General features: G+C 38.3%; 53 protein-coding genes, 3 tRNA genes and 2 pseudogenes (2 of these 58 cut by a window edge). 36 read left to right on the top strand and 22 right to left on the bottom strand.

The window, feature by feature from the left end:
* From nirB to B9T28_RS15190, 14 genes and pseudogenes are all read left to right on the top strand, one after another.
* Positions 1 to 2411: the 3' portion of a nitrite reductase large subunit NirB gene (gene nirB / locus B9T28_RS08305; RefSeq protein WP_086203521.1), read on the top strand. Its footprint begins 136 nt before the window's first position; the window shows 2411 of its 2547 coding nt (coding positions 137–2547); its start codon lies beyond the left edge, outside the window; its stop codon occupies positions 2409 to 2411.
* A 26-nt stretch (positions 2412 to 2437) separates the two neighbouring features.
* The gene (gene nirD / locus B9T28_RS08300) at positions 2438 to 4072 is read left to right on the top strand and encodes a nitrite reductase small subunit NirD (protein WP_086203520.1); all 1635 of its coding nucleotides are present in this window, start codon (positions 2438 to 2440) and stop codon (positions 4070 to 4072) included.
* Between the two features lie 273 nt (positions 4073 to 4345).
* Positions 4346 to 7138: a nitrate reductase gene (locus tag B9T28_RS08295; protein ID WP_086203519.1), complete on the top strand. Its 2793-nt coding sequence runs from the start codon at positions 4346 to 4348 to the stop codon at positions 7136 to 7138.
* 47 nt (positions 7139 to 7185) lie between these two features.
* Positions 7186 to 7866, top strand: coding sequence for an NTP transferase domain-containing protein (locus tag B9T28_RS08290; protein ID WP_086203685.1), 681 nt, complete (start codon positions 7186 to 7188; stop codon positions 7864 to 7866).
* A gap of 146 nt (positions 7867 to 8012) precedes the next feature.
* Positions 8013 to 9125 (top strand): GTP 3',8-cyclase MoaA, encoded by a 1113-nt coding sequence (gene moaA, locus B9T28_RS08285; RefSeq protein WP_086203518.1) that lies wholly within the window; start codon positions 8013 to 8015, stop codon positions 9123 to 9125.
* Between the two features lie 2 nt (positions 9126 to 9127).
* On the top strand, positions 9128 to 9379 hold the full coding sequence (locus tag B9T28_RS08280; protein WP_086203517.1) for a MoaD/ThiS family protein: 252 nt from the start codon (positions 9128 to 9130) through the stop codon (positions 9377 to 9379).
* 2 nt (positions 9380 to 9381) lie between these two features.
* The gene (locus B9T28_RS08275; protein ID WP_086203516.1) at positions 9382 to 9906 is read left to right on the top strand and encodes a molybdenum cofactor biosynthesis protein MoaE; all 525 of its coding nucleotides are present in this window, start codon (positions 9382 to 9384) and stop codon (positions 9904 to 9906) included.
* A gap of 96 nt (positions 9907 to 10002) precedes the next feature.
* Entirely contained in the window at positions 10003 to 10926 is a 924-nt protein-coding gene (gene moaCB, locus B9T28_RS08270; RefSeq protein ID WP_086203515.1) for a bifunctional molybdenum cofactor biosynthesis protein MoaC/MoaB, read from the top strand.
* Positions 10923 to 12224 (top strand): molybdopterin molybdotransferase MoeA, encoded by a 1302-nt coding sequence (locus B9T28_RS08265; protein WP_086203514.1) that lies wholly within the window; start codon positions 10923 to 10925, stop codon positions 12222 to 12224. The genes moaCB and B9T28_RS08265 overlap by 4 nt, the downstream gene beginning before the upstream one ends.
* Positions 12225 to 12274: 50 nt before the next feature.
* Positions 12275 to 13033 carry a molybdate ABC transporter substrate-binding protein gene (modA, locus tag B9T28_RS08260; RefSeq protein ID WP_086203513.1) on the top strand — a complete coding sequence of 253 codons (759 nt, stop codon included), beginning with the start codon at positions 12275 to 12277 and terminating at the stop codon, positions 13031 to 13033.
* Positions 13034 to 13079: 46 nt separating this feature from the next.
* Positions 13080 to 13763 carry a molybdate ABC transporter permease subunit gene (gene modB / locus B9T28_RS08255; protein ID WP_086203512.1) on the top strand — a complete coding sequence of 228 codons (684 nt, stop codon included), beginning with the start codon at positions 13080 to 13082 and terminating at the stop codon, positions 13761 to 13763.
* A gap of 4 nt (positions 13764 to 13767) precedes the next feature.
* Positions 13768 to 14427, top strand: coding sequence for an ATP-binding cassette domain-containing protein (locus B9T28_RS08250; protein ID WP_086203511.1), 660 nt, complete (start codon positions 13768 to 13770; stop codon positions 14425 to 14427).
* 17 nt (positions 14428 to 14444) lie between these two features.
* Positions 14445 to 14918 (top strand): precorrin-2 dehydrogenase/sirohydrochlorin ferrochelatase family protein, encoded by a 474-nt coding sequence (locus tag B9T28_RS15195; protein ID WP_434057127.1) that lies wholly within the window; start codon positions 14445 to 14447, stop codon positions 14916 to 14918.
* Between the two features lie 48 nt (positions 14919 to 14966).
* Positions 14967 to 15065, top strand: a pseudogene (locus B9T28_RS15190) (hypothetical protein); the annotation flags it as partial.
* A 419-nt stretch (positions 15066 to 15484) separates the two neighbouring features.
* Here the strand turns inward: B9T28_RS15190 and B9T28_RS15150 are convergent.
* From B9T28_RS15150 to B9T28_RS08235, 3 genes and pseudogenes are all read right to left on the bottom strand, one after another.
* Positions 15485 to 15628: pseudogene (locus tag B9T28_RS15150) on the bottom strand (transposase family protein); the annotation flags it as partial.
* A 21-nt stretch (positions 15629 to 15649) separates the two neighbouring features.
* Positions 15650 to 15913, bottom strand: coding sequence for a transposase (locus B9T28_RS15145; RefSeq protein WP_086203510.1), 264 nt, complete (start codon positions 15911 to 15913; stop codon positions 15650 to 15652).
* A 27-nt stretch (positions 15914 to 15940) separates the two neighbouring features.
* On the bottom strand, positions 15941 to 16141 hold the full coding sequence (locus B9T28_RS08235) for a helix-turn-helix domain-containing protein (protein ID WP_171263483.1): 201 nt from the start codon (positions 16139 to 16141) through the stop codon (positions 15941 to 15943).
* Between the two features lie 378 nt (positions 16142 to 16519).
* Here B9T28_RS08235 and aspT point away from each other — a divergent pair, with 378 nt between their 5' ends.
* Together aspT and B9T28_RS08225 are read left to right on the top strand one after the other, a co-directional pair.
* Positions 16520 to 18205: an aspartate-alanine antiporter gene (aspT, locus tag B9T28_RS08230; protein ID WP_086203508.1), complete on the top strand. Its 1686-nt coding sequence runs from the start codon at positions 16520 to 16522 to the stop codon at positions 18203 to 18205.
* 69 nt (positions 18206 to 18274) lie between these two features.
* Positions 18275 to 19882 (top strand): bifunctional aspartate transaminase/aspartate 4-decarboxylase, encoded by a 1608-nt coding sequence (locus tag B9T28_RS08225; RefSeq protein WP_086203507.1) that lies wholly within the window; start codon positions 18275 to 18277, stop codon positions 19880 to 19882.
* Positions 19883 to 20013: 131 nt separating this feature from the next.
* On the opposite strand, the gene dsdA is transcribed toward B9T28_RS08225, so the two are convergent.
* Positions 20014 to 21345: a D-serine ammonia-lyase gene (dsdA, locus tag B9T28_RS08220; protein ID WP_086203506.1), complete on the bottom strand. Its 1332-nt coding sequence runs from the start codon at positions 21343 to 21345 to the stop codon at positions 20014 to 20016.
* 18 nt (positions 21346 to 21363) lie between these two features.
* Positions 21364 to 22716 carry a D-serine transporter DsdX gene (gene dsdX, locus B9T28_RS08215; protein WP_252053568.1) on the bottom strand — a complete coding sequence of 451 codons (1353 nt, stop codon included), beginning with the start codon at positions 22714 to 22716 and terminating at the stop codon, positions 21364 to 21366.
* 209 nt (positions 22717 to 22925) lie between these two features.
* Between dsdX and dsdC the strand changes: the two genes are divergently transcribed.
* A complete protein-coding gene (dsdC, locus tag B9T28_RS08210) occupies positions 22926 to 23852 on the top strand; it encodes a DNA-binding transcriptional regulator DsdC (protein WP_086203504.1) in 927 nt (308 codons plus the stop codon).
* 415 nt (positions 23853 to 24267) lie between these two features.
* On the opposite strand, the gene B9T28_RS08205 is transcribed toward dsdC, so the two are convergent.
* Both B9T28_RS08205 and B9T28_RS08200 read right to left on the bottom strand, forming a co-directional pair.
* A complete protein-coding gene (locus B9T28_RS08205) occupies positions 24268 to 24957 on the bottom strand; it encodes a pirin family protein (protein ID WP_086203503.1) in 690 nt (229 codons plus the stop codon).
* Positions 24958 to 25151: 194 nt separating this feature from the next.
* Positions 25152 to 26369 carry a L,D-transpeptidase family protein gene (locus B9T28_RS08200; RefSeq protein WP_086203502.1) on the bottom strand — a complete coding sequence of 406 codons (1218 nt, stop codon included), beginning with the start codon at positions 26367 to 26369 and terminating at the stop codon, positions 25152 to 25154.
* Between the two features lie 202 nt (positions 26370 to 26571).
* Between B9T28_RS08200 and hemE the strand changes: the two genes are divergently transcribed.
* The 4 genes from hemE to B9T28_RS08180 all read left to right on the top strand — a co-directional run bounded on the left by hemE (position 26572) and on the right by B9T28_RS08180 (position 31037).
* Positions 26572 to 27645 (top strand): uroporphyrinogen decarboxylase, encoded by a 1074-nt coding sequence (gene hemE, locus B9T28_RS08195; protein ID WP_086203501.1) that lies wholly within the window; start codon positions 26572 to 26574, stop codon positions 27643 to 27645.
* Between the two features lie 19 nt (positions 27646 to 27664).
* Entirely contained in the window at positions 27665 to 28468 is an 804-nt protein-coding gene (locus tag B9T28_RS08190) for a DUF817 family protein (RefSeq protein ID WP_086203500.1), read from the top strand.
* A 135-nt stretch (positions 28469 to 28603) separates the two neighbouring features.
* Positions 28604 to 29071, top strand: a complete 468-nt coding sequence (locus B9T28_RS08185; protein WP_086203499.1) for a DUF3015 family protein — start codon at positions 28604 to 28606, stop codon at positions 29069 to 29071.
* A 79-nt stretch (positions 29072 to 29150) separates the two neighbouring features.
* On the top strand, positions 29151 to 31037 hold the full coding sequence (locus tag B9T28_RS08180; protein WP_086203498.1) for an Lnb N-terminal periplasmic domain-containing protein: 1887 nt from the start codon (positions 29151 to 29153) through the stop codon (positions 31035 to 31037).
* 67 nt (positions 31038 to 31104) lie between these two features.
* Here B9T28_RS08180 and B9T28_RS08175 read toward each other — a convergent pair whose 3' ends face one another.
* The 6 genes from B9T28_RS08175 to B9T28_RS08150 form a co-directional block, all read right to left on the bottom strand.
* Positions 31105 to 32424: a flavin monoamine oxidase family protein gene (locus B9T28_RS08175; RefSeq protein WP_086203497.1), complete on the bottom strand. Its 1320-nt coding sequence runs from the start codon at positions 32422 to 32424 to the stop codon at positions 31105 to 31107.
* A gap of 131 nt (positions 32425 to 32555) precedes the next feature.
* Positions 32556 to 33104 carry a GTP cyclohydrolase I FolE gene (gene folE / locus B9T28_RS08170; protein ID WP_171263492.1) on the bottom strand — a complete coding sequence of 183 codons (549 nt, stop codon included), beginning with the start codon at positions 33102 to 33104 and terminating at the stop codon, positions 32556 to 32558.
* A gap of 120 nt (positions 33105 to 33224) precedes the next feature.
* A complete protein-coding gene (locus B9T28_RS08165; protein WP_086203495.1) occupies positions 33225 to 33923 on the bottom strand; it encodes a Smr/MutS family protein in 699 nt (232 codons plus the stop codon).
* A gap of 40 nt (positions 33924 to 33963) precedes the next feature.
* Positions 33964 to 34770, bottom strand: a complete 807-nt coding sequence (gene trpC / locus B9T28_RS08160; RefSeq protein ID WP_086203494.1) for an indole-3-glycerol phosphate synthase TrpC — start codon at positions 34768 to 34770, stop codon at positions 33964 to 33966.
* Between the two features lie 21 nt (positions 34771 to 34791).
* Positions 34792 to 35838: an anthranilate phosphoribosyltransferase gene (gene trpD, locus B9T28_RS08155; RefSeq protein ID WP_086203493.1), complete on the bottom strand. Its 1047-nt coding sequence runs from the start codon at positions 35836 to 35838 to the stop codon at positions 34792 to 34794.
* Positions 35839 to 35847: 9 nt separating this feature from the next.
* A complete protein-coding gene (locus B9T28_RS08150) occupies positions 35848 to 36432 on the bottom strand; it encodes an anthranilate synthase component II (RefSeq protein ID WP_086203492.1) in 585 nt (194 codons plus the stop codon).
* Positions 36433 to 36583: 151 nt separating this feature from the next.
* Here B9T28_RS08150 and B9T28_RS08145 point away from each other — a divergent pair, with 151 nt between their 5' ends.
* The 8 genes from B9T28_RS08145 (at position 36584) to B9T28_RS08110 (ending at position 44236) form a co-directional block, all read left to right on the top strand.
* Positions 36584 to 36850: a hypothetical protein gene (locus tag B9T28_RS08145; protein WP_086203491.1), complete on the top strand. Its 267-nt coding sequence runs from the start codon at positions 36584 to 36586 to the stop codon at positions 36848 to 36850.
* A 683-nt stretch (positions 36851 to 37533) separates the two neighbouring features.
* Positions 37534 to 38475 (top strand): hypothetical protein, encoded by a 942-nt coding sequence (locus B9T28_RS08140; RefSeq protein WP_086203490.1) that lies wholly within the window; start codon positions 37534 to 37536, stop codon positions 38473 to 38475.
* A gap of 57 nt (positions 38476 to 38532) precedes the next feature.
* Positions 38533 to 39066 (top strand): GTP-binding protein, encoded by a 534-nt coding sequence (locus tag B9T28_RS08135; RefSeq protein WP_086203489.1) that lies wholly within the window; start codon positions 38533 to 38535, stop codon positions 39064 to 39066.
* A gap of 362 nt (positions 39067 to 39428) precedes the next feature.
* A complete protein-coding gene (gene glnA / locus B9T28_RS08130) occupies positions 39429 to 40844 on the top strand; it encodes a type I glutamate--ammonia ligase (protein ID WP_171263482.1) in 1416 nt (471 codons plus the stop codon).
* 92 nt (positions 40845 to 40936) lie between these two features.
* Positions 40937 to 41212 carry a hypothetical protein gene (locus B9T28_RS08125; protein WP_086203487.1) on the top strand — a complete coding sequence of 92 codons (276 nt, stop codon included), beginning with the start codon at positions 40937 to 40939 and terminating at the stop codon, positions 41210 to 41212.
* A gap of 86 nt (positions 41213 to 41298) precedes the next feature.
* Positions 41299 to 41781 carry a chorismate--pyruvate lyase family protein gene (locus B9T28_RS08120; protein ID WP_086203486.1) on the top strand — a complete coding sequence of 161 codons (483 nt, stop codon included), beginning with the start codon at positions 41299 to 41301 and terminating at the stop codon, positions 41779 to 41781.
* A gap of 8 nt (positions 41782 to 41789) precedes the next feature.
* A complete protein-coding gene (gene ubiA, locus B9T28_RS08115; protein ID WP_086203485.1) occupies positions 41790 to 42674 on the top strand; it encodes a 4-hydroxybenzoate octaprenyltransferase in 885 nt (294 codons plus the stop codon).
* Positions 42675 to 42937: 263 nt separating this feature from the next.
* On the top strand, positions 42938 to 44236 hold the full coding sequence (locus B9T28_RS08110; RefSeq protein WP_086203484.1) for an alpha/beta hydrolase family protein: 1299 nt from the start codon (positions 42938 to 42940) through the stop codon (positions 44234 to 44236).
* Positions 44237 to 44269: 33 nt separating this feature from the next.
* Here the strand turns inward: B9T28_RS08110 and B9T28_RS08105 are convergent, their stop codons facing one another.
* Complete coding sequence (locus B9T28_RS08105) at positions 44270 to 44656, bottom strand: DUF2726 domain-containing protein (RefSeq protein WP_434057130.1); 387 nt, start codon at positions 44654 to 44656, stop codon at positions 44270 to 44272.
* 143 nt (positions 44657 to 44799) lie between these two features.
* Positions 44800 to 44875, bottom strand: a tRNA-Asn gene (locus B9T28_RS08100).
* A 127-nt stretch (positions 44876 to 45002) separates the two neighbouring features.
* On the opposite strand from B9T28_RS08100, the gene B9T28_RS08095 reads away from it, so the two are divergent.
* The gene (locus tag B9T28_RS08095) at positions 45003 to 45566 is read left to right on the top strand and encodes a hypothetical protein (protein WP_086203482.1); all 564 of its coding nucleotides are present in this window, start codon (positions 45003 to 45005) and stop codon (positions 45564 to 45566) included.
* 116 nt (positions 45567 to 45682) lie between these two features.
* Here the strand turns inward: B9T28_RS08095 and B9T28_RS08090 are convergent.
* From B9T28_RS08090 to B9T28_RS08075, 4 genes are all read right to left on the bottom strand, one after another.
* Positions 45683 to 45758: transfer RNA gene (locus B9T28_RS08090), tRNA-Asn, on the bottom strand.
* A gap of 5 nt (positions 45759 to 45763) precedes the next feature.
* A tRNA-Asn gene (locus B9T28_RS08085) sits at positions 45764 to 45839 on the bottom strand.
* 286 nt (positions 45840 to 46125) lie between these two features.
* The gene (gene sodB, locus B9T28_RS08080) at positions 46126 to 46752 is read right to left on the bottom strand and encodes a superoxide dismutase SodB (protein WP_086203481.1); all 627 of its coding nucleotides are present in this window, start codon (positions 46750 to 46752) and stop codon (positions 46126 to 46128) included.
* A 152-nt stretch (positions 46753 to 46904) separates the two neighbouring features.
* The gene (locus tag B9T28_RS08075; protein ID WP_086203480.1) at positions 46905 to 47663 is read right to left on the bottom strand and encodes a Nif3-like dinuclear metal center hexameric protein; all 759 of its coding nucleotides are present in this window, start codon (positions 47661 to 47663) and stop codon (positions 46905 to 46907) included.
* 169 nt (positions 47664 to 47832) lie between these two features.
* On the opposite strand from B9T28_RS08075, the gene B9T28_RS08070 reads away from it, so the two are divergent.
* Positions 47833 to 49008 carry a S1C family serine protease gene (locus tag B9T28_RS08070; RefSeq protein ID WP_086203479.1) on the top strand — a complete coding sequence of 392 codons (1176 nt, stop codon included), beginning with the start codon at positions 47833 to 47835 and terminating at the stop codon, positions 49006 to 49008.
* A 454-nt stretch (positions 49009 to 49462) separates the two neighbouring features.
* On the opposite strand, the gene B9T28_RS08065 is transcribed toward B9T28_RS08070, so the two are convergent.
* Complete coding sequence (locus B9T28_RS08065) at positions 49463 to 50449, bottom strand: Tim44 domain-containing protein (RefSeq protein WP_086203478.1); 987 nt, start codon at positions 50447 to 50449, stop codon at positions 49463 to 49465.
* 121 nt (positions 50450 to 50570) lie between these two features.
* Complete coding sequence (gene radA, locus B9T28_RS08060; protein WP_086203684.1) at positions 50571 to 51962, bottom strand: DNA repair protein RadA; 1392 nt, start codon at positions 51960 to 51962, stop codon at positions 50571 to 50573.
* A gap of 480 nt (positions 51963 to 52442) precedes the next feature.
* Here radA and B9T28_RS08055 point away from each other — a divergent pair, with 480 nt between their 5' ends.
* From B9T28_RS08055 to B9T28_RS08035, 5 genes are all read left to right on the top strand, one after another.
* Complete coding sequence (locus B9T28_RS08055) at positions 52443 to 53840, top strand: amino acid permease (protein ID WP_086203477.1); 1398 nt, start codon at positions 52443 to 52445, stop codon at positions 53838 to 53840.
* A gap of 146 nt (positions 53841 to 53986) precedes the next feature.
* Complete coding sequence (locus B9T28_RS08050; protein ID WP_086203476.1) at positions 53987 to 54208, top strand: LptM family lipoprotein; 222 nt, start codon at positions 53987 to 53989, stop codon at positions 54206 to 54208.
* Between the two features lie 31 nt (positions 54209 to 54239).
* Positions 54240 to 55484 carry a diaminopimelate decarboxylase gene (lysA, locus tag B9T28_RS08045; protein ID WP_086203475.1) on the top strand — a complete coding sequence of 415 codons (1245 nt, stop codon included), beginning with the start codon at positions 54240 to 54242 and terminating at the stop codon, positions 55482 to 55484.
* A 14-nt stretch (positions 55485 to 55498) separates the two neighbouring features.
* Positions 55499 to 56344 carry a diaminopimelate epimerase gene (dapF, locus tag B9T28_RS08040; protein ID WP_086203474.1) on the top strand — a complete coding sequence of 282 codons (846 nt, stop codon included), beginning with the start codon at positions 55499 to 55501 and terminating at the stop codon, positions 56342 to 56344.
* Between the two features lie 143 nt (positions 56345 to 56487).
* Entirely contained in the window at positions 56488 to 57381 is an 894-nt protein-coding gene (locus B9T28_RS08035) for a tyrosine recombinase XerC (protein WP_171263490.1), read from the top strand.
* A gap of 26 nt (positions 57382 to 57407) precedes the next feature.
* Here the strand turns inward: B9T28_RS08035 and B9T28_RS08030 are convergent, their stop codons facing one another.
* Positions 57408 to 57671, bottom strand: the 3' end of a protein-coding gene (locus tag B9T28_RS08030; protein WP_086203472.1) for an FAD-dependent monooxygenase. Its footprint extends 1263 nt past the window's final position; 264 of the gene's 1527 nt are visible here — the last part of the coding sequence; its start codon lies off the right edge, out of view; the stop codon is at positions 57408 to 57410.

Raw genomic sequence — 57671 nt, 5'->3', positions numbered from 1 at the left:
CTGAATATTTCTCAGGAAAATCTGTCAAAGATTTAACTTTATGCCGTAGTGATTTTGCAGATGCTTATGGAATAGATTTGCGTTTAAGCACCAAAGCGGTTGCCATTGATCGTATCAATAAAAGCATTACGACCAATCATGGTGATGTGATTGCCTATGATAAATTGATTTTAGCAACAGGTTCTTATGCTTTTGTTCCACCGATTCCGGGCAATGAACGTAAAAATTGCTTTGTGTATCGGACAATTGATGACCTTGATGCTATTCGTGCTGCAAGTTTAAATGCTAAAACAGGTGTGGTCATCGGTGGTGGTCTGCTTGGATTAGAAGCAGCCAACGCATTAAGAGATTTAGATTTAGACACCCATGTGGTGGAATTTGCGCCCCGTTTAATGGCGGTACAAATTGATGATTTGGGCGGTAAAGTTTTACGTTCAAAAATCGAAAATTTAGGCGTGAAAGTCCATACCCAAAAAGCCACATCATCGATTGAAGCGGGTACATCAACCACACATGTGATGAAGTTTGGTGATGGTTCAGAGCTTGAAACAGACATCATTCTCTTCTCCGCAGGCATTCGCCCACGTGATGAATTGGCGCGTCAAAGTGGCTTGAACATGGGTGAGCGTGGCGGAATCAGCATTAATGATTATTGCCAAACCTCAGATGAAGACATTTACGCCATTGGTGAATGTGCATTATGGCAAAATAAAATTTATGGTTTAGTTGCACCTGGCTATGACATGGCACGTATTGCAGCCAAGCATGTGATGTCACAAACAAGCACTGCATTTTTAGGTGCAGACATGAGCACCAAGCTGAAATTGATGGGTATTGATGTGGCATCAGTCGGTGATGCGCACGCCATGACGCCGAATGCACTCAGCTATTTTTATGCAGATGAAGATGCCATGATTTATAAAAAAATCGTGGTGAATGCTGAAAAAACTAAACTTTTGGGTGCTGTATTGGTTGGTTGTGCCAAAGAATATAACGACCTTTTACAAATGATGCTGAATGGCTTGGCTGTTCCAGAAAGCCCTGAAAGTTTGATTATGCCGGGTTATGCCAATGCACCATCTAAAAGTAGGGGCAGTGGTGTCGATTTACTGCCTGACAGTGCAACCATTTGTTCATGTAATAACGTGTCTAAAGCAGATATTTGTTCGGCAATTGCAGAGGGTTCAACCTCATTGGGTGTACTAAAAAAATGCACCAAAGCCGCAACGGCGTGTGGCGGTTGTTCAGCCTTGGTGACACAGGTTTTAAAATCTGAATTACAGCGTCAGGGTGTGACGGTTAATAATCATCTATGTGAGCATTTTGCCTATTCACGCCAAGAGCTGTATCACTTGGTTCGTATCAATGAAATCAAAACTTTTGATGATTTGATTGGGCAGTATGGTCATGGTTTAGGTTGTGATATTTGTAAACCAACGGTAGCGAATATTTTAGCATCCTGTTGGAACGATTTTGTTTTAAAACCCACTCATGCAGGTCTACAGGACAGTAATGATTATTACTTGGGCAATATTCAAAAAGATGGTTCTTATTCGGTTGTACCACGAATCGCAGGAGGGGAAATTACCCCTGAAGGTTTAATTGCCATTGGGCAAGTGGCGAAAGATTATGGTTTGTATACCAAAATCACAGGTGGGCAACGCATTGATTTATTTGGGGCACAAGTGCATCAGTTGCCTGACATTTGGGAAAAACTGATTCATGCAGGCTTTGAATCAGGTCATGCTTACGGTAAATCACTGCGTACCGTTAAATCGTGTGTCGGTAGCACGTGGTGCCGCTATGGTGTCGATGATTCAATGGGTTTAGCCATCTTCCTAGAAAACCGCTACAAGGGTTTACGTTCTCCACACAAACTCAAAATGGCAGTCTCTGGTTGTACTCGTGAATGTGCCGAAGCGCAAAGTAAAGATGTTGGTGTCATTGCCACTGAAAAAGGCTGGAATATGTATGTTTGCGGCAATGGTGGGATGAAACCACGTCATGCTGAATTGCTTGCTTCAGACCTTGATACTGAAACTTTAATTCGCTATATCGACCGATTCTATATGTTCTATATTCAAACAGCAGATCGTCTGCAACGTACTTCGATATGGCGTGACAATCTAGAAGGTGGTTTGGACTATCTTAAAGCTGTGGTGGTTGAAGATTCTTTAGGACTTGCGATTGAGTTGGAACGCCGTATGGATCATGTTGTCGGGACTTATCAAGACGAATGGCGTACTGCAATTGAAGATCCTGAAGTGCGTAAACGTTTTATAACCTTTATTAATGCAAAAGCTGAACAACAGAATGATCCGCATATTCAGTTTGCTGCTGAACGTGGGCAAATTCGCCCAAAAACGACAGTGGAACGAGATGCAACTCGTATTCCTGTAGTGGAAGCCTAAGCATTTTTGAATAAAGGAGAATAAATATGACGATTTTAAAAGAAATGAATGCTACAGATGAATTGGACTGGATTGAAATTTGTAGTCTAGATGACATCACGCCAAATACAGGTGTGGGTGCAATCATCAATCAACAACAAATTGCATTGTTCCGTGTCGGGAATGAAAAACGGGTCTATGCCTTAAGTAATCAAGATCCATTTAGTCAGGCTTTTGTGATGTCACGGGGGATTGTAGGGGATCTACAGGGCGAACGTGTGGTCGCATCCCCTATTTATAAACAACATTTCAGCCTTGCGACAGGGCGTTGCTTAGAAGATAAAGAACAAAAACTCTTGGTTTTTCCAAGCAAGATTGAAAATGGTTGTGTTTTTGTCTGCCCGATAGCACAAAAAACCTATATTACCAACAATCCATCTTCACAGGAAAAAACCAAACTTGTTTTGGTTGGTAATGGTTTGGCAGGTATGCGTTGCTTGGAAGATTTATTGGATATGGCACCTGACCGCTATGATATTACCGTGATTGGTGAAGAGCCATGGGGTAACTATAACCGCATTATGTTGTCGCCTGTTTTATCAGGTGAAAAAACCATTGAAGATATTATGTTGCATCCACATTCGTGGTATCAGTCGAAAAATATCAATTTTATTTCCGATGATCCTGCTGTGAAAATTGATCGCCCACGGAAGCAAGTCTATACCCAAAAAGGTCAGGTAGTGGATTATGACCGTTTGATTTTAGCCACTGGTTCAAAACCGTTTATTCCTCCCATCGCTGGTTCCGAGTTAAAAGGCGTGATTAGCTTCCGTGATATTTATGATGTAAATACCATGCTTGATTATTGTAAAAATAAGAAAAATGCTGTGGTGATTGGTGGTGGGTTACTGGGACTTGAAGCAGCCTATGGTTTAAAACAACGTGGCATGAATGTGACTGTTTTGCACTTGATGGATCGGATTATGGAGCGTCAGCTTGATAGTAAAGCCAGTGTAATGCTGCGCCATAGTATTGAACAAAAAGGCATCACGATTATTACGGATGCAAATACCTCAGAACTTATCGGACAAGATGGTCACATTACTCAAGTTCAACTCAAAGATGGCACAATTTTAGATGCTGATTTGGTGGTCTTTGCTGTCGGAATTCGTCCAAATATGGCATTGGCACAAAGTGCGGGATTACGCTGTAATCGTGGTGTGATAGTAAATGACACCATGCAAACGTTTGACCCGAGTATTTATGCTGTGGGTGAGTGTATCGAACATCGTAATCAAACTTTTGGATTGGTTGAACCATTGTGGGGACAAGCCTTCATTTGTGCGACTCATTTAGCCGAACATGGTAGTTTAACTTTTAAAGCGCCAACCGTACCCACGCAGTTAAAAGTAAGTGGTTGTGATGTGTTTTCCGCAGGTCGAACTGATTTAGAAAATAGCGAGCCGAAAGAAGACTATGAAGACATTATTTTGAATGATGAAAAACGCCAAATTTATAAACGGATTATCATTCAAAAAGACAAAATGATTGGTGCTGTGTTGTTTGGTGACACCGAAGACGGTGTTTGGTATGCAGAATTGATTGCAGATCAAAGCTCAATTTCAAGTATTCGCAATAAACTACTGTTTGGTCGAGATTTTGCATTAAAACAAGCAGGGTGATTCATTACTTATCAGGAAAATAGAAGTCACGACCTCACATTTTCATTTTAAGTTAAATTTTATTTGCGTAGGTGTAGCCTCACTTTTGAGGGATCAAAAGTGACAAAAATCCTTTGTTGTGCGAGGGGTACGTCCTGTACCCCCGTCCAACGGTGGCATCCATGCCACTACACGATAGTTTATATCATCGTGAATTTAGATATTTGGGTTGATTCTAGAAAATGAAAGCAACGCCCAAATGAGTTTGATTGGGAATAAGGAGCACAGCAGGAAATGAAGAGTATCCCTATGATGGAACTGCACGGCTCCACAGAAAGTCATACAGACAATAATATTAAAACTACGGATTCTACGTGCCCATACTGTGGTGTGGGTTGTGGCGTGACGGCTAAGGTACAAATGGGGAGTTTGGGGCAAAAAGTAACGATCACAGGAAATATTCATCATCCTGCCAATTTTGGAAAATTGTGTATTAAAGGCAGTAATTTAGCCGATACGCTTGGTTTGGAAAGTCGTGTTTTACAGCCGATGCTTGGACGTAAGGCACAACGTCAAATAAGTGATTGGGATACGGTCACAACAAAAATTGCAGAGCAATTTCAACATTGTATAGATGAGTATGGGCGTGAAAGTGTTGCTTTTTATGTGTCGGGGCAATTGTTGACCGAAGATTATTATGTCGCCAATAAATTTGTTAAAGGTTATTTGGGCACAGCTAATATCGACACTAATTCTCGTCTGTGTATGTCTTCTGCTGTCGCAGCACATAAACGTGCTTTCGGGGAAGATATTGTTCCTGCAAGTTATCAGGATTTTGAACATACCGATATGGTGGTATTGGTTGGTTCAAACACAGCTTGGTGTCATCCTGTTTTATATCAACGAATTATGAGAGCCAAAGAAGAACGCGATCTTTTTGTTGTGGTCATTGACCCTCGTTTTACTGCGACGTGTGAAGCAGCGGATTTACATCTTCCAATTCTGATTGGGCAAGATGTTGCATTATTTAATGGTTTATTACAGTACTTATATCAAAATGGCAAAGCCGATGTAAATTTCGTAACGATGCATACCCAAGGTTTAACAGCTGCTTTGGACAGTAGTCACAGTGAATCCTCTATTTATGACGTGGCACAAAAAACAGGGATTTCACTGGAAAAATTGGAATTGTTTTATCAAAAGTTTACTCAGACTGAAAAAGTCATGACTTTATTTTCGATGGGAGTTAATCAATCTTCACAAGGCGTGAATAAAGCCAACAGTATTATCAACTGTCATCTGTTAACAGGCAAAATTGGCAAACTTGGTGCTGCGCCATTTTCTATGACAGGACAGCCGAATGCGATGGGCGGGCGTGAAGTCGGTGGACTTGCCAATATGTTGGCGGCGCATATGGAGATTGAAAATCCTAAACATCAACAATTGGTTCAGGAATTTTGGAAGAGTCCATACATTGCACAAAAAGCAGGTCTAAAAGCCGTTGATCTATTTGAGGCTGTAGAAAGTGGGCGAATCAAAGCCATTTGGATTATGGCGACCAATCCTGTGGTGAGTTTACCCAATGCTGATCAAGTAAAGCGTGCTTTAGAAAAGTGTGAGTTTGTGGTGATGTCTGATATTTGTGCAGAAACAGATACGACACAATATGCAGATGTGCTTTTACCTGCACTGGCATGGGGCGAAAAAGAAGGTACGGTCACGAATTCAGAACGACGGATTTCCCGTCAGAATGCTTTTTTAGCCGTACCTGAACAATGTAAAGCCGATTGGTGGTCAATTTCGCAAGTCGCAAAAAAGATGGGTTTTGATGGCTTTGATTTCACCAGTAGCCATGACATTTTTAAAGAACATGCGCAATTATCTGCCTATCAAAATGTACAACCTATAGATCGAACAGATGATTCTATTTTCCGTTATTTTAATTTAAGTGGTTTAACCGATTTAAGCATTACCGATTATCAAAATTTAGCACCGATTCAATGGCCTGTATGGTCAAGCGAACAAAAAGAAGATGCTGTGGCGCGTTTGTATGCCGATGGTCATTTCAGCCATGCTGATGGGAAAGCCAAATTTATTGCCACATCCGTCGTTGATCCTGTACATCAAACCGACAGTGAATACCCCTTGATTTTAAATACAGGTCGAATTCGGGACCAATGGCATACCATGACTCGTACAGGTCTTTCTGCCAATTTAAGTACCCATAAAGCTGAACCTTATTGCGAGGTTCATCCTCAAGATGCTTTGAAATTTGGTTTAAAAGATACTGAATTGGTTGAAGTGAAGTCAGCATGGGGAAGTTGTGTCTTACGTGTCGTGCTAAGCGATAAAATCCGCCGTGGTCAGGTTTTTGCCTCCATTCATTGGACAGAGCAAACAGCATCCGATGCGAGAATTGGTAAAGTGGTCAATCCTGTGGTCGATGCAATTTCGGGCGAGCCTGAATTTAAACATACACCTGTCATTATTCAGCCTTTTTATACGCAGTGGCAAGGCGTGTTATATGTTCGTCAAGGTTTTGAACATTATACAAAAAATGCAGTGGATAAAATGGTGTGGTGGACCAAAATTATTACAGCAAAAGCCACCCGTTATGAGTTGGCAGATCGTCGAAAAATATCTGCGACCACTGAAAAGCTCAAAGAACTTTTAGCTTTTGAGGATGAAAGTTTTGAGTGGCTGAATGTAGAAGATCCATCGGCATATATCAGTCATAACATTGTGCTCAGAGATGGCATTTTAATTGCTAGTTTATATATTGCACCAAAAGCATTATTGCCTGATCGGGACTGGATTGCCAGTTTGTTTAAGCGAGAACGCTTAAGTGCAATGCATCGTAAAGCTTTATTGGCAGGGCAACCGATGTCGATGGGGAACAGTGAGGGGGCCTTGGTCTGTAGTTGTTTTAAAGTCGGGAAAAACCGCATGATTGAAACCATTAAAGCCAAAAATATCACCGATGAAAAACAAGTCACAGCGTGTTTAAAAGCTGGTGGAAATTGTGGTTCATGTCTACCTGAAATTCGTGGTTTGATTAAAATTTGTCAGATGGAGGCACGGTTATGAACATGAAAATAAAGGCGTTTAATCTAAAATCAATGAATATAAAAGCTATGAAAGAAGACACATTTAAAAAAATAGACTTGCGTAACACAGTAAAAAGAATCTATCGGAAAGTGAGTTTGAAGGTGGATTATCCTGCCACTGATTTGGTTATTCTTGCAGGTGGTCAGGCTCGGCGTATGAATGGCATGAATAAACTTTTGCAGAAATTTGATGATCAAATTCAATTGATTAAAATCCATCAACAACTTAAATCTACTGTAACGACTGTGTGGATTAACAGCCATCGGGATGATTCAATTTATCAGAAAATTATTCCGAGCATTCATTGTTATCAGGATGATGAACGTGGCTTTTTAGGGCCTTTGATGGGAATGAAAAGTGCGTGGTCGCATGTAGAATCTGATCATGTGCTATTTGTCCCCTGTGATGTAACTTATATTCCATCCAATGTCGTGGCAAAGTTGCATCAGGCTTTGGCTAAAAACCCGAAGGCAGAAGTGGCTTATGTGGAAATGAATCAAACTGCTTTATATCCATTTTGTTTGTTAAAGCGCAGCAGTTTGCCCACATTAGTGGCACAGCTTGAGCAAAAACAGCGCAGTTTAAAGCAGTGTTTTGAATCTTTGCACGCTCAAGTGGTATGTTTTAAAAATCATGCACTCTTTTTTCACAGTATTAATTCATTAGATGAGTTACAGCAGTACCAACAACTAAAATTTCTCCATTAATTCAATCAAATCTTCACTTTGGCACAAAGTTGGAACACTTATTGCTATCTCTAATAATAACAAGTCATCAGGATGGATTGGGCTGTTTTAAGTTGAAGCATAAATAGAGTGCAAAATTTAAATACCCAAATAGGTGAGTGCTCAGAATGAATGTGATGATGCCATTGGAAACACAAGCCGTATTTGATGATCAATTTGGTCGTCAAAAGCGCAAACTTAGAATTTCAGTGACTGATCGCTGTAATTTTAAGTGTGTCTATTGTATGCCTGAGCATCCTGAGTGGGTAAAAAAACAGGATTTACTCAGTTTTGAAGAGCTTTATCAATTTTGCCATTTTATGGTGCAGCAAGGCATAGAATATATCCGCATTACAGGCGGTGAGCCTTTAATGCGCCAAGGTGTGGTACATTTTATTGAACAATTACAACAACTCAAAAAAATCGGTCTAAAACGTATTTCGATGACCACCAATGCGCATTATTTAAAAAAATATGCTGAAGCACTGAAGAATGCAGGTTTGGATGATCTGAATATAAGTTTGGATAGTTTGGATGCTGAACAATTTAAACAACTGACCCAAAAAGAGTTGGCACCTGTATTGGCAGGGATTTCTATGGCACAAGAAGTTGGATTGCCGATTAAAATTAATACGGTTTTAATGAAAGGTATGAATGACAATCAGATTTTACCTTTGGCAAAATGGTCGATTCAGCAGGATATTGTGCTACGTTTTATTGAGTTTATGCCACTTGATGGTGATCAAAAATGGTCGGTTGCGGATGTGGTGAGTGAGCAACAGATTCTAGCGATATTGGCGACTGAATTTGATGTACAAATTCAGGTACAACCATCGGCTAAATATCGAGCCAATCCTGCACGGCAATATTTAATCAACAGTCATTTAGGCGTCAGTCATCTCATCAAAAAACATTCGATTGGTATTATTTCCACTATCAGTCATTCATTTTGCGGTGATTGTGATCGCATTCGTTTAACGGCACAGGGCGAATTGTATAACTGTTTGTTTGCGCCAAAAGGCTTAGAGCTGAAAACAGAAATTAAAGCGCTATTGTCAGCTTCAAGACAATTTGCATTATCAAAAGTTGAAAAAATGCCTGAAAGCACCTCTGAGAAGTTAGCATTATTGCAAAAAATTGGTGCTTATATTTGGAAAAAAGAACAAGGCTATGATGCTATTCAAGCCCGAACAGCGCAGCAGGCATCCCGAAAAATCAGTATGCATATGCTTGGAGGTTAAAGATGTCAAATATTCAAATTAAAATTGAAGCCTTTGGTGCAATTGAACGGCAATTACCGAGTGATTTAATCCTACAGTGTGATGCTTCAAGCTGCATTGCAGATGTTTTAGCACAAGTGGAACTGTTATATCCACATGCGCAAAAAATGCTTGGACGCTGTGCTTGCGCCGTTGGTGAAGATATTGTGTCAAGGCAAACGCTACTCAATCATGACAGTACCCTTGTCATGCTGTCACCTGTCGCAGGAGGTTGATCATGCAAGCACTAAAACATTTTGCACGGATTCAGACCTACGCATTTACACAGGATATTTTTGATGACATTCAACATTTTCCTGAGTGTGGGGGCATTGGTGTATTTATTGGCACGGTGCGCAATCACCATGAAGGTAAAGCCGTTCAGGCTTTGAAATATACAGCTTATGCACCTGTAGCGGAAAAAATGATTCGTCAGATTGAACAGGATATTCAACAAAAATACGGCGTGTCTTATGTACGGGTGATTCACAGAATTGGCGCTTTGGATATTGGTGAAACAGCGATTATTGCCATTGCCTATGCAGCGCATCGCCGTGAAGCATTTCAGGCGTGTGAAGAAGTGGTGGAACGGGTCAAGCATGAAGTGCCTGTATGGAAAGAAGAATTTTACTGTGATGGGACAAGCCAATATGTAGAAGGTTGTTGTATTCGGCAGGATTTAGATCAAAGTTTAGATCAGGATCAGCATCACTCACATAGCCATCATCACATGCATGAACATTGTCATGATACAGCACATTAATAAAGTGATGAATCACATCAACAGCATTCACTTCAATCATAATTTAAATGAATGCTCTAAACCTATAAAGTTGTATCAGCACTGAAGGATATTGTCATGAAAAATGTAGGTATGAAGGCGGAAAGCTATCGGACTGCAATTGCATCGGGTATTTTGTACGCACCGCCACATTGCATTGAATTGCTTCGCAATGGCAATACCGAAAAAGGCGATGCGCTTAAAACAGCACGTATAGCAGGCATTTTAGCGGCAAAACGGACCGATGAGCTGATTCCATTGTGTCATCCATTGCCAATTTATCGTGCAGATGTGGATTTCGAACTATTTGAAAATTATGTAAAAATTATTGCAACTGTTGAAACGATTGGCCCAACGGGCGTAGAAATGGAGGCATTGACAGCAGTCAGCCTTGCAGGTCTCACTCTCTATGACATGCTGAAACCACATTGTGAGCCTGAAGATTTAAGTTTGGATCAGTGCAAATTAGACAAGAAAAAAGGCGGTAAGTCGCATTTTACCCGTGCGCTAAAAGAGGTGTTATCTGCATCGGTGATTGTGCTGTCAGATACAGTCGCTGCGGGTAAAAAGCCCGATACCGCAGGACAAAATGTTTTGGAAATTTTACAGGAAGCGAATTTTAGCAATATCAGCTATCAAGTGATTGCAGATAGCCATGAACAATTATTGTCCTTGATTGAACAGCAAAAAAATCAATATCCGCTAATTTTAACCGTGGGTGGTACTGGTTTAGGGCCAAAAGATTTAACCGTGGAAACTATTCAACCCTTATTGAAGCGTGAAATTCCGGGCTTGATGGAAGCTTCCCGTAGTTTTGGACAGAAACGCACGCCCTATGCTGCACTCAGTCGCGGAGTTGCAGGTTATATTGATAACAGTTTAGTGATTACTTTGCCGGGAAGTCGTCAGGGTGCCAAAGAGTCCTTAATCGCAATTTTACCTGCGTTGGTTCATTTATTTGATGTGCAAAAAAATATTCCACATCAAGGTGGTTATGAATGAGTGAAAGCATCAATGAAATAATCTCGTTTCAAGCAGAGTCTGCCACACATTCGGGCTGTGGAACGGAATCAGGATTGATTTCGATTGATCAGGCTTTAGCTTTGATTTTAGAAAAAATACAACCTTTAGGTACTGAAACACTTGCATTGAATGCTGTTTTAAACTGTTATTTGGCCGAAGATATTTTTTCAGCCATTCAATTGCCTTTATTTTCACAAAGTGCAGTGGATGGTTATGCGCTTAATTCAGCTGATCCTTTAGAAAATCATTTAGAAGATGTTATACAAGCGCATAGCCAATTTACTTTAATCGGTGAAATTCGTGCAGGGCAAAGTGCAGAATTGACTTTACAGGCAGGGCAGGCGCTACGGATTTTTACAGGTGCTGAAATTCCACAAGGTACAACGACTGTGGCAAGGCAGGAAATTGTTCAGATCATTAACGCTGAATCCATCGAAATAACAGAACATTTAAAAATTCATGCCGATATTCGGGATGCAGGTGAAGAAATTACTGTTGGGCAACTTTTGGCACAAGCAGGACAACAATTATCAGTCGGTGCCATTGCTTCACTGAGTATGGCAGGTGTGCAACAGGTTCAAGTCTATCAATATCCTAAAATCGCAGTGGTGATTACAGGGGATGAAGTCGCAAAAAGCAGTTCAGATTTTGAAGCAGGGAAAATTTTTGATGCCAATGCACCGCTTATTCAGGCATGGTTTCAACAACAAAACCAAAAAGTTGATATTTTTCATGTCGCAGATACAGCTGAGGTTGTAAACAGTTTATTAGGTGATTTAAATCAAAAATACGATCTGATTCTAACCACCGGTGGTGTATCTGTCGGTGACTATGATTTTATTCGACCTGTCGCTTTGGATTTAGGTTTTCAGCAAATATTTTGGAAAGTGAAACAAAAACCTGGCAAGCCGATGCTGTTTGCAGAATTTATCAGAACAGATGGATCTGTTTGTTCTTTATTAGGTTTACCCGGAAACCCTGCTGCGGTCTATGTTGGAATGCACATTTATACTCAAACGATTTTAAATGCTTTGCAGGGGCATCGACATATTCCCAATGGCTTTAAAGCAGCATTGACCCACGATTTAAAAGCCGATGCACGGGAACGCATTTTACGCATGAGTGTCAGCTTTACTCAAGCAACATTAAAAGTGAGTAGTTTGTCCAATCAACAATCACATATGCTGATCAATTTGATGCACGCCAATGCTTTGGTTCGTATTCCTGCAGGGGAAAAAATATGCGCAGGGCAAGTTGTAGATGGATTTTTCATCTAAATAAAGTCATTTATTGCGCTAAATATCAAGAATTTGTAATTGGAGAAAGCATGAAAAATTTAATGATTGGAGTAGCATTATTCAGTCTATGCAATTTAGCCCAAGCTGAAACCGTCAAGGTATATGCTGCTGCGAGTTTAACCAATGCGATTTCAGATATTGCTATAATTTATGAAAAGCAACATCCTCAGACCGATATTGTACCTGTTTTCGGTGCATCATCCGCATTGGCTAAACAGATTGAAGCGGGGGCAAAGAGTGATCTTTTCTTTTCTGCGGATGTCGATTGGATGAATTATTTAATTAAAAAACAAATGATTACTGAAAATAAAAGCAAAGCTTTATTGTCAAATCAATTGGTTCTGATTAGCCCAAAAAAATTAAATATTGCATTTAAAGCACAACCCAATTTTAATTTTGCACAATCCTTTAAAGGACATGTGTGTACAGGTCAAATGGAATCTGTTCCTGCGGGTAAATATGCCAAACAAAGTTTAATCAAACTCAATTGGCTCGACAGTTTGAAAGGGAGAATTGTCGGTACAGATGATGTTCGTTCTGCTTTAGCATTTGTAGAACGTGGTGAATGTGATGTTGGTATTGTTTATAAAACCGATGCACTCATCAGCAAAAAGGTAAAAGTGATTGGGACATTCCCTGAAAACTCACATCATCCGATTCTTTATCCTTTGGCTTTAACCAAACAGGGTGAAAAGAATGGGGATGCCGTACAGTTTGAAAAATTTGTAAAAAGCAGTCCACAAGCTAAAATTATCTTTCAAAAATATGGTTTTAGCATTAACCAATAATGACTAAAAAATTAATAAAATAGGCAAAGAGTGAGAGGGATGTTGGATGCTAAGCCCTGAAGAACTAAGTGCACTCTACCTTTCGGCAAAAGTTGCCTGCTTTGCAACACTGTTTTGCATTCCCTTTGCGATTGCATTGGCGTGGTATTTGGCTCGTTATCAATTCCGACTGAAATTTATTTTCGAAGCCTTTTTACAATTACCCATGGTATTACCACCTGTGGTTTTGGGTTATTTATTGTTGATATTATTTGGCAATAAAGGCTGGATTGGACAATATTTACATCAAATGGGTATTGAATTGGCATTTAATTGGAAAGGTGCAGTATTGGCCTCCATGATTGTGGCTTTTCCGTTAATAGTGCAACCAATTCGACTGTCTTTTCAAATGATGAATCAACAGCTTGAACACATTGCAGGTTCTTTGGGAGCTAGTCCGATGAAAGTATTTTTCAGTATTAATTTGCCTTTGGCACTGCCAGGGATTTTGATTGGCAGTATTTTATGTTTTAGCCGTAGTCTGGGCGAGTTTGGTGCAACCATGACGTTTGTCGGAAATATTCCTGATGAAACTCGTACCATTCCCATCGCCATCTATTCCTTTTTACAACAACCCGATGGTGAACAGATGGCGATGCGTCTGGTCACTCTTTCTTTAATTCTTGCTTTTTCTGCACTGATTGCCAATTACTTTATCTTACAGAAATATCAACGGAAATTAACAGGATAACCTCATGCTATGTTGTGATTTTCAATATCAGAGGGCAGATTTTAAGTTAAATATACAGCTTGAAATGCAAGATCAATTATTGGGGATTGTCGGTGCATCTGGTAGTGGCAAGAGTACATTTTTAAAAAATCTTGTCGGTTTATTACATCCAACACAAGGTTTAATTCAGTTTAATCAACAGGTTTTATTTGACCAGCAAAAAAACATTCATGTGCCGATGTATCAACGGAAAATTGCGCTGATTTTTCAAAATGCACTATTGTTCCCGCACATGAATGTACAACAAAATTTAATGTATGCAGAAAAACAGGTTAATCACGCAGATCGTAAATTTCATTTTAATGAGATTGTTGATTTACTCGAATTAAAGCCTTTAATTCATCGTAAAGCGCATCAGCTTTCTGGTGGAGAAGCACAGCGCGTGTCTATTGGTCGTGCTTTATTGTCTTCACCCCATTTATTGCTGTTGGATGAACCCTTGACAGGGCTTGATCATCAATTAAAACAGCAAATTTTACCGTTCTTAAAAAGATTAAAAGAGGAAATTGATTTGCCGATGATTTATGTGACGCACCATGTAGATGAGTTAGTATTTTTACACGCTGAAATATTGATGTTAGAACAAGGAAAATTAATGCCTGCAACCTATCAATTTTCATCATAAACAAGGGGTCTTTGAATATGGATATTTTCCCAATCTCTTTAAAGTTGCAACAGCAACCTTGTCTAGTTGTCGGTGGTGGACACATTGCCTATCGTAAAGCTGTGCTCTTAGCTAAAGCAGGTGCAGTGATTAGTGTGATTGCACCTGAAGTTGATGCGAATCTATTAGAGATTGTCGTGCAAAGCCAAGGGCAATATGTTCAAGCCACATTTGAACAGCAATTAAATCTACACAATTCTAAATCTTTAGATCTACGTCAATATCGCTTGGTCATTGCAGCAACAGACAGTAAACTCACCAATCAACAGATCTTTGAAGTCTGTGAGGCTGAAAATGTTTTGGTGAATAGTGTTGATGATCCACCGCATTGTCGCTTCATGGTACCAGCAATTGTTGATCGTTTACCTTTGGTTATTTCGATTGCAACCAATTGTACATCTCCTGTTTTATCCCGCCAAATTCGTACCCAACTTGAAGCAACTATTCCTTAAAGTATGGGAAAGCTTGCTGATTTTTCTGGAAAATAGCGTTCAGTTGTTAAAGAAAAAATTAGCACTCCTGATGAGCGCCGTATTTTTTGGGAAGACTTATATGCAAGTCCCCTAAAAGAACAAGTTTTAATGACAATATTGCTGTAGCGGATCAGTTGATTGAACAGGCTTTACAAGAGTGAAAACACCGAAAAGTGAGATTTTTTGGTCGGTGCAGACCCGGGTGATCCTGAGCTATTGACACTGAAAGCTTTACGTTTAATGCAACAAGCCGAATCAAACTTATCCAGATAAAGCTATTCAATATTAATTCAGGCTTAAATCCTTATTTTTATTATCCTTGCCTATAGTCACAGGCTTTATTTAAAGTTTCATAGCTTTGTGATTGAATTGGATGGTATCGGATTTCAACTATCTATAAAAAATAAAAGTATACTAATAAATTTTAGGAAGGTTGTAGTATTTAAATTTTTGTACAGTAAAGCCCATTAAAAATAACAAGGAGTATTATATTTTAATAAGTCTCTTTCATAGTTTATTTTTAATCCACTTCTAAGTTGTAAATTTCAGCAATTAAATTGTATCTTAAGCCGAGCCTTTTCCCTCTGTTTCGATAACGCTACTGAAAGTATTTTAAAGGTCTTGAGTACACCAAATACATGCTCAATCCCTATTCTTCTTTTATTAATTTTTCGGTTATGTTGTTTTAAGACAGGATCTAATTTCCATCCTCATTTTGCTTTTATTGGGATTAAACTTTTTTCATAAATCGCGTAGATCCTTTGATAACTTTTATCCGCTAATACAAACGATGCTTTTGGAATTAAATGCTGGTTTCTTTTTAATAATTCAAAGTCGTGTACTGCATTTTTGCACATACATAAACTGAGAATTTTCCGTGTTTTATAATGAATGATCGCTTGTACTTTAAACGTATGTGCCTTTTGCTTGCCACTATAGATTTTTTCTTTTTTTTCAGTATGTTGTGCGGCTATTTATGTTGCATCTACGATGACAATATCTCAATCCAAACCTCCACCAGCAGGTGGTTTCTTCGGTAAATTAAATTTCTTAGAGCGAATTAAATAGTCTTTCACATAGCTAATGATTATTGAAGCCGTTGCTTTTGAAACACCATAAGTCATTCCAACAGGGAATAAAGTGCGGTACTCACGCCAATAGCTCAAACAGAGCAGCAATTGATCTTCTTGTGAGTTATGCAAGTTGTCTAATATAGGAGATAGGTTAGAATTTTTTATAATTTCATACTGATTATTTGTATAACTTATGTTTGATTTGATGTTTTTTTATAACAATATATTAGTTTGTAATGTTAATAATTACATTTAAATATTTTTTTTAATAATAAGAATACAAAAGGTAATATTTAAATGAAGAATATACGGGATATATTTATCAAATAATCTAAATTATATAAAAGAGAGTACTTTAGCCTTCCATCGGCTAATTAAAATTAGATAATTGGCTGGTTATTGATGAATAATATTGAATAACTTATTAATAGTTAAAATATTTTAATATCAATTAAATACTGCAAATGTAATTCCAATATATGACAAAAATCAGTACGAGGATTAAAAATAATGGAATGGTTGCAAAGTGAACTAAAACATAGTCCTGAGATACTTCTATTTTTATCTCTTGCTATAGGCTTTTGGATAGGTAAATTCCAATTTGGTAAATTCCAGTTTGGTGGTGTGGCTGGATCTCTACTTGTTGCAGTCATATTAAGCTTGATTGGTGTTCCAGTCGATAACGGTGTTAAAGCAATACTTTTCGCACTGTTTATTTATGCAGTTGGTTTTGAAAGTGGTCCTCAATTTTTTAAATCTCTTGGGCCTGAATCCATAAAAGAGATTTTATTGGCTATTTTTATGGCAGTGTGTGGCCTAATTACAGTATTGGTCATGGCAAAAATTTTCCATTTAGACAAAGGACTTGCAGCAGGTCTCGCTGCTGGAGGTATGACGCAATCAGCGATTATTGGTACAGCAGGTGATGCATTATCTCGTCTTGATTTACCTTTAGTTGAAATCCAAAAAATGCAAGCCAATGTCGCTATTGGTTATGCAGTTACTTATATTTTTGGATCGCTTGGTGCAATTATTGTTTGTGTCAATATTCTTCCCCGTTTTATGGGGCGCGAAATTCGTGATGATGCACTCAAAGCTCAGTCTGAGCGTTTAAAAGGTGCTTTTGAACTGACGCCAGGCCAAGAATTAGCAGTGCCTGAACTTGTTGGTCGTATCTATAAAGTTGAACAGGCAAATGGTAAGAGTGTTGCCGATATTGAGCAGAAAGGTAGTAGCGTAACAATTGAACGCTTGAAACGTAAAGATAAATTTATAGATATAAGCCCTGAAACCGTCTTGTTGACCGATGATATTGTTTTGGTTGTAGGGCGACGTGCTGGGGTTGTTGCAATATCGAATCATATCGGAACTGAACTGCAATCGTCGTCTGGTATGGAAGTGGTGATGGACACAACTGATGTGATCCTCAATAACTCTGAATATCTTAATCGTACACTTGGTGATATTAAAGCCAATACACCTACATCTTTAAAGCATGGCATTTATGTTTTAAGAATTAAGCGTAAGGGTGAAGCATTGCCATTAATTGATGAAACTGTTTTACGCCAAGGTGATATTGTTACTGTCTATGGTAATCAAAATGATCTTAATCGCTTAATAAAACAAGCGGGTACGGCACTTCCTGAAAGCTTAAAAACAGATTGGGTTTTTCATGGTGCTGGTCTGGTTGTTGGTCTAATTATTGGCTTATTTGTAATTCGTATCGGCGGTGTTCCTCTAACATTGGGTGCAGGTGGTGGTGCTTTACTTTCAGGTTTGTTATTTGGATGGCTCCGTAGTCGTAATCAATTACACGGCAATATGCCTCTTGCTGCATCACAGCTTCTCAAAGATTTAGGACTTGCAGGTTTTGTCGCTGCTGTTGGATTACAGTCTGGTTTACAGGCAATTCATACCATTAGAGATAGTGGACTGTCACTCTTTCTTATCGGTGTTGTAGTGACTTTAGTACCTCTTTTACTTTCGATGCTTTTTGCTCGATATGTACTACGTTATAACAATGTTGCTGTTATGGCTGGTGCGCTATCTGGTTCGCGCAGTGCAAACCCTGCTTTTGGTGGTGTACTGGATAAAGCTGGAAACTCAATTCCAACCGTTCCCTTTGCAATTACTTATGCTTTAGCAAATGTCTTTTTAACATTACTGGGACCACTGATTGTCGGGCTGGTCTAACAAAATTATTGAATACATTAGATTTATACATTTTTTACTTTCGATTATATTTATTCAAGGAGACTTCCCATGGGGAATGTTGATTACTCTAAATACGCAAAACTTAGCCCATTTGAACTTAAAGATGAACTGATTGCATTAGCTCAAAGTCGTACAGACCGCATGATGTTAAATGCTGGGCGTGGAAACCCTAATTTTTTGGCAACTGTACCTCGTCGGGCATTTTTCCAATTGGGATTATTTGCCGCAACTGAATCAGAGTTTTCATTTTCATATATGCCTGAAGGACTAGGTGGTTTTCCGCGTCCTGTTGCATTGCAATCACGCTTTGATCAATTTATTTTAGAAAACCGTGATAAGCCTGGTGTCGTCTTTTTAGGTAAAGTTATTTCTTATGTTCGCGACCAATTAGGCCTTAATCCTGATGAATTTTTATTGGAAATGGTTGAAGGAATTTTAGGCTGTAACTATCCTGTCCCTGATCGGATGCTTCGTGTCAGCGAAACTATTATTAAAGAATATGTCTTGAGAGAGATGGGTGTTCAAGGTTTAGCGAAAAATTCCATCGATTTATTTGCTGTCGAGGGTGGTACTGCCGCCATGGCATACATTTTTAACTCTCTAAAAGAAAATAAAATTATTGAGAAAGGGGATCGCATTGCGATTGGAACTCCAATTTTTACGCCTTATTTAGAAATTCCAAAATTAAATGATTATCAGCTTGAGGAAGTATTTATAGAAGCTGATCCTAATCTTGATTGGCAATATCCTGAGTCTGAATTACGCAAACTTGAAGATCCATCCATTAAAGCATTTTTCCTCGTTAATCCGAGTAACCCACCTTCAGTTAAAATGAGTGATGAAGGACTTGCGATTTTGGCGGATATTGTTAAAAAGCGTCCAGATTTAATTATTCTTACTGATGATGTATATGGAACTTTTGCAGATAATTTTCAATCGATTTTCTCTATTTGTCCAGATAACACAATTTTGGTGTATTCATTCTCAAAATATTTTGGTGCAACGGGTTGGCGCTTAGGGGTAATTGCATTATCAGATAATAATATTTTAGATAAAAAAATTGCGGCCTTACCTAAAAAAGCAAAACAGGAATTAGAAGAACGTTATTCATCAGTAACCACAGATCCATCGAGTATGAAATTTATTGATCGTATGGTTGCAGATAGCCGTAATGTTGCATTAAACCATACTGCAGGGCTTTCTACGCCACAACAAGTTCAGATGGTTCTATTTGCATTATTTGATATGATGGATTCACGTCAAGCTTATAGGAAAGCCGTCAAATCTGTTGTCCGTGAACGGAATAAAACATTATATCGCCATCTTGGAGTCGATGCCCCTCAAGATCCTAATAGTGTCGATTATTATACGCTTATTAACCTAGAAAAAATTTCGCGTACACTTTATGGCGAGGAGTTTTCGACGTGGATCATGAACAATAAAAATCCGACGGAATTGCTATTCCGTGTTGCCGCGGAAACGGGCGTGGTTTTATTACCAGGTTCTGGATTTGGTGTAATGCATCCTTCAGCTCGTGCATCTTTAGCAAACTTAAATGAGTATCAATATGCTGCGATTGGTGATTCTTTGCGAAAATTTGCCGATGAAAAATTCAAAGAGTATGAAAGTTTAAATAAGAAGAAAACAGCCAAATAATCTCGAATCAATAAGATAGGTGAAATTAAATAGGATGCCTACTCAAATTCAGCTTATTTTATGTTGCAGATACATAATGTAAAAAAAGGAGATATTATCTCCTTTTTTTACAAGTGCTGTATTTTTAAATATTAAGCTTTAGATTTGGCTAAGTACTTATCCATTTCTTCAGCAGGAACCATACCACCGCCAGTTCCCCAAACAATATGATTGGCATTTTGTAATTGTTGCTCAGTAAAATGGTGCAGTGCAGCATAATCTGGATGTTGATTGATCACGACTGGTCCGAGCATTCCTGCCAAAGCAGACGGTTCTAATTTGAGGTGTTCAGACTGATTCAACATGCCGAGTAATAAATACATGGTTTGATCATCTAAGGTATAAAAACCGTCGAGTAGTCTTTGCATAGCACGACCAACAAATCCTGATGCACGACCAACAGCTAGACCATCTGCCGCTGTGATGTTGTCTATACCAATCTCTTGTACTGAAATTTCATCATGTAAACCTGTCGCAACACCCAGTAACATACATGGTGAATGTGTTGGTTCTGCAAAAATGCAATGTACATGATCACCAAATGCCATTTTTAAACCAAATGCAACGCCACCTGGGCCACCACCAACGCCACAAGGTAAATAAACAAATAAAGGGTGTACTTGATCTACAACAATGTCTTGTTGCTCTAATTGAGTTTTTAGGCGTTGTCCTGCGACAGAATAACCTAAGAATAAAGTACGTGAATTTTCATCATCAATGAAAAAACAGTTTGGATTTTTTAGCGCGGCTTTGCGTCCTTGTTCTACAGCGACACCATAATCTTCCGCATATTCAACGACTGTTACACCATGAGAGCGTAGTTTATCTTTTTTCCATTGGCGAGCATCTGCTGACATGTGTACTGTGACATCGAAGCCTAATTGCGCACTCATGATGCCAATTGAAAGTCCTAAATTACCTGTAGAACCTACAGCAATGCTGTATTGACTAAAAAATTGCTTAAATTCAGGGGTATTTAGTTTTGAATAATCATCTTCAATGGTGAGTAAACCTGCTTGTAGCGCAAGTTTTTCAGCATGACAGAGCACTTCATAAATACCGCCACGAGCTTTAATTGAGCCAGAGATTGGTAGGTGACTATCTTTTTTAAGCCAAAGTTTACCATTAATGGTTTGACCAAAATGTTGTTCGAGTTGCTGTTGCATATTGGGAATAGCAGCAAGTTCAGATTCGATAATACCGCCAGTCGCTGCTGTTTCTGGAAAGGCTTTGACCAAATACGGGGCAAAGCGTGCTAAGCGATCACGGGCATCATCAATATCTGATTGGTCGAGCCCGACATAGGGTAAACCTTCTGCAAGCGCCGTGAAGTTAGGATTAAACCAAACAGTTTCTTTTAGTTCGATTAGATCCTTAACAATAGGATGTTGCAGTACAAGTTGCTTAAGTTGATCAGAATTCATAAGAGTACTCATAAAAGCTTAAATAAAATTAGAAAGCAGGAAGGTACAGCCCAGCGCAATCAGCGAGGCAATAAAGGTTGCAGAAGTGTAATATTTAAAAGTTTCACCTAAGGTCGCGCCACAATATTGTTTAACCAACCAGAATAAAGAATCTGTAACAATGGTGCAGCCAATCGCGCCTGAACCAATCGCAATAGCCATAATTTCAGGGCTAATATCAGGATATAGGTGCAGCATTGGTGCCACAATTGCAGTCGCTCCCATCATTGCTACAGTCGCTGAGCCAACTGCTGCATGTAGAAGCAAGGCAACTAACCATGCAAGTAAGATGGGATGCATATGTAAGTGTGAGAGTAGAACGGCCATTGAATCGGCTAAGCCACTGGCTTTTAAAATGCTATTGAATGCACCGCCAGCACCAATAATTAATAAGATATTCGCAATAGAAGAAAATGAACTTTCTGTATCTTTTAATAAGGTTACCATGTGCATTTTGCGACGTAAACCTAACAGATAGTAAGCTACAAATACCGCAATAAACATGGCTGTAATTGGGTTGCCAATAAAGTCTAAGAATTGGTATAGCGGCGTTTGTGCTTTTGAATGCAATTCGGCAATGGTTTTAATAAGCATTAGCCCAATCGGTAAAAACACCGTGAATAATGTGACTTTTAATGAAGGAAGTGTGTGTTCTTCTCTGAGGGTTAAATTTGAAAATTCTTGAGGAACAGCTTTAAAAGGTAAGCGATTTCCCAGTAATTTTAAAAATAGTGGGCCGCCAACAAGAGCAGCTGTCAAGCCAACCATAAGACCAAAAACAATGACGGTACCGACATCAGCCCCGAGTTTGTTGGTGACATACAGTGCTGCTGGATGAGGTGGAACCACACAATGTACTGCCATTAATGCCGTACAAAGAGGAATTGCTAACTTGAATAAAGAAGTTTTGGTATGCTTGGCGATGGAAAAGGCCAAAGGAATTAATAAAACCACACCCACTTCAACAAATAAAGTAATACCGCACAGTAAGCCAATCAGCACCATGATGATATCTGTGGATAGCCACTTACAACGTTGCAGGGAGAGCGCAATACGTTCGGCAGCCCCAGAGACTTCCATCATTTTGCCAAGAATGGTTCCTAATGCAATGACCGTTGCAAGAAAACCTAAGGTGCTTCCAATACCATTCTCAATCGCATTGATCATTTCGAGTGGTTGCATTTGCATAGCAACACCCACAAAGAAACTGGCAAGAAGTAAAGCCAAAAAAGGATGCAGTTTGAATTTTAAAATAGTGAAAATGATTAAACAGATACTGGTCAGTAAGATACCGACATCCCAGAAATTGGCTTCCATACCTAACGTCTCCATGACAAAATTCCGATTAATCTATTTGAGTGGAATAAAAGCGCAACGTCAAATGATGAAATTTTGTGTTTGAGTTAAAATAATTCATCTGAAAAATGTAGTGAAATAAGCATTGATCTTTAAATAGATTTTAAGTTCCAATGTTGTATTGGGTACCATGAATGGGTTTTATTTCTGATGAATAACATGACCTATGGACTGAGGATAGATGAATGAACAATCCACATAAAACCCTGACGGGTTTTCAATTGTCAAAACTTTATACCTTTGAAGTCGCTGCAAGACATGAATCCTTTGCATTAGCTGCAGAAGAACTATTTTTGACCCCGAGTGCTGTGAGTCACCAAATTAATTTATTAGAAAAAGAACTAGATATAAAATTATTTTTACGATTACACCGTAAGGTGGAATTAACCAATGAGGGGAGGCGTGTTTTTTGGGCTTTACAATCCTCATTGGATCATTTAAATACTGAAATTAAAGCGATACAAAATCAGGCATTGGCAGGATCTCTCACCATTTATGCGAGACCTTCTATTGCGCAATGTTGGTTGGTTCCGAAACTTTCCGATTTTATTCAACGCTATCCATTCATTCAGTTATCTATTTTGACGGGTAATGAAAATATTAATTTTCAACGCACTGGGATAGATTTAGCCCTCTATTTTGATAATCAGCCTTCATTTCAATTGAACTATCAATATCTGATGGATGAACATATTATTCCCGTATGTAGCCCTGAATATGCGGCAAAGTTTAATTTAAGGGGGAGTATTGAAAACTTACAACATTGTACCTTGCTGCATGATTGCCAAGCATGGAGTAATGGTACTGGAACCGATGAATGGAGCAGTTGGGCAACCTATTTTAATGCCAATATCGATACTTCTTTAGGGATTAGCTTTGATCGCTCTGATCTGGCATTGATTGCGGCCAAAAATAATTTAGGTATTACCATGGGCAGAAAAAGATTAGTGCAAAAGGATATAGAAACTGGAGCGTTGGTGATGCCATTTCAAGAGATGTATTTGCGCTGTGACCAGCATTATTATGTTGCTTCACAAAAAGATCTTAAGTGGCCAAAAAATGAAGCTTTTATTGAGTGGTTGAAAGAGGCTGTGAATGAAGAGCAGGCTTAGCAGGGTCAAATTTCAATGGATACTATTAAAAAAACAAATGATTTAATGTCTTGCGATGCAACTTTTTAAATAAAAATAACTTGATCGAAGTATGTACTTCTTATTTTAAAAATGACGTTCTGAATATGATTATTTAGATAAAACTGTTGAGTAGATTGAATGGCTAGGCTATTTTTGATTTGTTTTAGAAATAGCTAAATTCTGAATTTCAGCATGTGTATCTATTGTATAGCAATAAATAGTGAATACGGCACAATGATGGTTAGTCAGTGTAAATTTTTTCCATACATAAATGATGATCAGTACTATAGAGTAGGCGGCATGATTCTCAGTTTTCGGCTGTAAAATCAAGGCTTGAAATTCCCTTCTATTCGCGCTGTATAACTTAAATAAAAGGGAATTTGGATAAAAGTACTTAATTATTTAAATCGAACCAAATAAATTGGCTATCTACATGCGCTTGGATGGTTGCAAGATCATCAAAAAACAAAGCATCACCGGCTTTTACAACTTGTCCTAAAATTTCAATTTCACCCTCAATCACATGCACATAGTTAAATTTTTGGGTTGCTTCTACATTTAAGGTATGGTCTTTTTGTAAAAATGCTGTTTTTACTTCTGCATTTTGACGAATATGCATCGGTGCATTGGCATTTGGGCCAACAATTAACTGCCATACATTTGGTGTTTGTTTAGGGTCGCATTCAATTTGTTGGTAGGTCGGTTCGGCATTTTGTACATTTGGAATAATCCAGATTTGCAGGAGATGCAGTGCTTCATCGCCTTGGTTGACTTCACTGTGTTGAATGCCTGTTCCTGCACTCATTAACTGCCATTCACCTGCATGAATTTGACTTTGATTGCCCATACTATCTTTATGAGAAATAGTACCTTGAAGTACACAGGTTAATATTTCCATATTGTCATGCGGATGTGTGCCAAAGCCCTTATGTGCTGCAATGATGTCATCATTAATGACGCGTAAAGATCCTATTCCCATAAATTCAGGGTTATACCAACTACCAAACGAGAAGCTGTGTTTCGATTCTAACCAGCCAGCTTTGACATGCCCACGATCTTCACTGTGATGTAAATAAGTTGTCATGCTCAATCTCCGAATCATTATTTTGTCATTAAAATAATTTTAATCTTTAGAGTAATGAGATGAAATGTTAAAAAAGCAACATATTGTATCGTTTTTGGAACGATTGGTTATTGTTGAGTTGATTGGGATATAGCAAATAAAAAAGCCTACTCTAAAGTAGGCTTTTTTATTTTAACAATTTTTAAACAGTTAAATTATTCTAAGAATTTAACTGTTACTCCAGATTTCACTTTCTTACCGAGGTCATTTGCATCCCAGTTGGTTAAACGAATGCAACCATGTGAAGCTGTTTTAGAAATTGCTGATGGATTCGGTGTACCATGAATACCAAATGATTTTTTACTTAAACCAATCCAAATGTTACCCACGGGTGCATTTGGGCCAGGTGGTAATGACAGTGGCTTGGTATTACTACCTTGAAGAAAGTTGCTTGGAGAGTAACTATACCAAGGATTTTTTGCTACACCAGTGACTTTATAAGTACCCGTTGGTGATGGTGTGTCTGAACTACCAATGGTTGCAGGAAATGATCCAACCATTTGGTTTTGGCTATTAAATAAATACAGTTGTTTCGCACCTTTGTGCGCAACAATAAGATGAATGTTTTCAGGTAATTCATTGCGAATATTGGTCACAATGATTTTTTCACCAGCTTTTTTAAAGGTCGCTTTCGGATTTAATTTTTTTAAAAACTCTTCATCCATGTGGAATTTTTCACCCAACATTTCAGTCACACGAGTGTAGTACAAGCCTTTCATTTTTGCTTGTAACGCATAATCATGTGGAATCGACGCAGCGTAAGGACCTTGAAGGTCTGCTTCTGTAATGGTGTATTCGACAAAGGCTGGTTTATTGCCTTGTTTTGCAAGCAAGGTATCCCAAGTTTCTTTGGTTAAAACACCTGTAGTTTTGAGACCATTCATTTGCTGGAATGATGCAATCGCTTTTAGGGTGTTCATGCCACTTGAACCATCAATTGCACCTGGTGAAGCATGTGCATTGTTTAACATGACATGTGCACGGGCATAAACAGGAAATTGACCTTTACCAATATTTTCATACCATTCGGCATTATTTAGACCATCTAAAGTCCAAGATGCCTTCGGTGCAGCTGTATTTGTTGGGGTGCTTGTTGTTGCTTTAGTACCAACATCAGCAGTTTTATCTTCAGTTTTTTCAAGATTTTGTAATGTATCAGCAGCTTGATTTAAGTCTTTTTGCTCTTGTTGAGAAATTTGGACATCACTGGTACTTGCACTATCAACTGCGAGTGGATCAATCGGATCTTCCACAGGTGCAGTAATCGCAACTTTTTTAGGATTTAATGGTTGCTCAGCAGTATTAGAAGCAGCAAATACTGTACCAGAAAGGATGCAGCTTAAACTCAAAGCAAGAATTGAGCGAACGAACATGTAATTCAACCTTAAGAATTATTCATACTAGATTTCGAAACGGCACAAGTATTGCAGAAAATACACCCTGATGCAGTATTTGTTTTGTGTAATTACTTAATTTTGATTAGACATTCTAATTTTTTTTATGCTAGAGAAATTACTAAATTTAAAGCCTTTTTGCTATGATGGATCGAATTTTAAATTTGGATTGGGAAAGTAAATGACGACCTTAAAAAATGATCGTTTTCTCCGTGCCTTATTGCGTGAGCCAGTAGATACCACACCAGTATGGATGATGCGTCAAGCAGGGCGATATTTACCTGAATATCGAGAAACACGAGCAAAAGCGGGTGATTTTCTTTCCCTTTGTAAAAATACTGAATTGGCTTGTGAGGTGACTTTACAGCCTTTACGCCGTTACGATTTAGATGCTGCAATTTTATTTTCTGATATTTTAACGATTCCAGATGCATTAGGTTTGGGGCTTTATTTTGAAGCTGGTGAAGGGCCTAAATTTCATAAAACGATTCGTACAGAACAGGACGTTGCCAATTTACCTCAATTTAATGCCAAATCTGATTTAGATTATGTCATGAATGCGGTCTCGACTATTCGTTCGGCATTAGGTGGGCAAGTTCCTTTAATTGGTTTTTCTGGAAGTCCATGGACCCTCGCGACGTATATGGTTGAAGGTGGCTCAAGTAAAGATTTCCGCTTTACCAAGCAAATGATGTACGCTCAACCCGAAGTTTTACATGCATTACTTGATCGTTTAGCCGATGCAGTGATTGAGTATTTAAATGCGCAAATTGATGCAGGTGCACAAGCGGTACAGATTTTTGATAGTTGGGGGGGGGCTTTGGCGCATCGTCAATATCAAGAATTTTCATTGAACTACATGCAAAAAATTGTTGCAGGTTTAAAACGTGAAAATGAAGGGCGTAAAGTGCCTGTCATTATTTTCACCAAGGGTGGTGGTCAATGGTTAGAACCGATGATTGCAACAGGTGCGGATGCATTAGGTCTGGATTGGACCACGCCGTTAAATGTAGCCCGTCAAACAGTGAATGGACGCGTTGCCTTACAAGGTAACTTAGATCCTGCAACTCTATATGGTTCAACGGCCATGATTGAAAAGTCCGTAAAACTTATGTTAGACGACGCTTATGCCAATGGTGAAAAAACGGGTTATATTGCCAATTTAGGTCATGGTATTACCCAGTGGGTTGACCCTGTGAGTCCGAAAGCATTTATTGATACAGTGCATGAATACAGTGCTAAATATCTAGGTTGAGTTTTGAAGTCTATTTAGCATGATCTATTTAAAATCCTTCTATGAATTTCTTTATAAGGCAGCATCTGCTGCCTTATTTGGCATTTTATTATTAGTCGCTTTTGTGGTTACTGCATCGATGGGAAGTTATGAATATCATGGCTTTTTTCGCTATGATTATTTGTTATTTTACGCTTTGATTATTCAAGCCTGTTTGCTCTACCTGAAGTTAGAGTCTTGGGCAGAAGCTAAAGTTATTGCGTTATTCCATGTGATGGCTATGGGTATGGAGGTTTTTCTGACGCATCCCAATATTGCATCATGGCAATATCCACAACCTGCAGTATTCAAACTGATGACCGTACCTTTGTTTGCTGGATTTATGTACTCAGCGGTAGGGAGTTTTTTTGCCCGATCATTGCGCTTATATCAGGTATCATTTGTCAAATTGCCTCATTTTTTCAATATGCTTAGTTTGGCCGTTTTTTCTTATATTAATTTTATGAGTAAATTTTTTATTCCAGATTTTCGAAATCTTCTTTTTATTTGGAGCATATTCATCTTTTGGCAAACCAAAATTCGGTTTGAGTTACAACATCATCATTTTCAATTGCCGATATTGCCGATCTTAATGGTGTTGGCATTTCTCATTTGGATCGCTGAAAATATTAGTACTTTTTATAAAATCTGGCTGTATCCAAGTCAGGTTGATGCTTGGCATATGGTGGGTTGGGGGAAATTAGGATCTTGGTATTTATTGTTATTACTGAGCTTAGTTTTGGTCTTAAAAATATTAGGAAAGCGAGATTCAGTAGGGAATTGGTATTTGAGGTCTCTAAAATAAGCAGAAAATTATGTCAGATTTTGATTTGCTATTTATACTGGATGTGGTAAATCTTTATACAGTGTAATCAAACATTACACAATGTAGAACGATGACAGTAAAACAAATGCATAATTAAAATCTGGAGAATAATACATGTTAAAAAAATTAGCACTTGCTGCAGTGATTGCGGCGACATCAAGTATGGCGATGGCCGATAAAGATGTCGGTTGTGGTGTCGGTTCTCAAGTTTGGGCTGGAAAAAGCGGTGTGATTCCGAAAATTTTAGCTGCAACAACCAATGGGATTTTTACCAATCAATTGTTGGGAATTACCTTTGGTACACTTGGCTGTGGTAGCGGTACAGTGACAGCGCAAGTGGTAACATTCACCAATGAAAATGCAGAATCATTAGCACGTGATATGGCAGTAGGTCAGGGTGAAAGCTTGAATGTACTTGCAGAATTACTGAATATTAAATCAGAAGATAAGTCACATTTCTTTGCGGTGAGTAAAGCAAATTTTGCCGATATTTATTCAACGGATAATCAAAATTCTTTACAGGTTTTAGCTTCATTGCAACAAGTGATGACGAAAGATCAAATTTTAAAAGCTTACGTTTAATCTCGAATCAACCCTGTCTACATGGCAGGGTTTTCTTTAAGTTATATCTTCTAAATGACTCTGAATATTGTTGATGTGAATGAAATATTTTGCTTTATGTAGTGCTGTAATGAGTACTGTTTTAACATTTTCTGTACATGCCGAATCAGAGAATCTTCAAAATTATTTAAAAATTGCCGAACAAAAACAACTGGACAAAAATATTACTTGGCAAAGGCTGTTATATGCTGAAGATACAGCACAGAGTGAAGTTAATTATAGTGGTTACTTTTTAGCATCCGATGGTCGTCAAAATATTAAAAATGAGCTTCAAGCAGATATTCAAGCCTTATTTTTAACTGCTGAACCGAATCAATCAATTCGCTGTAAATTTCCAGCTCGCAGCCAATGGTTGATGCAACAACTGAATATTCAAGAATCACAGTTACCTCAAGTTGCATGTCCCGAATTTGAGCAATGGTTTGGGCAAATTAAGCCCTATAAAGTAACTTTAATTTATGCAACAGATTTTATGGGTAATCCTAGTTCGATGTTCGGGCATACTTTATTACGGCTAGACCCTAAAGATCAAAAACAGCTCAATTTGGTGTCTTATGCGGTCAATTATGCAGCGACGGTAAAGGGCGATGATAATTGGTCCTATGCATGGAAAGGCTTAACAGGGCAGTACCCCGGTGAATATTCATTAATGCCATATTATCGTAAGGTCAAAGAATATGGTGATTTTGAAAGTCGTGATTTATGGGAATATGAACTCAATTTAAATCCTCAAGAAACACAATTTTTAGTAAAACATATTTGGGAAATGCAAAAGGTTAGTTTCCCCTATTATTTTGTCAGTGATAATTGCGCCTATCGTTTATTGGGGTTAATTGATTTAGTCCGCCCACAATCCAATCTAAAACAAAAGTTTAGTTATGCCTCTATTCCTATAGATACCATTAAAGCGATTGATCAAGAGCATTTGATTAAAGAAACCTTATATCGCCCCGCTTTAGAAACCCAATTGTTATCTCAAGCTCAGCAACATGGCGCTGATTTAGCGAAGCAAGCACATCAAATTGCTTTAGCTGAACCGCAACATATGCCAGATTTATTAAAGTCTTATACTGCAATTGATCGCGCTAAAATTTTAGAAATGGCGTATGACGATTTATATTTACAGTTTGTTGCTAGACAAGTCTCGCAAGAATTTGCTCAGCCACGTTTTAGACAGTTGCTTGGTTTACGTAGTCAGCTACAAATTGATAAACAAAGATTAGAACCACAACGACCACACGTTAATCCTGTAGAGGGGCATTCGGCACGGAATTGGTCAATTGATGTAGGAGAAGTACAAGGCGATCATTTTGTACAAATTGGACATCGACAGGCTTATCATGATTTAAAAGATCCACAAGGTGGTTTTAGAATGGGTACGCAACTTTTATTTTTAGATGCGGCAGTACAATGGCGTAATCATGCTCTCAAATTTGAGCACCTCGATTTACTTAGCGTGAATTCTTATAATCCGATTACACCATTTAAAACACCATTAACCTGGGGTTTTAATATTGCATGGCAACAAGAAGCTGTAAGTAATGGTCATTTTAGTGAGCATGATCAGCATGGTGTGTTTAGCTTAAAGGGGCAGTCGGGTTACACCCTTGCAGATGATCAACGCGAGCATTTGTGTTTTGCTGAGTTACAGACCCAGTTACAAGCAGGCAAAGCTTTAGATCAAGGTTGGCGTATTGGAATTGGGCCGACGCTTGGTTGTCAGAATGTATGGTCAGATCGAGTTAATAGTTTGCTACAACTGGAACTGCCATATTGGAGTGATTCACAGCAATGGAATGTTCGTTTCAATAGTATGTTGCAGTATTCAATTAATCAGCAGAGTTCATTCCGAGTGAACTGGGAATATCAACAACAGCAGCGCAAAGATTGGATGAAGTTAGGTTTAGGCTATGTGAGATTTTTTTGATTTTATAAGCGCCGATTGTATCAATAAAAGGTGCTATAAAATAACGGATTTAGGAAGGATTAGGAATTCACTTTTGAGTTGTGTCATCTAATATTTTTTGACTGACTTCTAGTGCATTTAAATATGCACCATGTACAGTACCCGCATATTTTAAACTGCAATGCTCTCCAGTAAAGAAAAGACGATTCTCAATAGCTTGGTTTAATGTTTTAACCAGTTCAGTCGTGTGAAGTGGTGTAGGAAAGCTAAAAGAACCATAGCTTTGTTGATCTGCTCCCCAGCGGGTAATAATAATATTTTTAGGCGTATTGGGGATGTTGGAGAAAGTACGATTTAAACCTTGATAGATAAAATTCCATACTTCAGCATCGGTTGCATGATCTATATATTCTGACTGCGTACCACCGAATAACATGAGATACATGGGTTTATTATAAATTTTCGTGAGATTTAATAGATTAAACCAATGTCCATCCTGCCAGTAAAAATCACTGATACTGGTTGATGTTCTATCTAAATCAAAGGGTAATGGTTCTTCAAATTCCAAGAAAACTTTATTGAATGAACCAAACCCAATATCCTGTATTGCATTAAGATAAGGCGCGGGAAGCGGCGGTGAAAATACTATTTTATCTTTTTTTAATACGCCTAATGGAACTGTCACGATCACTCGTGAGCCCAGATAACGTCTGTTGTGTTGATCTATCAGTTCGATATGATCATCTTTTAGGGTGATGTGTAGAATTTCAATATCCGTGTGAATATTAAGATTCTTTGAAATACTTTCTATAACTTGAATATATCCCTCAGGGAATATGACTTCATCACCTTCAAAATAGCCTTCATATTTTTCATAATGTGCTGAAAGCTGGCTGAGGTCTGTCGCAAAGGGGTCATTGGCAAGTCTTTCAAAAAAACTCAATAATAGGCTTTTGAGTTGTTTTTCAGGAAATACAGTTTCGGAATATTCAAGTGAAGACATAATCTCATTGATTGCTTCTAATGCTGAATGATGTTTTGACTCAGTCAAAAGTTGGCTTACTTTTCTAATATAAAGTTCGAATTCTTGTTGTTCTATCTCTGAAAGTATTTGCCCATTGGTATGGTAATAGCTTGAATCCATATAATTAAATACCGTGGTGGCGATATTGTTCTTTTGAGTGATTTCCCAGATGGGATTGTTTTCAATACCGTGTATCCAAGATGCCCCTAAATCAAAGATATGGCAATCTTCTTGGATCGAGTGAATCCGACCACCAATTCTCTTTTTGGCTTCTAAAATAATGACATTTTCACCAGCCTCTTGTAATTTTTGTGCACACGCTAATCCCGCGATACCTGCACCAATAATCAAAATTGTGTCGGGTCTATGGTTATCGTTGATCATAAAAATTACCTCTACTTTTTATCGTTGTACTTTGGATATTGGTTGTCAGGTCTTTAGAATAAATTCTATTTTCAAATATCGACACATAAAAAAGCTCTGAAGGATCAGAGCTTTTTGGTCATCTTTAGAGCTTAATAGGCTTCAGGTACTGCCTGTAAAAACTCTCTACGCGAATCTCGGTCAGTTTTAAACTCACCGACAAAAGATACTGTACGCGTGGTAGATTCCTGTTTGCTTACGCCACGCATCATCATACACATATGTGCAGAGTCAATGACAACAGCAACACCACGTGCTTTGGTTACTTCCGCGACAGCTTCAGCAATTTGCTGAGTGAGTTGTTCCTGAATTTGTAAACGACGTGCGAACATTTCCGTAATGCGTGCAAATTTAGATAAGCCTAAAACATTACCTTCAGGTAAATAGGCAATATGTACACGACCATGGAAAGGCAGTAGGTGATGCTCACAAAGCGAATAGAACTCAATATTTTTAACTAAAACCATTTCATGGTTATCGGAAGGGAAGACCGCATTATTGGTCACTTCTTCCAAAGTTTTGCTATAACCAGACGTCAAATACGAAAACGCCTTAGCAGCACGCATTGGCGTATCTTTTAGGCCAGGACGATTCAAGTCCTCGCCAACGGCAGTTAAAATATTTGCGTAGGATTGCTGCATAGACATAAAACGTGTTCACTTACACTGATTGAACAAGGACGGCATTGTAGCAGAAAAACATAAAAAGTCTGACTACTAATTCAGCAGTAGGCATTTCTAATTGATTTACAGCTATACCATTTATGGATTAAATTTAGGATTTTTCTCGGCACGTTTGAGTAAAACTAAAACTGCACCAGTACCACCCTGTTTTTCAGGAGCACTGACAAAGGCAAGCACATCCCGATGTTGACGTAGCCAACTATTCACATAAGTTTTTAAAACGGCTTCCGGGCCTTTACCATGCACAATTTTAATGACGTTCTGATTTTCATCTTTGGCCATTTGAATAATCTGTAACACAGCAGAACGTGCATCTTCAACGGTGCAGCCATGTAAATCCACAGCTTCATACCAACGCAAATTTCCCGCTTTTAAATCTTCAAAAACCTTATGTTGTAAGGTGGCAATACGATAACTTAAGCTCGCTTGGCTCGCGACTGGATTAAGCATCGCTTGCGTATCTGAAAGTTCAGCATGATCTATATCACGCAGTCCTTCTGCAGCCGCTCGCTTCGCCAAAGTTTTAGCATCAGGTTTTTTATGGGCATGTGAGTTTACGACTTTGGCAATATTACTATTATCGAATGCTTTTACACCCTGCAAAGCGTTTTTAAATAAATCAGCATCATTGGGTTCTTCATTCGTTGCAGTTAGCTGAGCTTTTTTAAGCTCAGGTTGTGCCGCAATTTTAGAAGAATGAGGATGAGTGATTTGCTTTTTAAATGCTTTCAAAAGATTTTGCTGTTCTTTTGAAAACGAAGAATCATTACTGCTCATAACTTAAATCATAACTCAAAAGTTAATTTTAAAATTTCATTTAAACGCATTGTGGCTGTCCGAATAACGCTGTAAAGGCATGATCAGGGCGAGGTTGTTTCATAAAGCTTTCACCAACAAGGAAAGCATGAATATCATGTTCCTGCATCAGGCGCACATCTTCTGGTGTTGCAATGCCGCTCTCAGTGATTAAAAGACGTGAAGGCTCCAGTAATTTTTTCAAACGTAGCGATGTATTTAAATCAACATCAAAAGTTTTTAGATTACGGTTATTCACGCCTAATAAACAGCATTCTGAAAGTTTCATAGCACGTTCAAGTTCGGCTTCATCATGCACTTCAACCAGAACATCTAAATTGTGTTCAAACGCCGTTTTCGACATTTCTTCAAGTTGTTGATCAGAAAGGCTGGCTACAATTAAAAGGATACAGTCCGCATGTAATGCACGTGCTTCAATCACACCATAAGGATCAATTAGAAAATCTTTACGCAGTGCGGGAAGGGCGCAATGTTGGCGAGCAATGGCAATGTTTTCATCCGCACCTTGGAAAAAATCCACATCAGTCAGGACAGATAAACAGGCTGCACCTGCCTGTTCATATTGCTGGGCAATTTCAGCTGGATTAAAGTTTTCACGAATAATCCCTTTAGAAGGCGATGCTTTTTTAATTTCCGCAATCACGCCTGGGCGTTTAGCATTTAAAGCATGCGCGAAACCACGTACAGGTGTCGCAGCCTTTGCCAGTTCTTCGACATCTTTTAAGCTACGTTGTTTTAAACGGGCAGCAAACTCTTCGTATTTACGGTCAACAATTTTACCTAAAATGGTATTGGCGATATCTACCATGACATTTATTCCTATATAGCTTTAAGCTTCGTATTCTTTCAGTGTTTTGGTAAATTCAGACAACACGCTCATTTTTTCTAATGCTTGTCCGCCATAAATAATATCATGTGCTAAAGCGACACCTTGTTTATAGTCCTTACTGAGACCTGAAACATAGATTCCTGCACCTGCATTGAGTGCAATCATACTGGCCGCTTTTTCACCTTTCGTTGATTTGTTTTTGCCTAAAGCATCTTTAATCAGTGCCAGACTTTCAGCAGAATTTTCAACCATTAAGCCCATTAAGGTTTGTGATTCAATATCAACATCTTCAGGATTAATCACCCACTCGGTAATTTCACCATTTTTCAGCTCTGCAACATAGGTAGATGATGCCAAGCTAATTTCATCTAAACCATCTTTAGAATGCACCACCATGACATGTTCTGCACCCAGTTGCTTTAACACTTCTGCTATTGGGCGACAGAGTTCACTTGAAAACACGCCAATCACAAAGCGACGCACTCCAGCCGGATTCGTAAGCGGGCCAAGTAAGTTGAAAATACTGCGAAAACCCAATTCTTTACGTGGACCAGCAGCATATTTCATTGCTTTATGATGATTGGGGGCAAATAGGAAGCCGACGCCCATTTCACGGATGCAACGTTCGGTTTGTTGCATTGAAAGGTCAAGATTAATTCCAGCTTTTTCTAATAAGTCAGATGAGCCTGAATTTGATGAAACGCCGCGATTGCCGTGTTTTGCAATCGTAGCACCTGCTGCTGCTATCACAAACGCAGAGGCAGTAGAAACATTAAATAAGTTTTGACCATCACCACCTGTACCGACAATATCAATTAAATATGGAATGTCGCTGACATCAATTTTAATGGCAAATTCACGCATGACACGTGCAGCAGCTGTAATTTCATCAATACTTTCACCCTTTAAGCGGAGTCCCATCATGAGAGCACCTATTTGTGCATCCGTTGCTTCGCCACGCATAATGGTGCGCATGACTTCTTCCATTTGTGGCTGAGTCAGTTCAATGTTTTTGGTAATATTATTTAAAGCGTGTTGAATATCCATGCCGTTCACTTATGCGTAAATTTCTAAAAAGTTTTTAAAGATTTGATGACCGTGTTGACTCAAAATTGATTCAGGATGGAACTGCACACCTTCAACAGGCAATGTCTTATGTTTTACACCCATGATTTCCTCTATTGAGCCGTCGGCTTGATTGGTCCAGCAGGTCAACTCCAAACATTCAGGCAGTGTCGCTTGATCAATCACTAAAGAGTGATAGCGCGTTGCAGAAAAGGGTGAAGGTAAATTGCTGAAAATGCCTTTATCACTGTGATACATATCGGATAAACGACCATGCATTACTGTTTTGGCGCGAATAATATCGCCACCAAAAGCTTGTCCAATGGCTTGGTGTCCTAGACAGACGCCGAGCAAAGGAATTTTCCCTGCAAAGTGCTGAATAGCAGGAATAGAAATTCCAGCTTCAGAGGGTGAGCAAGGACCAGGACCAATCACTAAATACTTCGGTTGCCATCGCTCAATATCCTCTAATGAGATTTGATCATTGCGAACAACTTTTACTTCTTGATTTAACTCGCCAAAATATTGAACGATGTTATAAGTAAAGCTGTCGTAATTGTCGATCATTAGAAGCATGTTGAGGTTAACCTTTTGTTTTTAAAAGTGGTATGTAATAACCTGTGTTCATGTTACTCACATTGTTACTCACTTTGAGAAATTTACATTTAAATCAAACAGGCAAAAATAAAGCCGCTTGTTATGCGGCTACTTTATCAGATTTTTTACAATGAATCACAGCAAAGTTGATGTAGCTGTTTTAACCATCAGTGGAGATGTAGACAATAATCTAGATGAGCCTTCAAATCATAATCAGCCTACATATCAATTTAGCGTATTTTCTACCAATGAAAGCGAAGCGCTGATAATTGCCGAAAAGGTGAGGCGGGCTATTAAGCGAGATTGTTACGTCACGCGACCACCTGATTTGGATCAAGACCCTAATACTGGGATTTATCAAGTTACTTTTGATACGTCTTGGCATATTGGTTGGTAACCACAAAATTAATTTTCTATTAGTACCTATATCGGGTGCTTTTTTTATGCCAAAAAATTGAGGAGTAGCTACTCATGGCAGTTGTAAAAACATAAGGCACTCAGCTTTGCACCATTATTGACAAACAAGTTGTTAAATTAAAGTGTATGAAGAAAATTGGGCTTGGGCAGGACTCATTCTCAAAAATGAGAGGGTATATATCTTTGGATCTGCAAATATTGAATAGTTGAAATAATGATAAAATCGATTTTATCTAATTGAGTGGTGAAAAATATTTAAAGTTATATATAGGATATATTTTATAGATCGTAGAAAATATTTTATATTTAGTTTTTTTATTAAAAGTTATATTGAGAAGAAGTTTTTATAGAATACTCATTCTCATTTAATTATTAAGAATATTTAAATCCATTTTTTTTGTAGGTATTATAAATTCGACGATAGTTAGGGTTTTGTGAATTGAATTTATTAACAAAATAATATTTAATACGGGTGGATTGTAAATATAAACATTTATTGTGTTGTTGAATACGATTGGGGATTAAAATTAAGTTTTGAGCTTAATTTTTTAAAATAAAATTGAAATAAAAGAATAAATTCACATTTATATCGTGTGTTTTGTTTTGCTTTTTTGAGTATAAGTATTTAATTTTTAACATAAATTAAGAGGCAAAGGGGGCTAAATGAAAGAAGAAGTACGAATTGCTATTTTTGGCTTAAGCCTGAATGTGCTTGAAAATATGAAGCAAAAAGTTCATTTGATGTATGATGATATGGTTCATATTCATTGGGCAAATATAGCAGACCCGAAATTAGATATTCTTCTTGTAAATGATATGTTTTTTGCTTCACCTACCATTCAAAATTTAGTTGGTACTCAAAAAATTCCATATTTAAGATTAATCAATAGTAATGATAAATCGGGCCAGATTAACGGTGATAAATTATTTTTACCATTTATTGCAAGCGATGAAATTAGAAAATGGTTTAAAGATCGGTATTTACAAGTTCCAGTAAGTTCAAAGGTAGAACGTGTTATCGCATATCGTGCTAAATCACTTGATATTCATAAAGTAGTTCAAGAATTTTTGAATGAACGAAATGGTAATTTACAAATTTTTGATAGTTACGGAAATATGGGGTTGATGAATACCCGAACTGAGCAAGTTTGGATGGAAACAGGTAAAAACATTCAAAGTACAGATGCAACTTTAAATTATACCTATGCAACGATGCAAATGGCGCAAAGTGTAAGTGATATTCAAGGACTTGATTTACGTTATTGGTTGTGGAATACGCTTTGGAAATCTGAAAGTGTGATTAAAGATACGTCTTCCAAAGTGTTTTATAAGTTGCAATATTGGCCACAGCCAAGTACAGCAAAAGACCGTCAAGATATTTTTAAAATTGCCGCTTGTTTTGAAAGGGGGGCTAGTATGGTTCAGATTGAAAAGAAGTTAAGTATTTCAATGCCAATCATTCAAAAGTTTGTTTCAGCGGCATTGTTTGCAAATGTGTTGAAAGAAATTGATGAAAGTGAAGCACAGCTTATTATTGAAGAGAAGCCCTCTGAAAATGTGTTGCGAGGTTTTTTTGGGAAGCTAAGATTAAAACTAAGGCTTTAAAATCGAGTCACACATTTATTGAATATTTAAATGTATTACTGAGCTAGGGGTATTGAATTGATTTTACAGAAATATAAAATTGTATTTGGTGGAACAATGGGAGCAGGGAAAACCGCAGCCATTAAATCATTATCTGAAATTTCTGTGCTCTCTACAGAAGCGGTGAATACAGATGAGACAGCACATAGTAAAGCTTGGACAACCGTAGGGATTGATTATGGTGAAATCAAACTGGATGATGGCACCATTGTTGGATTATATGGTACACCTGGACAAGATCGATTTGATTTTGTTTGGGCAGTCATTTGCAAAGGTGCGATTGGCGCTGTTATTTTAATTGATCACTCTCGTAAAACAGCACTCGACGATTTAAAGTTTTATCATCATGCATTTAAAAAACATGTAAATAATATCATTGTGGGGATCACCCATGTCGATAAAGATCCACAACAGTTACTCAAAAAATATCGAGATTGGATGTCGATGAATAATTATGTTATGCCTATATTTGCTGTGGATGCGCGTGAAAAAGATGATGTACTTCTCATGGTTGAAGCATTAATCGCGCGTGCCGAAATTGAATATGCTTAATTGAGTTTTTATTTCCATATATTCTAAATAGAATGATCAGTACTTTACTTGAGAAAAATATACTAAAAACAGTCGGTGGATAAAATAAATTCAGCACCATTTTATGACATTATTGTATGTTTGCACAAAAATAGGGCACCCCTGTGGTGCTTTTATAATTTATCATGATAAGTGTGTGTGAATATGGTGCAATTATAAGTACACACAGTATAATAAGCACAAAGATATTCAAGTATTGCATTAAATCTAATATAGAATTCAATATTTTAGCATTTCTTTTGAAAGTTGGTACGAGATTTGCTTAATAGATACCAACTACTAACACGCACTTAACACGTGCAACAAAAAATCATCGGAGCACAATGAGCATGGCGAACAAGGTCCTTCAACTCATCCAAGAAAGTGGCGCAAAATGGGTCGATTTTCGCTTTACTGATACTAAGGGTAAAGAGCAACACGTGACTTACCCTGCAGATACAATCGACGAAGATACCTTTGAAGATGGTAAAATGTTTGACGGTTCTTCAATCACAGGTTGGAAAGGCATTGAAGCATCGGACATGATTTTACGTCCAGATGCGGAAACATGCTTCCTTGATCCGTTTTTTGCCGAAGCAACAGTGGTTGTGACTTGTGATGTTATTGAACCTTCTACAGGTCAAGGTTATGATCGTGACCCACGCTCAATTGCTCGTCGTGCAGAAGAATATTTGAAATCTACAGGTATTGGCGATACTGCATTCTTCGGTCCTGAACCAGAATTTTTCGTATTTGACGAAGTGAAATGGGAAATCGATATGTCTGGCGCGCGCCATACATTAATCGCAGAAGAAGCGGCTTGGTCTACAAATAAAGATTACGAAGGCGGTAACTCTGGTCACCGTCCACGTGTTAAAGGCGGTTACTTCCCAGTTCCACCAGTGGATTCTTCACATGATATGCGTGCAGAAATGTGTGCAAAAATCGAAGACATCATGGGCCCTGGCCGTGTAGAAGTACATCACCATGAAGTTGCATCTTGCCAATTAGAAATTGGTGTGAGCTTCAATACGATGGTTCGTAAAGCGGACGAAGTACAACAGTTTAAATATGCTGTTTGGAACGTTGCGCATCAATATGCTAAAACTGCGACATTCATGCCTAAACCAATGGTTGGCGACAATGGTTCTGGTATGCATGTTCACATCTCTATCTCAAAAGATGGTAAGAACTTGTTTGCTGGTGATGAATATGCAGGTCTTTCTGAAATGGCATTGTATTTTATCGGTGGTGTGATTAAACATGCGCGTTCGTTAAATGCAATTACCAATCCATCAACGAACTCGTACAAGCGTTTAGTGCCACATTACGAAGCACCAATTATGCTTGCATATTCAGCTCGTAACCGTTCGGCATCTATTCGTATTCCTTACGTTTCGAATCCTAAAGGTAAACGTATTGAAGCGCGTTTCCCAGATCCAATGATGAACCCATACTTAGGTTTTGCGGCATTGTTGATGGCTGGTCTTGACGGTATTCAAAACAAGATTCACCCAGGTGAAGCTGCTGACAAAAACTTGTATGATCTTCCTCCTGAAGAAGAAGCGAAAATCCCGACAGTTGCACACAGCTTAGATATGGCGCTTGAAGCACTTCAAGTGGATCATGACTACTTGCTGAAAGGCGGCGTATTCACTAAAGATATGCTTGATGCATATATCGAAGTTAAAACTGAAGAAGTTCGTCGTTTAAACACGACAACTCACCCAGTTGAATTTGATATGTACTACAGCCTGTAATTCTTAACTGAATTTACTGTAAAAAAACCCGCTCTTGCAGCGGGTTTTTTTGTATCATTACTATTATGAATCGCAATTAAGCCTGCAAATATATGGCACAACGTAAAAAGTACACCAGTTTTTATCCTTGGATTGATGCAAAAGACCACGATAAAGGTTTTAAACTCAATTTTTCTCAGGTGACTTATATTGAAGTGAGTCGTACCCCAGAAGGTTATAAGCAAGCGGAGTTCGTAGCACTTAAAAATCCTGAGCTTGCACTAGAATATGACTATCCTAAAAGTTTCTATTTAAGCGCAGAGGGTTTTATTTTAGTGAAAACACCACAGGGAAAATTTGAAGTGATTGCAAAAACTGATAATTGTTAAAGATTGCTTCTTGAATTGAATCAATTAAATTATTGATGAATTAAAAACTTTATAGAGCAATGCGGATTAATCGCGTGGATTAAATTATGCAGCAGATTCCAGCTGAATTGAAAATATGGCTGTATGCATCCGGTTCATTAACTCAGCAACTCACAGATTTAGCTGGTGGGAAATTTAGTGTTCAGCCCGTAAAGGAGCATTTTCAGCGCCTTAATTTTATTGATGCGAAGTGGATGGGGATGTCTCATCAGCATACGTCATGGGTGCGTGAGAGTTATTTATATGGCTGTGAAGAGCAGCCTTGGGTCAAAGCGAAAAGTATTTTTCCTATTTTAAGTCTGCAAGCAAAAGCTCGTCTATTTCAGCACATTGGTAAAAAACCAATTGGATTGTTTCTATTTCAACGCACTAATCCACGGTGTCAGCGCCGTGTTATTTTGCTTGATGATGGTTGGACTCGGCAAAGTTGTTATACTTGGCGCGGCTGTAAATTTATTGTTCAGGAAACATTTTTACCAGAATTCATGCAGTTTCTTGCAAAGCAAAAGACTGAGAAGCAATATAGTTAAGGATTGTTATGGCAACGGCGCATCAAATTACATGGCGTGAACGTTTAGAAGCTTATTATTATCTTTGTCGTTTTGATAAACCAATTGGCACAGAACTTGTTTTTTGGCCCACCATGTGGGCATTATGGATTGCAGCTGAAGGTATTCCAAATCTCACTATACTGATTGCAATGGTATTGGGTACCATTTTTATGCGTGCTGCCGGTTGTGCCATCAATGATTTTGCTGATCGAAAAGTGGATGGGCAAGTAGAAAGAACGAAAAATCGTCCATTGGCGACAGGGGTTATTTCCGCTAAAGAGGCGGTCTGGGTATTTATTGCATTAATTGCAGCAAGCGCTTGTACCTTACTGTTTCTACCTATTGCAACATTTTATTGTGCTTTGGGTGGTTTGCTGCTTGCATTCATTTATCCCTTTATGAAGCGTTATACGCATTTACCCCAAGTGGTGCTCGGTATGGCATTTTCTTGGGGTATTCCAATGTCATTTACAGCTATGGGCAAACCGCTAGATTGGGCTTGTTGGTTATTGTACTTTGGTAATTTGGCATGGACCGTGGCTTATGACACTCAATATGCGATTACGGATCGGGAATATGATTTAAAAATTGGAGTGAAATCCACAGCGATACTTTTTGGTAAATATGACATTGAAATTATTTCTATATTACAGGCGACGAGTGTATTTTTAATTGGTTGTGCTTTGTATTTAGAAAACTTACTTGTGCCATATGGTTTAATTGCATTGTTGATGGTTGTGGCTGATTTTATTTACCAATGGACAAAAACTCGTGATCGTGACCCACAACATTGTTTTTGGGCATTTCGTCATAATCGTTGGGTTGGCTTAATTATTTTTATTGGTATAGCAGTATCTTTTTCATCCAGTTAAGTTTAAAAAGAAGCATCCGAAGGGGTGCTTTTTTATTCTTAAATTTTCTAGACATTAAATAATTGACAAGAATAAAGTGAATAATTATTCAGCTAATGATTTAAATGATTGCATTTGTTCACAAAAACAAAAAAAGCCAAATAAAATACAAATGTTTTTTAATTTAATAACTTAGTTTTAATATAGCCTTATTTATTGAATTGTGTTTTTATTGTAAAGCTCTCAAGGAGAGAGCATAAATCGAACAAAACTAGGATGTTAAAATGAAGCATATACTTAAAAGATCATTGTTGGCTATGAGTTGTTCTGCCATTTTCTTTTTAACAGCTTGTAATGACAGTAATGATGATTACGTGGGCGTAACACCAAGTCAGACGTTTATTTCTGAAAAAAATTATGTATTTGATAAAAGCTTAGCAGAAGCGGCATCTATCAAAGTTATGACTTATAACATGGTGAATGTAAAAGGTAAGACTGCAAAAGCCACAGCAATGGTCTTATTTCCTACTGTTGCACAACCTAAAGATGGTTATCGAGTTGTAGTGTGGGAGCATGGAACACTTGGTGTTGCAGATGATTGTGCTCCAACGAATAATATTTTAGGTACTAATTTTAAAGATCCTTTAGCGAAAAGTCTTCTCGCTGCTGGTTATGTGATTGTTGCACCTGATTATGAGGGAATGGGGGTTCCTGGTATTCATCCGTATTTACATCTTGAAAGCGAAGCTAAATCAGCGATAGCTGCGGTTAAAGCAGCACAAGATCATTATGGTAATGTCTTAAATAAACAATGGATGTCTGCTGGTCAATCACAGGGTGGTCAAGCTTCATTGGGAACAGCACAATATGCGAATGCAGATTTAAACTATAAAGGTGCAGTGGCTGGAGCGCCTGCATCAAGCTTGGATAAAATTATATTTGATGTAGCTCCACCTGCATTGTTAGCAGCTGAAAATAAAGAGTTGGCTGCGGGTGCGACATTGGCTTACCGCGCAGAAAATGGTTCTATTGGTGCCTATGCAACGCTATTAAGCTATGCTGCATTTGCAGCTGTCGGGATTAAAGCTTCTGATTCTGGTTTTGATTATCGTGAAATTTTTAACGATGTTCGCTCGCAAAATATTGCAGCATTGGCAGAAGGCACAAATGGTGACAATGGTTTGTGTTTAAGTAGTTCTGATCCAATCAACCATCCTGAAGATAGTTTACGCTACCGCTTTACTAAAGATATCGTGGCATTCTTAACGGAAAATCCAACTAAGCGTTTATTGGATTATCCAGGTTTAAATAAAGATAAGTTCTATGCAAGTGCTCAAATACAGAAGTTTTTGAAGGAAAGTCAGCCTGCAACAGTGAAAATTGATAAACCAATTTTGATTATTCAGGGCACTGCAGATATGAGTGTTCCTTATCCTGTGACTGAAGCAATGTATAAAGCGATGTTAGCACAAGGAACGAATGTCAAATTTTTACCAGTGCTTGATGCAACACATACTCAAGCAATTGTTAAAAAGAATCCCGAATTAGTGGCATTTATTCAACAATATATGCCAGCAAGCTAAAGATGAATTTAAAAAAGGAGCTTCGGCTCCTTTTCAATAGATATCTTTTTGGAGTTGGCGAACCGTGGGGATGTTGGTGTATCTGAGTACGGTGTAGCCAGCTTCTTGTAGCATGGCATCACGTTTTGCATCTTCATTTCCTTTGCCAGCATGACTGGGATCATCTAATTCGATAATGCATACCACATCAAGATGGTGATTTAAGATCACAAAATCTGTTACTTTTCGATTGAACTTATTTCGTGTTGCCATGTAGTTACTGGTCATTAATGCACTAAAAGCGACCTGTGCTAAAACATGATGCTCTGGGCAAGCTTTTTTTAAGCGTTCAAACATTTTAATTTCAAATTTACTAATGACAGGCTTAGCGTAATATTCTTTTTTAGTGGTATTAATTTGAATGTCACGTTTAAATTTAATTTTTTCAAGATTGATGATGATGAGTATGGCAAGGCTTGCAATACACCCAATAATTAAAAATGTAATTTGGCTTAAATTAACCACGATATTTATCTTTCAATGAGATAAGAAAAACCCACTCTTTTGAGTGGGTTTTTAGAATTTGGCTCTCCAACCTGGGCTCGAACCAGGGACCTGCGGATTAACAGTCCGTCGCTCTACCGACTGAGCTATTGGAGAATCTGAGAGCGATTTTAGGGATGCAGAGCAATAAGGTCAAGTAGAAATTGATTGATTACGTAGAAAAACGTATTATTTGCTAAATAATTGATCGCTCGTCATCAATGTAGACGAAAATTAGGTAACAATGAAACTTAAGCTCTTGTTGATATGCATATTATTTGAATTACTAGCATGTTCTTCGCAAAAGAATCATGCCGATAAAAATGCTGAACAAGCGACTGTGAGTGGGGCGGTTGTGGCAAAGCCGTGTCAATTATTATCCTTTACGCAAATGATTGATGATTCACTTTGGCAAGAACTTTATAAAGATAATGAAATAGAGGTAAAAAGTCAGCTTCAACGTGCAGAAATTTCTGAATTAACTCGACAAGAGTTTGAAGAGCATGCTGATTATGCAGCTGGTGCTATTGGGATTCCTTTGGGGGATGTGGGTGATTTAGATTTAGATTCCGAGGTCGCTTCCGTCAAAAAAGATGGATTAGATTATTTAATTGATCTAAAAGAAGATAATTTGAGTTTTAGGTTGGCACAAAATTTTGATATCAACACAACTCTAAAATTTAGAGAAAATCCAGATGTTGGGTTTGAAGATTTATGTACAAATTCTGATCCGAGTATTGTTCAGATTGCGAAGTTCGTACTCTTTAAAAGTGCTTCGAGTATGTATTTGTATAATTTAAAAGATTAAGCTGTTTTCAAAGTAAGCGCTTTTACCAAATTTTAGGTGGGGCTTGTTTTATTGATTACATGATGGTTATTCGCATAAAAAAAGCCCACTGCAAATAGAGTGGGCTTTTAGAATCTTGGCTCTTCCACCTGGGCTCGAACCAGGGACCTGCGGATTAACAGTCCGTCGCTCTACCGACTGAGCTATGGAAGAATAGATGGCTCTCCAACCTGGGCTCGAACCAGGGACCTGCGGATTAACAGTCCGTCGCTCTACCGACTGAGCTATTGGAGAATCTGATGCGAATTCTAGGGATGAAAGCATACGGGGTCAAGCAAAATTAACAGTTTTTTTGCTTGAATGTTTTTTTATTGTTCAATCTTGAAATAATTGTCTATATATTGATTCTTTTTATATTTTTAAGCAGCATCGATTAGTAAAATGCTCAGCATTAAAATGATTACTCATAATTTTAAATTGTGTTTGATATGAAAAGTGGCTGTAAATAGGAATTGTAATGAACTTATTTTTGCCATAAAAAATCACCCATAAAGGGTGATTTTTAAACGAACTGAATCGCTTATTTTTCTACACCAGCTTCTTGACCAGCATATTTAGCATTTGCATAGTCCCAGTTTACTAGGCTTTCTAAGAAAGTCGTGATGTATTTAGGACGTGCATTACGGAAATCGATGTAATAAGCATGTTCCCAAACGTCAATGGTAAGTACTGCAACTTGACCGTGAGCAAGTGGCGTATCTGCATTTGCAGTTTTAACGATAGAAAGGTTGCCATTTACTTTATCAGCAACTAACCAAGCCCAACCTGAACCAAATTGAGTGGTTGCCGCAGCTGCAAACTCTTCAGCAAATTTTTCATAAGAACCGAAAGTTTCATCAATTTTAGCAGCTAAAGTGCCAGTTGCTTTACCGCCACCATTTTTAGCCATACAGTTCCAATAGAACGTGTGGTTCCAAACTTGTGCGGCATTATTGAAAACACCTGCTTTAGATGCATCACCAGCAACTGCTTTGATGATTTCTTCTAAAGATTTACCTTCAAGGTCTGTGCCTTTAATGAGGTTGTTTAAGTTAACAACATAGGTGTTGTGGTGTTTGTCATGGTGAAACTCAAGCGTTTCTTTGCTAATGTGTGGAGCGAGGTCATCATAACCGTATGGAAGTACAGGTAAAGTAATGGTTGTCATGTTTTTAATTCCTTGCATGAAGCTGGGTTTTAACATTAAGTGGCTTTATTGTAATAGAAAATTCGGGTAATTGTGCATCACTTTAAATAACAATACACAATATAAGCTGAATTTATACGCATAAAGAAAATGTTAAAATCGCGGTATAGCAATTAAATCGGATTGTTGAGTTCGAAATAACTATACTCAATATTGAACTGTTCTGAAATAGCTTTTGCCAATCGTTGCACACCATAGCGTTCAGTTGCATGATGTCCACAGGCATAATAATGGATATCTAATTCTTTGGCTTCATAATAAGTCCGCTCACTGACTTCACCAGAAATAAATGCATCACAATTCATTGTAGCCGCTTGAGTAATAAAGTCTTGTGCAGCACCAGTACAGAAACCAATTTTTTGAATTGATGTTTTATTTGCAGGTAAGTGAATGGTGTCAAAACCTAAACGATCAGTCAGATATTGCTTAAAGTCATCAGGTGACATGGCTTGTTTTAAATAACCAATATTTCCAATTGGATTACGTTCACTTGGCTCTAAATTTTCAATTTGTTCTAGCGCTAAAATCTCAGCAATTGCAGCATTATTGCCTAAAGTCGGATGTGAGTCTAAAGGAAGGTGATAAGCAAGCAGCGAAATATCCTGTTGAATTAAACTCTTAATACGCTTCCCACGCATACCGGTAATTGGGTAAGGTTCACCTTTCCAAAAATAACCATGATGCACCAATAAGAGGTCTGCATTTTGCGCAATCGCAGCATCAATTGCATCTTGTGAGGCTGTGACGGCACATACTATTTTATGGACGTCTGGTTTCCCTTCGATTTGTATACCATTGGGTGCATAATCTTTAAATTCTGGTGTTTTAAGGGTTTGGTTACACCATGTTAAAATATCAATTAATTGAGCCATGAGTTACCTGAAAAATAATAAGTTATCTTAAACATATCAAAGCATATTTTGAATTGTAACTAAAGCTGAACAAAACTCTTCGTGATTTTTATCTATCTTTTTAAATTTTGATTACAATAGATAAAATATTAGTTTTATTCATAAATTAAAAAAATTAGAGGTAAATATAGTGCGCCGCTCCTTTACATGGTTACCCTGGGTGTTACTGGTTATCGTTATTGCTAGCTTCATTGGATGGCAAAAATTGCATCAGCCTCAAGCACCTGTTGCTGCAGATGGCGTTAAAATGCCTGCAGAAAAAGTTGAACCCTTGGTGGGTACATCACGTACAGGTGGTGTGGTGTCTTATAGTGCTGCGGTTAAAGTGGCTGCTCCAGCCGTAGTGAATATTTTCACGTTACAAAAGGTGAAACAGAGCAATCCACTTTTTAATGATCCTGCGTTTAGAGAGTTTTTTGGTAATCAAATTCCTGATCAAAATCAGGGGCAAACTGAAAACAGTTTAGGCTCTGGTGTGATTGTTCGCCCGGATGGTTATATCTTAACCAACAACCATGTGATTGCTCAGGCAGATCAAATTGTTGTGGCATTACAAGATGGGCGTCGTGCAGAAGCGAAAGTTATTGGAGCTGACCCAGATACTGACTTGGCTGTAATTAAAATTGAACTGGATAAATTACCAGTTTTACCTTTTAAACTCAGTGGTAATGAAGTAGGTGATGTTGTTCTCGCGATTGGTAATCCATTCGGCGTTGGACAAACAGTGACACAAGGGATTATTTCTGCAACTGGTCGTTCAGATTTAGGTATTAACACCTATGAAGATTTTATTCAGACAGATGCTGCGATTAATCCTGGTAACTCAGGCGGGGCACTGATTGATGTTGCAGGGAATTTAATTGGTGTTAATACAGCAATTTTCTCGCAGTCGGGTGGTTCTTTAGGGATTGGTTTTGCGATTCCTGCGAAAGTTTGCCAACAAGTGATGAATTCGATTTTAAAAGATGGTCGAGTTATTCGTGGTTGGTTAGGTATTAGCTTAGTTCCACCAAAACAAGATGATGTATTACAGCCGCGCGAGGCTGGCGTTGTCGTTGCAGATGTGTTGAAAGGTGGTCCTGCTGCTTTGGCTGGCTTAAAAGTTGGTGATAAAATTATGAAGGTGAATAATGAGGTAATTACTTCAACCTCGCACTTGATTAATTATGTTGCATTACAAGCACCCAATTCAATTATTCATGTCGAAGTGATTCGTGGTGGGCAGACTGTTGCTTTAAGTGTCAAAGTTGGTGAACGCAAGGTACAGAGCCCAGATTCTCAGTATATTCCACTTCCACAACGTTAAGATTAAGTTATAAAAAAGCTCTGATGATTCAGGGCTTTTTTATGCAATATTTTTAACGAGAAATTCTGGCTGTTTATTTGGATATTTAAATTACGTATAGGGTATTGAAAATAAGCAGCTTTCAGTTTGATTCATTTCAATTTTTACTCTATCGATTCCAATTAAATTATGGGCTAATCATTTTATAGGGAAGTAGCTCTATTGAATACTTGAAGTAAATTAATGAATATAAGAATTGGGTATTTATAAACCTTATTATGATGTAATCAAAGATCTAATAACTCGTACTAAAGTAAGTATTTAAATAAAAAATAGAGCAGTTTGAAGGTGAATTTTTATCAAGTTGTTTATGGAGTTTTAAATGCATGAGGCATGATTTTATATGGTATTAATAGAATGATATAGCCAATAAAAAACCAGTGACGAAGCACTGGTTTTTTATATTGAGAAGGGCTTAGCTTTCTTGTTGAATACCAGCAACTAACCAATCTTGGCTAGAACCTGCTGGTTTTACAAAGTGCCAAACTTCTGCAAATGCTTGTGGAAGGCTATTGAGGTCTTCACTTACAGTACCAGTAAAGCGAACACTGACAATATATTGGCTATTTTCAGTAGATGAATTAATCACCATGGCATTTAAGTTCGAGAACTCAGCAACATCTTGATCTTGGTTTGCCATAATATCGTTATACATTGACTGGTATAGATCGGGTGTTAAATAACGCTGAATCTCAGCAATATTACTGGCAGTGTTCATTGACTGAATATGATTAAAACGTTGACGAGCAATACGTAAAAATGCAGCAGGTTCAGTGCCATCTGGCAATTGGCTACCACTTTGAGTAGAGGCACTGCCAAATGGTGCTTGAGTTGGTGCATCACCAGCTACAGATTGACCAAAAATATTGGTGTTTCCGCCAGCATTACGTGGGGTTGCATTCGCTTGACCAAAAGGTGCTGATCCAGGACCTGCACTATTTGGTGCAAATGGATTATTGCTTGCTAATTTTTTTTTTGCGCCGAATTTACGGAAGATAAAGAATGCGCCAGCAGCAATAATTAATAGCCAAATCCAACTAGGGATTCCACTCTTTTTTTCCTCTTGTTGCTGTGCAACTTGAGTTTCGCTTGCTGCTTGAGCATTTGGCTTATGGTCATCTGCCATCGCATTTGCGGCAACTGCACCAAGCGCAGCACCAGCAACACCAGCAGCGACCATACCACCTACGCCTGGACCAGATTTTTGTGGTGCAGTTGCAGGAGCAGCAGGTTGTTGGGCAGGTGTAGCTTGACGAGGTTGAGAATAAGATTGGCTAGATGTGTTAGATCTGCTCATACCATGGCTTTTACCGCCGCCTGCACGTTTAGCTTCTGCTAAAGGTGCAACCACCAGTGTCGCCATTAAAAGACCGGCCATCAAACTACGCTGTCGAACTTCCATCGATTTTTCCTACTATGAACAAAGTTTAAATGTTAAATCTATTTATGAAGCCTTTTCGATTGAATTTCAATACGCATTGCTATTTATTTATCAATATCTTCACATAAATATAACGAATGTTCTAATTCACCTCATCTGCAAGTTGCATTGCTTCAGTCAATGCTTCATGTAAGCGAGCTACAGCAATGATTTGTACACCCGCAATGCTTTTTTGCGGTGCATTGCCGCGTGGCACAATAATATATTTAAAGCCATGCTTAATGGCTTCTTTTAAGCGTTCTTGCCCATTAGGAACTGGGCGAATTTCACCCGAGAGTCCAACTTCACCAAAAACAGCCAATTGTTGTGGTAAGGCTTTACTGCGAATACTAGAGGCACAGGCGAGTAATACGGCTAAATCTGAACCAGTTTCGGTAATTTTCAGTCCACCGACAACATTGACATAGACATCTTGTCCAGAGGTTTGGACGCCGCCATGTCGATGCATAACAGCAAGGAGCATATTTAAGCGATTTTGTTCTAAGCCTAGTGCGACACGGCGTGGTTGACCATGTGCATCATCGACTAGTGCTTGTACTTCTACCAATAAGGGACGCGTACCTTCACGGCTAATCATGACGATGGAACCAGGAATGGCTTCATCGTAACGACTTAGAAAAATAGCCGATGGATTGGCCACTTCTTTGAGTCCTTTATCGGTCATGCCAAATACACCGAGCTCATTCACTGCACCAAATCGGTTTTTTACCGCACGAATCATACGGTAGCGCGAATCCGATTGACCTTCAAAATAGAGGACGCAATCCACCATATGCTCAAGTACACGCGGTCCAGCCAATGCACCTTCTTTGGTGACATGACCAACGAGAAATAAAGCTGTCCCACTATTTTTGGCAAAACGGGTCAGTAAGGCCGCTGATTCTCGAATTTGAGAAACTCCGCCCGGTGCAGATTGTAAGGTTTCTGTATATAAGGTTTGAATTGAATCTAAAATAGCCACAGCAGGGCGCTCATGTGAAAGGACTTCACAAATTCGCTCAACACAGGTTTCTGCCATGACTTTAAGGCGATCGGTGGGTAAGTCTAAGCGTTGAGCACGCAATGCAACTTGAGAGAGTGATTCTTCACCCGTGACATATAATGCCGAACTATTCGCAGCGGCCATATGGGTTGCAGTTTGCAGCAATATCGTTGATTTCCCAATCCCTGGATCACCACCAATTAACACCACTGAACCTGTGACTAAGCCGCCACCGAGCACACGATCAAACTCACTAATTCCAGTCGCCAAACGAGTTTCATTGGAAACGGTGATTTTGTTGAGTAGGGTGATATTGGCAGCCTGACCGGTATAGCCGCCACTTAAATTAGCCTTTGCACGATGTGTTACTGTAGGTTCTATACGAACTTCGGTTAAGCTATTCCATTCACCGCAATCTGAGCATTGTCCCGCCCATTTAAGATGTTCTGCACCACATTGTTCACAGCGATAAACGGTTTTAACTTTTGCCATAATGATGTATTCGAAAGAAATGTCTAAATTGAGTTCAGCAGGCACTATACAACATCATGTAGAAATATCTATACAAACAGAGCTGCATTGTTACGGCTCAAAGAACTGAGCTTATTTAAGGTTGAGCACAGTCCACGTGATTCGTATTTCGCTAAGCAGTTTTTCATTTCTTTGACCATGACTAATGTTTCTAAATGAGTTCTTGAATTTCAGGATTATTTTTTTTTCAATGTTTCTTTTTTGACATGGATTTATTTGGTATACAAGCTTCCTCTTTTATTTTTAAAAGTAATGATTGGTATTTGATTTTTATAAGAATTAAATGGTTTTACTGGGTTTTTATTCAAAGGTTGGGCATTTCTTAGATGAAATTTTTGTATTCGGTTTTGAATAATGAATGATTGGTGTTGATTTTTCTTTTTCCTTTTTTTGAAAATTAAGATAATTTGTTTAGCATTGAATACTAAGACGAAATATAAAATGCAAAAATTAAATACATCCCATTCGAGTGAGGGGGGAGAACTTCAACGAAGTTTATCCAACCGACATTTACAATTGATTGCAATTGGTGGGGCAATTGGAACAGGGTTGTTCATGGGATCAGGTAAAACGATCAGCCTTGCAGGACCTTCAATTCTATTTATCTATATGATTATTGGTTTGATGGTGTTTTTTGTCATGCGTGCGCTTGGTGAATTACTACTTTCAAATTTGCAATACAAATCCTTTATCGACTTTTCAACAGATTTAATTGGCCCTTGGGCAGGATATTTTGTGGGATGGACGTATTGGTTGTGTTGGATCACCATAGGAATCGCAGATTTATCTGCCATTATTTATTATTTACAATTCTTTAATAATGGTCTGCCATTTTCACCAATTGAAGGCGCAATGATTAGTGTTGCTGCGATTGTGTTTATTATGGGCTTAAATCTCATGACAGTGAAACTGTTTGGTGAGTTGGAGTTCTGGTTTGCACTGGTCAAAATCATTGCCATTATCGTATTGATTGCAGTCGGTTTATGGATGATTTTCACGGGATTTAGTTCTACAGCAGGTGAAGTCGCATCATTTACCCATCTGTGGAGTCATGGGGGTATGTTTCCGACAGGAGCACATGGTTTCTTAGCAGGTTTCCAGATTGCTATTTTCGCCTTTGTCGGGGTGGAGTTGGTCGGTACCACAGCAGCTGAAACAAAAGATCCAGAACGTAATTTACCAAAAGCTGTAAATTCAATTCCTATTCGTATTATTTTCTTCTACGTTTTAGCATTAGTCATCGTAATGTCTGTTACGCCGTGGAATAAGATCGATCCTACAATTAGTCCATTTGTAAACTTGTTCAGCCAGGCAGGTATCGCAGCTGCAGCCATTATCATGAACTTAGTCGTGTTATCTTCAGTGATGTCATCTATGAACAGTGGGGTATTCTCGACTAGCCGAATGTTGTTTGGTTTGTCGCGTGAAGATCAAGCTCCAAAGGCATTTGGTCGACTTAATATTCGTGCAGTACCGGCCAATGCATTGTATTTCTCGGCAGTTTGTTTACTGGGTGGTGCGACATTACAATATTTTGTTCCAAATACCGTTGAAGCATTTACTTTAGCTACCACACTTTCAACAATTCTGTTTATTTTGGTTTGGATTATTATTCTGTGGAGCTATTTGGTTTATCATAAAACACGCCCTGAATTGCATGCAAAATCGACCTTTAAATTGCCTGGTGGGCCAGTTACCTGTTATGTGGTCATTGCATTTTTTATTGGTATGATTTACGTACTTTCTTTAGAAGAAGATACCTTCAGAGCACTTAAAGTGAGTCCAATTTGGCTCATCATTCTTGCAATTGGTTACTTTGGTTTCTATAAGAAAAAATAATCATATGGTTAACCATTAATTTTGATGAAAAACGCTGGTTTCAAACTGGCGTTTTTTTTATTCTGGCTTTAAGCTGTGGGGGTTAGTGCTTTGGTCAATATCATGATCAAGGTATACTGGCTAAAATTCAAAAGATAGGTGGTTAGATGCGTCTCGTCATTTGTTACATAAGTTTAATTGCGACCACGTTTAGCATGGTTGGATGTGGCCAATCTGGAGCTTTACAGTTGCAGAATGACCCTGATTATGACAAACGCGCCAAATATTTGCTTCATTCAAATATAGAAAGCAAGTCATCTCAAGTGAAGAACACCGCTGTAGAACCTGCAGTTCAATCAGAAGCTGCATCAGAAGTAACATCTAATTAGACCTATTTGCTTTCATTGAAAGGATACATTCATGAGTTTCTCCCGCATTAATGGGGTATTGCATGCAGAGCAATGTTCTTTAGAACAGCTCGCGCAGCAATTTGGCACACCGCTTTATGTTTATTCAAAAGCAAGTTTTGAAAAGCATTATTCTGATATGGATAAAGCATTTGCTTTTATTGATCATCAAATTTGTTTTGCGGTGAAGTCTAATTCTAATATTGCGGTATTGAATGTATTGGCCAAGCTTGGTTCAGGTTTTGATATTGTCACTGGTGGTGAACTTGCACGCGTTCTTACAGCAGGTGGTGAACCTACAAAAATTGTGTTCTCAGGTTTAGGAAAAACTGAAGCAGATATTCAAAAAGCTTTAGAAGTCGGGATCGCATGTTTCAATGTTGAGTCACATGCAGAATTGGCACGTATTCAAAAAGTCGCAGCTAAACTTGGTAAAAAAGCACCGATTTCTTTACGTGTTAATCCCGATGTTGATGCGAAAACTCATCCATATATTTCGACTGGTTTAAAAGAAAATAAATTTGGGATTCCATCCGACAGCGTTTTTGAAACGTATCAATATGCAGCTTCTTTACCAAATTTAGAGATTGTCGGAATCGATTGCCATATTGGTTCACAATTGACAGAAACTAAACCATTTGTCGATGCATTGGATCGTGTGATTGCAATGATTGACCAATTGAAAGCATTGGGTATTCAGCTCAAACATATCGATATTGGTGGTGGTTTGGGCGTTACGTATAAAGATGAAGTTCCACCGACTGTTACAGAATATGCCAATGCGATGAAACCTGCTTTAGAAAAGTTAGGTCTTAAAGTGTATATGGAGCCAGGCCGGAGTATTTCTGCAAATGCGGGTGTATTATTGACTCAAGTTGATTTGTTGAAACCAACGAATCACCGTAACTTTGCCATTGTTGATGCCGCAATGAATGACTTAATTCGTCCATCCTTATATGAAGCATGGATGGATATTCAGTCGGTCACACCACGTACAGATGTTGAAATAAAAGAATGGGATGTTGTTGGTGCAATTTGTGAAACTGGCGATTTCTTAGGTAAAGAGCGCGAGTTAGCCATTCAAGAAAATGATGTACTGGCTGTTTTAGGTGCAGGTGCGTATGGTTTTGTGATGAGCTCAAATTATAATAGTCGTGGTCGAGCGGCTGAAGTAATGGTCGATGCTGATCAAGCTCATCTGATTCGTGAGCGTGAAACGATAGAATCACTTTGGAAAAATGAACGGTTATTGCCTTAAAGGAGTCATCTAAGATGTTATTAGAATTTACCAAAATGCATGGTCTAGGCAATGACTTCATGGTGGTTGACCTGATTAGTCAACGTGCTACATTCGATAAAATGACCATTCAGCGTTTGGCAGATCGTCATTTTGGTGTTGGGTTTGATCAACTTCTAATAGTTGAAGCACCTGATTTTCCAAATGTTGATTTTAAATATCGAATTTTTAATGCTGATGGTTCAGAAGTAGAACAGTGTGGTAATGGTGTACGCTGTTTTGCACGTTTTGTGCACGAGCGCCAACTCACCAATAAAACTAGGTTTAAAGTACAAACGTGTTCGGGGATTGTGGAACCTGAATTGGGCCCAAATGGTTGGGTACGTGTCAATATGGGCTATCCTAAATTTTTACCACAAGAGATTCCTTTTTTAGCTGAAACGGCTGAAGCTTTATATGACATCGACCTTGCTGACGACCAAAAACTAACGATTGATGTGGTGAATATGGGGAATCCCCATGCCGTAACAATTGTTTCTGATGTCTTAACTGCTGATGTAACAACCATAGGTCCTCAGATTGAATCACATACACGCTTTCCTCAGCGCGTAAATGCTGGATTCATGCAAATTATGGATGAAAAACATGCCCGTTTACGCGTATTTGAACGTGGTGTGGGGGAAACGATGGCTTGTGGAACAGGTGCTTGTGCAGCTGCAATTTCAGGCATGCGGCGTGGTTTACTTGCTAATTCGGTTGAAATTGAACTTGCTGGTGGTAAGTTGCAAATTGAATGGCAGGAAGGTGATGTGGTGTGGATGACAGGTCCAACAGCAACCGTATATGAAGGTCGTTTAGATTTACGTTACTTTCAGGCTTAAAAGTTGTTTAAAGCTAAAAGAAAAGTAGTTAATTGAAAAAGCTCTGATTAGTCAGAGCTTTTTCAATTACACTGTTGAATAGAATTTGAATTAACTGAATTAAGGCGAGTGAAATGCAATATGGTGCAATGCAATTACTCTCTATGTGGCTTAAAGATCGCAAAATTCAAAATCAATCTGAACATACTTTAGATGCATATTTTCGAGATGTATCGGGTTTTATTGACTTTTGTTATCAAAAAAAAATAGAACTCAAACAGGTTGAAGCTTCAGATTTACGTGAATATTTAGCGTTTAAAGTAGAGCAAGATCAGCTGAGTTCCAGTAGTTTGCAACGTCATCTGACGGCTATTCGCCAATTTATGAAGTGGGCAGAGCAAGGTAATTATTTAACGATCAATGCTGCGGATGATTTACAAATCAAAAGACAGCCTAGACCCTTACCCGGCATGATTGATATTGAAACGGTCAATCAAATTATTGATCAACCTGCACCCGAAAAACCCATAGAACAACAACTTTGGTTGAGAGATAAAGCGATACTCGAGCTACTATATTCTAGTGGTCTACGTTTGGCTGAAATTCAAGGTTTGACCATTCGTGATATTGATTTTAATCGCTTACTGTTAAGAATTACAGGAAAGGGAAATAAAACTCGGATTGTCCCTTTTGGCTCTAAAGCCAAACAAAGTCTGATTGGGTGGTTGAAAATTTATCGAATATGGAAGGGTGAGTTTAGTCCTGAATCTTCGGTATTTATTACGCAGCGTGGTAATGCTATTACTCCACGACAAATTGAAAATCGGGTGAAATTTCAAGCGCAACGAGCTCAAGTCAATGTCGATCTACATCCACACTTGTTGCGTCATTGCTTTGCCAGTCATATGTTGTCGAATAGTGGTGATTTACGTGCAGTACAAGAAATGCTTGGACACAGCAATTTAACCACCACACAAATTTATACGCATATCGATTTTGATCGTCTTGCACAAGTCTATGATCAAGCTCATCCTCGGGCCCAGAAAATATTAAAATAATGAGTATCATTATAAAAAGCAGGGATTTAGATTTGTGCAGAACAGTTTATCTGCCGATTTTGAAAGTACTCATCTAAAGTACGAGTTTCTGCTTGTGGGTCAATCAGCGCTATATAGGTATCTGGGCGGAGTAAATATATTGCATTTTCTAATAAGCCTGCTTGCTCACAAGAGATATCCCAAGCAAATACATTTAAAGGGACATTATTCATTTTACACCAAACTTGTAATTGGGGAGGAGCCGTACCATAAACATGCACCTGCCAAAGCATTTTTTTTAAAGACTCTAA

Source organism: Acinetobacter silvestris (genome assembly GCF_002135235.1).
GTDB classification, from domain to species: domain Bacteria; phylum Pseudomonadota; class Gammaproteobacteria; order Pseudomonadales; family Moraxellaceae; genus Acinetobacter; species Acinetobacter silvestris.
Note: the sequence above shows the minus strand (reverse complement) of the source record. Positions and strands in the feature narration are given on the sequence as shown.

What these genes read in the sequence shown, in the direction of transcription:
- B9T28_RS08120 (WP_086203486.1), top strand. Translation starts at nt 41,299, where the DNA reads ATGCAGCAGATTCCAGCTGAATTGAAAATATGGCTGTATGCATCCGGT.
- B9T28_RS08055 (WP_086203477.1), top strand. Translation starts at nt 52,443, where the DNA reads ATGCAAAAATTAAATACATCCCATTCGAGTGAGGGGGGAGAACTTCAA.
- B9T28_RS08110 (WP_086203484.1), top strand. Translation starts at nt 42,938, where the DNA reads ATGAAGCATATACTTAAAAGATCATTGTTGGCTATGAGTTGTTCTGCC.
- B9T28_RS08225 (WP_086203507.1), top strand. Translation starts at nt 18,275, where the DNA reads ATGGGGAATGTTGATTACTCTAAATACGCAAAACTTAGCCCATTTGAA.
- moaCB (WP_086203515.1), top strand. Translation starts at nt 10,003, where the DNA reads ATGAAAAATGTAGGTATGAAGGCGGAAAGCTATCGGACTGCAATTGCA.
- sodB (WP_086203481.1), bottom strand. Translation starts at nt 46,752, where the DNA reads ATGACAACCATTACTTTACCTGTACTTCCATACGGTTATGATGACCTC.
- B9T28_RS15195 (WP_434057127.1), top strand. Translation starts at nt 14,445, where the DNA reads ATGGATATTTTCCCAATCTCTTTAAAGTTGCAACAGCAACCTTGTCTA.
- B9T28_RS08050 (WP_086203476.1), top strand. Translation starts at nt 53,987, where the DNA reads ATGCGTCTCGTCATTTGTTACATAAGTTTAATTGCGACCACGTTTAGC.
- modA (WP_086203513.1), top strand. Translation starts at nt 12,275, where the DNA reads ATGAAAAATTTAATGATTGGAGTAGCATTATTCAGTCTATGCAATTTA.
- B9T28_RS08125 (WP_086203487.1), top strand. Translation starts at nt 40,937, where the DNA reads ATGGCACAACGTAAAAAGTACACCAGTTTTTATCCTTGGATTGATGCA.
- B9T28_RS08205 (WP_086203503.1), bottom strand. Translation starts at nt 24,957, where the DNA reads ATGACAACTTATTTACATCACAGTGAAGATCGTGGGCATGTCAAAGCT.
- modB (WP_086203512.1), top strand. Translation starts at nt 13,080, where the DNA reads ATGCTAAGCCCTGAAGAACTAAGTGCACTCTACCTTTCGGCAAAAGTT.
- B9T28_RS08265 (WP_086203514.1), top strand. Translation starts at nt 10,923, where the DNA reads ATGAGTGAAAGCATCAATGAAATAATCTCGTTTCAAGCAGAGTCTGCC.
- B9T28_RS08075 (WP_086203480.1), bottom strand. Translation starts at nt 47,663, where the DNA reads ATGGCTCAATTAATTGATATTTTAACATGGTGTAACCAAACCCTTAAA.
- dsdX (WP_252053568.1), bottom strand. Translation starts at nt 22,716, where the DNA reads ATGGAGACGTTAGGTATGGAAGCCAATTTCTGGGATGTCGGTATCTTA.
- dsdA (WP_086203506.1), bottom strand. Translation starts at nt 21,345, where the DNA reads ATGAATTCTGATCAACTTAAGCAACTTGTACTGCAACATCCTATTGTT.
- B9T28_RS08295 (WP_086203519.1), top strand. Translation starts at nt 4,346, where the DNA reads ATGAAGAGTATCCCTATGATGGAACTGCACGGCTCCACAGAAAGTCAT.
- B9T28_RS08250 (WP_086203511.1), top strand. Translation starts at nt 13,768, where the DNA reads ATGCTATGTTGTGATTTTCAATATCAGAGGGCAGATTTTAAGTTAAAT.
- B9T28_RS08290 (WP_086203685.1), top strand. Translation starts at nt 7,186, where the DNA reads ATGAAAGAAGACACATTTAAAAAAATAGACTTGCGTAACACAGTAAAA.
- B9T28_RS08185 (WP_086203499.1), top strand. Translation starts at nt 28,604, where the DNA reads ATGTTAAAAAAATTAGCACTTGCTGCAGTGATTGCGGCGACATCAAGT.
- B9T28_RS08035 (WP_171263490.1), top strand. Translation starts at nt 56,488, where the DNA reads ATGTGGCTTAAAGATCGCAAAATTCAAAATCAATCTGAACATACTTTA.
- moaA (WP_086203518.1), top strand. Translation starts at nt 8,013, where the DNA reads ATGAATGTGATGATGCCATTGGAAACACAAGCCGTATTTGATGATCAA.
- B9T28_RS08175 (WP_086203497.1), bottom strand. Translation starts at nt 32,424, where the DNA reads ATGATCAACGATAACCATAGACCCGACACAATTTTGATTATTGGTGCA.
- folE (WP_171263492.1), bottom strand. Translation starts at nt 33,104, where the DNA reads ATGCAGCAATCCTACGCAAATATTTTAACTGCCGTTGGCGAGGACTTG.
- B9T28_RS08275 (WP_086203516.1), top strand. Translation starts at nt 9,382, where the DNA reads ATGCAAGCACTAAAACATTTTGCACGGATTCAGACCTACGCATTTACA.
- B9T28_RS08140 (WP_086203490.1), top strand. Translation starts at nt 37,534, where the DNA reads ATGAAAGAAGAAGTACGAATTGCTATTTTTGGCTTAAGCCTGAATGTG.
- ubiA (WP_086203485.1), top strand. Translation starts at nt 41,790, where the DNA reads ATGGCAACGGCGCATCAAATTACATGGCGTGAACGTTTAGAAGCTTAT.
- lysA (WP_086203475.1), top strand. Translation starts at nt 54,240, where the DNA reads ATGAGTTTCTCCCGCATTAATGGGGTATTGCATGCAGAGCAATGTTCT.
- B9T28_RS08095 (WP_086203482.1), top strand. Translation starts at nt 45,003, where the DNA reads ATGAAACTTAAGCTCTTGTTGATATGCATATTATTTGAATTACTAGCA.
- B9T28_RS08065 (WP_086203478.1), bottom strand. Translation starts at nt 50,449, where the DNA reads ATGGAAGTTCGACAGCGTAGTTTGATGGCCGGTCTTTTAATGGCGACA.
- B9T28_RS08200 (WP_086203502.1), bottom strand. Translation starts at nt 26,369, where the DNA reads ATGTTCGTTCGCTCAATTCTTGCTTTGAGTTTAAGCTGCATCCTTTCT.
- B9T28_RS08150 (WP_086203492.1), bottom strand. Translation starts at nt 36,432, where the DNA reads ATGCTTCTAATGATCGACAATTACGACAGCTTTACTTATAACATCGTT.
- B9T28_RS08165 (WP_086203495.1), bottom strand. Translation starts at nt 33,923, where the DNA reads ATGAGCAGTAATGATTCTTCGTTTTCAAAAGAACAGCAAAATCTTTTG.
- dapF (WP_086203474.1), top strand. Translation starts at nt 55,499, where the DNA reads ATGTTATTAGAATTTACCAAAATGCATGGTCTAGGCAATGACTTCATG.
- radA (WP_086203684.1), bottom strand. Translation starts at nt 51,962, where the DNA reads ATGGCAAAAGTTAAAACCGTTTATCGCTGTGAACAATGTGGTGCAGAA.
- dsdC (WP_086203504.1), top strand. Translation starts at nt 22,926, where the DNA reads ATGAACAATCCACATAAAACCCTGACGGGTTTTCAATTGTCAAAACTT.
- B9T28_RS08190 (WP_086203500.1), top strand. Translation starts at nt 27,665, where the DNA reads ATGATCTATTTAAAATCCTTCTATGAATTTCTTTATAAGGCAGCATCT.
- nirD (WP_086203520.1), top strand. Translation starts at nt 2,438, where the DNA reads ATGACGATTTTAAAAGAAATGAATGCTACAGATGAATTGGACTGGATT.
- trpC (WP_086203494.1), bottom strand. Translation starts at nt 34,770, where the DNA reads ATGGTAGATATCGCCAATACCATTTTAGGTAAAATTGTTGACCGTAAA.
- glnA (WP_171263482.1), top strand. Translation starts at nt 39,429, where the DNA reads ATGAGCATGGCGAACAAGGTCCTTCAACTCATCCAAGAAAGTGGCGCA.
- trpD (WP_086203493.1), bottom strand. Translation starts at nt 35,838, where the DNA reads ATGGATATTCAACACGCTTTAAATAATATTACCAAAAACATTGAACTG.
- B9T28_RS08145 (WP_086203491.1), top strand. Translation starts at nt 36,584, where the DNA reads ATGAATCACAGCAAAGTTGATGTAGCTGTTTTAACCATCAGTGGAGAT.
- B9T28_RS08280 (WP_086203517.1), top strand. Translation starts at nt 9,128, where the DNA reads ATGTCAAATATTCAAATTAAAATTGAAGCCTTTGGTGCAATTGAACGG.
- B9T28_RS08180 (WP_086203498.1), top strand. Translation starts at nt 29,151, where the DNA reads ATGAAATATTTTGCTTTATGTAGTGCTGTAATGAGTACTGTTTTAACA.
- hemE (WP_086203501.1), top strand. Translation starts at nt 26,572, where the DNA reads ATGACGACCTTAAAAAATGATCGTTTTCTCCGTGCCTTATTGCGTGAG.